The following is a 56,456-nucleotide window of genomic DNA, read 5'->3' on the forward strand; positions in this document are numbered from 1 at the left end:
ACACCGCGAGCGGATCACTCATCGAAGCGGACAGGATGAATACCAGGGGATAGAGCACGGCGAGAAGGAACAACGTCAGCACGACGTAGTTCGAAATCGTGAAGATCCGATCGGACCGGGTCTCCCTGATCCGGACTGTCCGGACTGTCGTGACGGCCACGTCGCCCCTCCTCGCCGGCTCTTTCGTTTGTTGTTTCGGTCGTCGGTCCTACTGACGTCAGGCGTACTTCGCCTCGTAGGCCGCCTGGTAGGCATTCAGGTAGTTCGCCAGACCCATCCGGTCGAAGGTGTCGACGTACTTCTGCCACTCGGCGTCGTCGTTGATGTCGAGCTGACCCATCGTGAACTTCGCCTCGTGCTGGACCACGTGGTTCTCGATCGCGGTGACGAGCTCACCCGCTTGCGCCGCCTGCTCCTCGTTCATGTACACGGGCGGGAGCTGAACGCTCCGGTCCTGGCGGAGGTTGTAGTACTTCTGGGACTCCTCGTACAACGGCTTCTCGAACGTCGGCTTCTCCGGGTCCACGACCTCGCCGAGCCGGAAGTCACTCGACCGGTAGTTCACACCGAGCTGGCCCCACCACAGGCCGTCGTCGGGAGGCCAGGTCCCGATCGTGGTCCACAGAGCCTGCTTGCCGTTGATCCCGATCTCCCCGTCCTCGGCCCAACGCCAGCCCTTGCCCTGCTCGCCGTTGTACGCCTGCAGCAGCGCCTCGAGCTCGTACTGCCCGTCGGCCCAACTGACCGCAACCTCGGGGTTCTTGCAGGCATTGGTGACGACGAAGCCACCGTTGATCCCCGCCGCACCGTAGTAGTTCCAGTGGGCCGTCGCGGTCCCGTCCGGTCCCTTGAGTGTCGGAACGGCGACGTAGTTCTTGTACCGGGACTTGGGGTCCTCGACGTCGATGGTCATGAAGCTTCCCCAGTAGAACGCCCGCGCGACACCGAGCACAGGATCGCCCGCCTTGTCCCCGATCCGCGCGAACTGCTCGCCGTCCTGGGTGAAGCTCTCCTTGGCCATGAGGCCCTGCTGGAAGAGTCGGTTCTGGTAGCGGAGCCCTTCGCGCCAACCGTCCTTGTTCACGGCGATGTCGACCTTGCGGTCGTCGAGGTACAGCCACGAAGCTCCGCCCGCTGCGTAGCCGGAGTTGTAGAGGAAGGATCCCATGAAGAAGCTACTGAACGGCGCGTCGGTGTAGCCCATCAACGGAATCTCGTCGGCTTTCCCGTTGCCGTTGGGATCCTCGTTCTTGAACGCCTTCAGGACCGCTTCGAAATCCTCCAGCGTCTCGGGCGGGTCGAGGTTCAGCTTGTCCAACCACGGCTGGTAGATCCACATCCGCTGCCCACCACAGTTGCAGTGGAAACAGTCATTCACGTACGGCATCGTGTAGATGTTGCCGTCGTTGGCGGTGATGAGGTCCTTGACGTCCGGGTAGTCCTTGAAGAGTCGCTGGATCTCGGCGCCGTAGTCCTCGATGAGCTGGTTCAGGGGAATGAACAGCCCTTGGGAGCCATAGAGCAGCTGCTGCGCCGGAGTGAAGTTGATGTTCATGAAGGCGTCGGGAACATCGCCCGATGCGATCATGGCGTTGACCTTCGTCAAGGCGTCCGGCGAGCCGGCCTCGCCAGCCACCACCTGGAACTCGACGTGGACGCCGGTCTTCTCCTCGTACCACTTGCTGAAGGCGTTGTTCTTCCAGTCCCCGACCGACGTGCTCTGTGGCACGACGATCTTCAACGTGACCTTCTCCTTGACGACTGCCGCCTTCTTCGACGCGATCGGGCCGACATAGCCGTCGGGATAGATGACGTCCTGGTTCGGTGTCGTCTTCGGACCGCCCTTGGGCACCAAGGGGTTGTCGTTGCCCCCGTCCTCTGGTCCCCCGCCACCGCTGCAGGCCGCCAGCACCGAACCAGCCGTGGCGGCCGAAAGGCCCAGGCCTATCGCGCGGGTGACGAACGCCCGCCGAGACATCCCGTTCCATAGTGCGCTCTTCGCCGGCTGGTACGTATCCTCTGCCGCCATTCCTGTACTCCTTCGTGCCAGAAGCGTGTGGGTGGGGTCGGGTCAGCTTCTGCTTCCACCGATGAGATCGCGGAGGTCTACCGACCCCTTGGCCTTCACCGACGGAAGCCAGACGGGAAGCGGCGGCATCTCAGTCGTCCTCCGCAACCTGTCGTTCACCGGTAAACACGGGGAGCAGCCGGTCTCTCGATGCTTCGAGGTGCGCGCGCATCGCGGCAGCGGCCGCGTCCCGGTCGCCGCTCGCGATCGCGTCGACGATCAGGCCATGTTCGCGCAGGGCTGCTGACCCCATTCCCCCTTGGTAATAGAGCCGCAGAATGTGCAGATGGCAGTGCGTACGTTGGAATGCACGTCGCATGTGCCAGTTTCCAGCCAGCTTCTGGACCAGGTCGTGGAGCCGGGCGTCGTGCAGAGCCATGCCGCGGTAATCGTGGTACGAGGTGCCGCTCGGGGCCTCCGAGAAGGTCGCCATCTCCGCCGTCAGAAGGCCTGCGCCTTCGTCGGTGATGTGGGCGGCGGCCTGGGCGGCTGCCCACGGTTCGACGACGAACCTGAATTCGAAGAGGTCTTCGAGTTCTTTCTTGCTGAGCACTGGTGCCGTCGAATACCCCCGGAACGGCTCCTTGATCACCAGCCCTTCAGATTCCAGCCTGACCAGTGCCTCGCGCAGTGGTGACTGCGAGACCTGTAGTTGCCGCGCGGCCTTGTCGAGGTTGACCCGAGAGCCCTGCGGAAAGATTCCATCCATGATCAGCTCTTTGAGCGCCTCATAGACGTTGTCGGCGAGGTTCTGTCTCCGCGGAAGCGAGACGCGTTCGTTCCGGCTACTCGCCGAGACACGTTCACGTGCTCTCATCCCGCGCCTCACCATCTCTTGGATCCAGCATCGCGATGAGCAATCCTCGATCGTCGATCCACGATCCTATATTCAGTACGACCCCGCAAGGAGGTGCGGTGTCCGGCTCAGGACACCAGGACGGGCGGTTCGAGAGTGGGTCCTGCGCGGGCGCGGGAAGGCGATCCTCGTCCGCGTTGCCGCGGGGGTAATGCTTCCCCGACTCCGGCTCTACCGGCTGGCGTGAGCGGCGACCATCTTGACCAGGGTGTCGGGTGGTACGACCTTGACGTGTGGAGCAAGGTTGTCCACGACTGTCTTCACGCTGTCCACGGTCTTGCTCCAGGCATGCCACATGACGACCGAGTAGCCGGCGGTACTCGACGGATCGCGTTCGGCGGCGTTGAGCTCGGCGGTGACGCTCGCCTCGTCCGCGCCGTCCAAGCCGTCCCAGAGCATCGTGCGCGCCGAGATCACCGGCTTGTCATGGGCCCAGACCACCGCACCCTTGTGCGAGTCGTAGCGGGAGTACTCGAGGTAGATCAGCCCGTCGATCTGGTCCCGCTGCAGATAGGCCGACCACAGGGCGGTGTCGGAAAAGGAGTCGAAGTCGATGATCTGCGCGACGTGGAGGTCCGCACGCCGCATGGAGGTCGCCAGCCGGGCCGTGTGCAGGTCCAGCTCCGCGCGCGGATACATGCTCGGGTACAGGTATCCCCCACCCGACGGGCCCGCGACGAAGCGGTCGCGATGGGCGCCCGCTGATGCGTGGTCGTAGTACCACCGCATGACCGAGGGGGCGAGGTCGATCAACGACGGCGAGATTCCCCAGCCGAGGTCGACCGCGCCGCGATGGGGGCTCGCGAACCAGTTCGCACTGCTCTGGAAGTCTCCGAGCATCCACTGGATGTTGTCGCCGTCGGTGATCAGGAACGAGGCGTAGTGGGTGTCCGGATCGACCTCCGGCGTGGCCGCTAGCGCTACTTCCGGGGCCCGCTGGCTGAGTCGGCTGTGGCGGATGCCGGAGAGCGGCGCCAGGTTGCGCGCGTGGTCGGCAGGGATGGTCCGTACGCCGGCCTGTGACGACACCGACACGAACTTGTCCTCGCCCTGGGAGGCGTCGCCCCATCCGATCGTGGCGGAGTCCGGCGCGAGATCCCCGACGACCGAACGACGGAAGTCCGAGTTGCCGTCGTAGAACATCAGAGCCCCGGCCATCGTGGCGTAGTCGCGGAGTTGGTTCGCGAAGTCCGGTTTCTGCTCCACCACGAGGTCGTGCCGCAACCGCGACCAGTACGTCTCCTTCACCCAGCGGTCGTCCTTGCCGCGTACGTCCGCGACTCTGCGCAGGCCGTGCTGCTTGGCGACCGGCTCCAGGGCCTCCTCCACGGCGACCGCGCCCGTCAGCCCCGCGACGGTGGTGGCGACGTTGATGGACGGCTCGGCCCGGCGGTAGAGGACGTACCGGTCGATGGGGCCGCCGTTCGTTTCCTGGCTGGTAAAGCGGTCGACCAGTGTCCAGAGGTCGTTGACCGGGATCAGCTCGATGTCGTAGCGCTCGGCAAGGTCGGCCAGCCACACCGGGTAGCCGACACCGGGCACGTCGAGATAGATGCCCGGGACGTCGTTGTCGGTCCCGCCCCGGCACCGGCGCGCCAGCTGGCCCTGAAGAGTTCCGGCCAGGACGCGTTCCTCGGGCCTTAGCGCTCCTTCGCCGATCACGTACAGCCTGGTCGGGCGGACCCCCTTCGGATACAGCGCGTCGGCGGCCTGCTGCGCGCCGGGAGCCAAGAGCGCCGTCCCGGTGGGGGCTGCGGCGGCTGCCGGGCCGGCCTGGGAGACTCCCGTGGCTCCCCACACGGCGGCACCGGCCGCTCCCCATGCCGCCCTGCCGAGTGCCTGTCGTCGGGACATGCCGGGTCGATCGTTCATGGCGGACACAGCCTTCCGTCGCGAGCCGGGGCCCATCGCTGCGTGGTTCAGGATCGCTCGCACCGTACTGAGCCGCCTCCCGGCCGGCCAGGATTCGTCCCTACTCGGACGTGCCGAGCCGGTGCCGGCGAGGCGACCACGCGACCCTTCCGCCTTCCGCAGCGCGACACGCGACACACCGCATCTTGGGTTCCACGGTGTTGTCCGCCCCTACATGTAGCCTCTAGCTCGCTGGTGGTTCCTGCGGCCGTCCAGGCCGTCGGAGCCGCGGCGACACCCCGTCACCGGGGCGTCGCCGTCAAGAGGGAACCCGGTGCGAGTCCGGGACTGCCCCGCAGCGGTGAGCGGGAACGAACGCCATCACCGGTGGTGATTTCCGGTCGTGCTTTCTGCCCCTTGTGGCGAAGGTGCGGCCTCGTGTGGTCGCGAACGCACGGATCCAGCCGGTCAAGCACTGGACATGGACGCATGTCTGGGAAGCGATGGCCAGTAGGAAGCACCTGCCCGCGAGTCCGAAGACCTGCCACCAGTGCGCGTACCTCCCTAGTGCGCGCCGCCCGCCGGCCTCGAGGGAAGAGCCCGGGATGTTCCGCCGTCACGCCGTGCCGCCTTCGTGTGCGCTCGGCAGGCCGGTGTCGCGCATCTTCTTCCCAGGCTCGACGGGCACCGTCGATCGAGCTCGCAAGGAGACAGCGTCCATGTCAGCAACCCATCCGCACACCCAGGTCGTCCGCAGGGACGGCGCGACGTCGCCGTTCGACGCGTCGAAGATCGCGGTCGCACTAACGAAGGCGTTCCTCGCCGTCGAAGGTCCGCAGGCGAGTGACTCGACGAGGGTCCACGAGACCGTCGAGGAGCTGACCCACCAGGTGGTGACCTCGCTCACCCGGCATCCCGACCTCGGCCGGATCTGCCACATCGAGGACATCCAGGACCAGGTGGAGCTCGCCCTCATGCGGGCGGGTGAGCACCGGGTGGCGCGGGCGTACGTGCTCTACCGCGAGGAGCACGCCCGCGCCCGGATCGAACGTGAGCACGCCACTGTCAGCGACGAAGCCGAGAGCCAGGCCGTGCCCGACGTACGGGTGAAGGGACCTGACGGCGAACTGCAGCCGTTGGACCTGGGGCGCCTCACCCACCTCGTCGAGGAGTCCTGCGCGGGTCTCGAGGCGGTGTCGGCGAGCTCGGTCCTGACCGAGGTCCACCGCAACCTCTACGACGGGATCACGCTCGCCGAGTTGGAGCTTGCGCTCGTCATGGCGGCGCGGACGTTCGTCGAGACCGATCCCGCGTACTCCCACGTGAGCGCCCGGCTGCTGCTCGACAAGCTCCGGCGCGAGGCGTTGACGTTCGTCTCCGGCACTCCCGACGAGGCGAACCACGAGGAGATGGCCGCGCGGTACCCCCGCTACTTCCGCGACTACGTGCGCCGCGCGGTCCGGTCGGAGCTGCTGGACCCGGAGCTGGAGCGTTTCGACCTCGACCGGCTCGGAGGGGCGATACGGCCCGAACGCGACCTGGCGTTCCAGTTCCTGGGGCTGCAGACGCTCTACGACAGGTACCTCATCCGTGGCTATCCAGAAGCAGGGGCGACGGCTGAGGCCGACGGGCAGAGCCAGGGCAGCCGGTTCGAGCTCCCGCAGGCGTTCTTCATGCGGGTGGCCATGGGGCTCTCGCTTCGCGAGGACGACCCGGAGGCCCGCGCGATCGAATTCTACGAACTGCTGTCGTCGTTCGACTTCATGTGCTCGACGCCGACCCTGTTCAACGCGGGAACGACCCGCCCGCAGCTCTCCTCGTGTTTCCTCACGACGGTGGCAGACGACCTCGACGGCATCTTCTCCGGAATCAGGAACAATGCCCTGTTGTCGAAGTACGCCGGCGGGCTCGGCAACGACTGGACCCCGGTCCGCGGAATGGGCGCCCACATCAAGGGCACCAACGGCCATTCGCAGGGCGTCGTGCCGTTCCTCAAGATCGCCAATGACACCGCGGTCGCCGTCAACCAGGGTGGGAAGCGCAAGGGTGCGGCCTGCGCCTATCTGGAGACCTGGCACATCGACATCGAGGAGTTCCTCGACCTGCGGAAGAACACCGGTGACGACCGGCGGCGTACGCATGACATGAACACCGCCAACTGGATTCCCGACCTTTTCCTGCAACGGGTCGAGGCCGACGCGGAATGGACGCTCTTCTCCCCCGACGAAGTACCCGATCTGCACGGCCTCTACGGACCAGCCTTCGCCGACGCCTACGAGGCGTACGAAAGGAGCGCTGAACGCGGCGGGATCAAGGTCCACCGCCGGGTACGCGCGGTCGACCTGTGGCGTCGGATGCTCACGATGCTGTTCGAGACGGGTCATCCGTGGATCACGTTCAAGGATCCGTGTAACGTCCGCTCTCCCCAGCGCCATGTCGGGGTCGTGCACTCGTCGAACCTCTGCACGGAGATCACCCTCAACACCTCGGCCGGCGCGGGCGACCAGGCGGAGGTGGCGGTCTGCAATCTGGGGTCGGTGAACCTCGCGCACCACGTGGGTGAGGGCGGTGTCGACGAGGAGCACCTGGCACGCACGGTACGCACGGCGGTGCGGGCACTCGACAACGTGATCGACGTCAACTTCTACACGATCCCCGAGGCACGCCGGTCGAACCTGCGGCACCGGCCGGTCGGCCTCGGCCTGATGGGTTTCCAGGACGCGTTGTTCCGGCAACGTATTCCGATGTCGTCGGAGCGTGCGGTGGAGTTCGCCGACACCACGATGGAGCTCATCAGCTACCACGCGATCGCCGCGTCGGCGGATCTTGCCGCCGAGCGCGGAAGCTACGAGACGTACGACGGATCTCTGTGGAGCAGGGGAATCCTGCCGATCGACTCCCTCGAACTGCTCGCCGACGCCCGCGACGGGAAGCTCGACGTCGACCGGTCCACCCGGCTCGACTGGGACGCGCTGCGCGAGCGCGTGGTCGAGGCGGGGATGCGCAACTCCAACGTCATGGCCATCGCACCCACGGCGACCATCTCCAACATCTGCGGTGTCGGCCAGTCGATCGAACCGCTCTACCGGAACCTCTTCGTGAAATCCAACATGTCCGGCGACTTCACCGCGATCAATCCGTACCTCGTCCACGACCTGAAGGAGCTCGGCCTCTGGGACGCGGTGATGGTGACCGACCTCAAGTACTTCGACGGGAGTGTCGGGCCGATCGACCGGATACCGGCCGAGTTGAAGGCGTTGTACGCCACGGCCTTCGAGATCGATCCGACGTGGCTGGTGGAGGCGGCGGCACGCCGGCAGAAGTGGCTCGATCAGGCGCAGTCGCTCAACCTCTACGTCGCCGCTCCGAGTGGGCGCAAGCTCGACGCGCTCTACCGGCTGGCGTGGCGTCGGGGACTGAAGACGACGTACTACCTGCGGTCGCAGAGCGCCACTCATGTCGAGAAGAGCACCCTGCGCGGGACCGACGGAAAGCTCAATGCCGTCTCTCCCACCGTCTCTCCCACCGTCGCCCCGGTCACCCAGGTCTACGAGGTCGACGAGGGCGCCGTGTGCGCACTCGACGATCTGGACTGCGAAGCCTGCCAGTGACCACACGACCCGACAAAGGAAGCCGACACATGACAGAGACCGACGTGACAAGCGCTCCGGCCGACGCGACCGGCCTGGGAGAGATCCACCGCGGTGCCGGCCGGGTCAGCGTCGATGACAAGGCGATGATCAACGCCCGCGCCGATGTCAACCAGCTCCTGCCGTTGAAGTACCGCTGGGCGTGGGAGAAGTACCTCGCCGGCTGCAACAACCACTGGATGCCGACGGAGGTGTCCATGCAGGCCGACATAGCTCTGTGGAAGTCGCCCACCGGGCTCACCGACGACGAGCGCCGGATGCTCAAACGCAACCTCGGCTTCTTCGCCACGTCGGAGTCGCTGGTGGCCAACAACATCGTGCTCGCCGTCTACCGCCACCTGACGAATCCGGAATGCCGGCAGTACCTTCTGCGGCAGGCGTTCGAGGAGGCCGTGCACACGCACACCTTCCAGTACATCTGCGAGAGCCTCGGCCTCGACGAGGGCGAGCTCTTCAACATGTACCGTGAAGTCCCGTCGATCACCGACAAGGCGGCGTGGGCGCTGGACTACACCCGGCATCTGGAAGATCCGACGTTCACGACCGGTACGCAGGAGAAGGACCAGGCGTTCCTGCGTGACCTGGTGGCGTTCTACGTCGTGTTCGAGGGGATGTGGTTCTACACCGGCTTCGCCCAGATCCTCTCGCTCGGTCGGCGTAACAAGATGGTGGGAATCGCCGAGCAGTACCAATACATCCTGCGGGACGAATCGATCCATCTCAATTTCGGCATCGACGCCATCAACCAGATCAAGAGTGAGAATCCACGGCTGTGGACCGAGGAGTTCCAGGCCGAGATCCGTCGAATGCTGGTCGAGGCGTGCGAGCTCGAAGTGGCCTACGGTCGCGACACCATGGGCCAGGGCATGCTCGGGCTCAACGCAGGGTTGTGTGAGCAGTACATGCACTTCATCACCAACCGGCGATGCGTCCAGATCGGGTTGGCACCGGTCTTCGCCGACTCCGACAGCGCCGAGAATCCCTTTCCCTGGATGTCGGAAATGATGGATCTGTCGAAGGAGAAGAACTTCTTCGAGACCCGGGTGATCGAATACCAGAGTGGTGGAGCACTGAGCTGGGACTGAGTGGGCTCACGTGAAGGCCCTCAGTCGTCCATCACCAGGACGGCGACACCGTTGACCCGATCGGCGGCGAGGTCATCGAGCGCCATGTCGGCCCGGTCGAATGCGTACGGGGTCACGGAGATTCGCAACCTGTGGGCGGCGGCCGCGGCCAGGAACTCGCGGCCGTCCGCCCGGGTGTTGGCCGTGACACTGCGCATTGTGCGTTCGCGGAAGACGTCGCGTTCGTAGTCGAGCGGGGGGATCGGCGTCAGGTAGATGCCAGCGATGCTCAACGTCCCGCCCCGGTCGAGCGCCTGGAGGGCCACCGGCACCAGGTCGCCGACCGGGGCGAACAGGATCGCGGCATCGAGCGGTTCCGGTGGTGCATCGTCGGCGCCGGCCGCGGAGGTGGCACCAAGAGACAGCGCCAACTCCTGGGCCTCCCGCGACCGGGTGAGCACATGAACTGTCGCGCCCTGGGCGATGGCGACCTGGGCGGTGAGATGTGCCGAGCCGCCGAAACCGTAGATGCCGAGCCGCCCACCCGGTGGCAGGTCCGCCCGCCGATAGGCGCGATAGCCGATGATGCCGGCGCACAGCAGTGGCGCGAGCTCGGCCTCGGTGTAGGCGCCGAAGTCCCGTTCCGGCAGGTCGTACGCATACGCCGCCGGCACGGTGAGGTACTCGGCATAGCCGCCGTCCGCGTCCCACCCGGTGTAGATCGAACGCGGGCAGAGGTTCTCCCGGCCTCGCCGGCAGTAGGTGCAGGTCCCGTCGGTGCGCCGCAGCCATGGCACGCCGACCCGCATCCCGACGCCGTACGTGTCAGGCACGTCGGCGCCCGTGCCAACGACCCTGCCCACGACCTCGTGACCCGGTACGACAGGCGACCGGTGCGGCGGGAGGTCACCGTCGCGGACGTGCAGGTCCGTCCGACACACACCGCACACGCGCACCTGGACCAGCAGCTCGTCGGCCGCCGGTCGCGGAACCGGGAGCTCCACCTGGTCGAGCCGGCCGGGTTCGGCTACCACCCAGGCACGCATCATGTCCGGAACAGAGGTCATGTCGGCATCCTCTCCCTTAGATGACCAATTCCAAGGGCAATCGCCTGACTCGCGGGTTCCCGCATCCCGGCTGGCGGCGTTCTCGTCGATCGGCGCACAGACCCAGTGCGGCGGCTTCGAGCACCTGGTGGCGGCGTGGTGGAATCGGGCCATGTCGCTCTTCGGCGCACTCGCTCCCCTCGGTGAGTACTTCACCGTCGACCGGGTGCCGGACGAGCCGTCGGATCCGCCGCTCGCAGAGCTGTACGCCGGGCATCCGACCCTGCTGCGCTACGTCCACCAGGTCGCGGCGTCCCTTCATACCGACGAACCGCGCGTCGGCGCGTCGATCCTCGTCCAGGGGCTGGCCGCCCGGCTGTGGTCGGTGGTGGCGGCGTGCGCCCTGCTGTACGACCGCATGCCGGACCTCGCACCCGCCACCACCTGGTGGGCACCACGGCGCAACGGCGGCCGACTGCGGCTCTCCCCGCGGCCGGACCTGCTTGACGCGCCGGACCTGCCGGACGCGCCGGAGCCGCCGAGCGCCCTGGACCTGCCTGACGCGCAGATCCTCGAGCGCTCAGCCCTTCCCCACCATGGCCAAGCCGTGTACCACCGCGTCGTCGAGACACACCTGGTCGGGCTGGTCGCAGCGGTCCAGACCCACGTCAAGATTCCCGACGCCCTGCTGTGGGGCAATGCTGCGTCCGCCCTCGTCGGATCGATCAGTGTCCTGGTCCGGGCCCGACCCGACCTGGAGACCGCCGGCGTACGACTCGTCGAGGACATGTTCACCCGACCGGCGCTGGCGGGAACGGGCGAGCCGCCCACGCTGAACGGCTTCGTGCGTACCTCCTGCTGCCTTTACTACCGCGTGCCCGGCGGAGGTCTGTGTGGCGACTGCCCGCTCAGCCGGCAGCCGGCCGGCTGACGCGTCACGACGCGATGAGATCGGCCCTTCGCACGGCCGAACGCAGGCAGTCGGGTGGGTCATCCCGGTGGTACGGCCACTCCGACGGTTCGATCTGGTCCAGGAAGCCGGTGTAGACCACGGCGTACAGAAGATCGACCACGGGAAGCATGAGCTGCAGCGCTCTCGCCGGGTCGCAGCCTGGCGTGTGACTCCGCCACCGCGCCGCCCACTCGTTCACGAGCGTGTCTCTGTCGGCGTCCGGCAGTCCACCGATCGCACGGGCGATGTCCATGGTCGGATCGCCGATCGTCGAGTCGCCCCAGTCGATGATGACCCGGCGCTTGTCGTCTGAGCGGACGTTGCCGCCCTGGAAGTCGCCGTGGACGAGCGTGTCGGGCAGGCCGCAGGCGGCCACCTCGGCGAACCGCTCCGGAAGACCGTCCACGAGCGTGTCCAGGGACGTACGGAGCGCAGGCTCCAGTGTCGGGCCGTACCTTGCCGCCACCGTCTGGATCGCGGGCAGAGCAAGGTGGTTCCGCCGGTCGGGTACACCGAGGTCGAGCAACTCCTCGATCCGGTCCGCGGCGTACGCCTGAATGCGGTGCAGGTCGGTGAGCATCTCGCGAAGCTCCGCCGCCGACGCCCCGAACCGGTCCTCGCCCGGGACATGCGCGAGCAGTGCACGTCCACCCTCGCCGACGATGAGTTCGGTCGCCACACCGGGCACCGCCGCTCCCAGCCAGCGCAGCAGAGCCGGCTCGTGGGCGAAGAACGTCGGCACCTGCTTGAGCCACAGTGGCGACTCGGCGGTCTCCACCCGCCAGATGGCGGAGAGGTTCCAGCTCTTGCGTTGAACAAACGCGGTTGGCGTCACTCCCCTCGCCTCGAGCGCCGCTGTTGCCCAGGCAGTCGTGGCGGCTGGCCCGCCTGGCGAGGCCCAGGGTGCGCGGTACGGATGAGGTTCAACATCAGCCTTGGCCCGCTCGTCCGCCGGGGCGAGCACCGGAAGCCGCGACGCGGGGTCGACCTCGGCGACATAGGTGACCTCTCCCCCGGGCGGGCCCGACCGGTCCGGCGGGCCGATGGTCCGGAGGACGACCACGTCGATGTTCCAGAGCGCCCGGGCGGTATCGACGACCTCACCGACCTCCGGCCACCACGGTGTCTCCACGGTGAACGGCGGCAGCGAGCCCAGCGGCTCACCGCCCTTGTCGAGGAGGACCAGCGTCACCTTGCGCGTCATGGTCGCACCGTACGAACCTTCGCGACGGTCGGACAACGGGGTTTCGACACGGGCGCTCAGTCGCGTCAGTCCTGGGAGGTGAGGAGGTAGCAGGCCACCGCCGCTGCCGCCGCGACATTGAGGGAGTCGACCGCCGGACTGATCGGAATCCGGGCGCGCACGTCGGCCTGCCCTTCCCAGCGGGCCGACAGCCCGTCACCCTCGGTGCCGAGCACGAGGGCGGGACGACGGGACCGCCGGACGACACGCGGGAGCGGCTCGGCGTCGGCCGCCGGGGTGAGGGCGATGACGTCGAAGCCGAGCTGGCGCAGCGCGCCGAGACCGTCGTACCAGGTGCTCATCCGGGCGTAGGGCACAGAGAACACCGCACCCATCGACACCTTGACCGAACGGCGGTAGAGCGGATCGGCGCATCGAGGCGCCAGAACGACCGCCTCGATACCGAAGGCGGCCGCGCCGCGGAAAATCGCGCCCACGTTGGTGTGGTCGACGATGTCCTCCAGGACGAGGATCCGGCTCGCCCCGGAGACGACCTCGCCCACCGGCGGCAGCGGCACCCGGGCCATCGACGCCAGGGCACCCCGGTGGACCTGGAACCCGGTCACCCGGGCCAGGTCGGCAGGTGGCGCGACGTAGCACGGCACTCCCGGCGGGATGGCGTCTCGCAGGCCGTCCACCCACCGCTCGCTCATCAGGAACGACCGCACCGGATAGCCCGCTTCGATCGCTCGCCGGATCACCTTCTCGCCCTCGGCGATGAAGATGCCCTCCGCCGCTTCCAGGCTCTTGCGCAGGCTGACGTCGCGCAGGTTGGCGTAGTCGCGCAACCGCGGGTCGTCGAGGGTGTCGATTCCTACGACCGGGGAGGTGTGTGCGGGACTAACGGTGTTCATCCGTTCGTACTCTCGTCCTTCTCCGCCGAGGGACCCTGGGGTGATGGGTCCATTGACGTGGCCTTCGCCGTCGTGGGTTGGCGGCGTTCGCGTCGTCCGCGTGCGAGTTCGGTGCCGAGCGCGTCGAGGCGCTGGGTCCAGAACCGCCGGTACCGCTCGAGCCACATGTCGATCTCCTGCAGGGGCGCCGGATCGACGGAGTACAAGCGCCGGGCGCCCTCCGCCCGCACCTGGGTGAACCCGTTGTCGCGGAGCACTCTCAGGTGCTGCGACACCGCCGGCTGGGAGATGCCGAACTCCTCCTGGACGATGCCGCCGACCTCCCCGGCAGCCCGCTCGCCGTCTGCGAGCAGGTCCAGGATCCGCCGGCGGACCGGGTCGCCGAGGACGTCGAACGCATGCATCCGACCCACTATGTCAGTCGAGGCTTATATAAGTCAATGCTGGGATTGTTGCCCGGCCCTGGCCGACGGTGTCACTACCGCGGGTCTGGTAGCACCGCGAGTCTCCCTCGCGACCACAATGGTGCGCATGAGCGACACCCTCGAGATCGGCAAGCTGCTCACCCAACCCGCCCTTGCCCGCCCTGACCTCCTCGCGGAGCCGGTCCTGGGCGCCCTTCGCACCTGGACGATCACCGAAGTCCCGGTCGAGGAGGTCCGGGTCGGCGAGATCGATCCTGAGCTCGCCGACACCGCCGCCTTCTGCGCCGCGTACGACATCCCGCTCGAGATCTCCGCCAACTGCGTCATCATCGCCGGGCGGCGAGGCGGCGAGACGCGGTATGCGGCCGCTCTGGTCCTCGCCACCACCCGCGCGGACGTCAACGGCGTCATCCGCCGTCGCCTCGACGCCCGGAAGGCGTCGTTCGCACCGATGGACACCGCCGTCGCCGAGACCGGCATGGAGTACGGCGGCATCACGGCGTTCGGTCTCCCGGACGGCTGGCCCATCCTCGTCGACGCACGCGTGGCCGAGACCGAAATTGCGGTGGTGGGCAGCGGACTGCGGCGGTCGAAGCTCTTCGTCTCCGGTCGCGCCCTCGCCGCACTCCCCCAGGCCACCGTCGTACCCGATCTCGCGTCCCCCGCTCCGGCCGGCACCACCCCGAATTGACGGGGACGCAGAGGCAGCTCGGCCAGGTCCCAGCCGCTCACGGACTGTCCTTCGCCGCGAACGACTGACAGTCCCCGCGTCAGAGCATCCGGAAGTCGGCGAAGTCGAACGCCGGCGCGACGACACAGCTCACCAGGACCGGCTCGGATCCGCCCGGCTCGGCCGCCTGCCAGACGCCACCCGGCACGAGACCCTGCGGCCGCTGACCCGCGTCGAGGTCCGGTCCGAGTAGCACCTCGGTCGTGTCGCCAGCCGGTTCGTCGCCTGCACCACCCAGCAGGAGGCGCAACGGTCCACCGCGGTGCCACAACCAGAGCTCGTCGGAACGTACGACATGCCAGCGCGACACCTCACCCGGGTGCAGGGCGAAATAGATCGCACTCGCCGCCGCTCGAGGACCGGGATAGCCCTCCGGGGTGAACGACGCGTCCGTCGTCCAGGTCTGCCGGAACCACCCACCCTCAGGGTGGGCCGCGAGGTCGAGCTGTTCGGCCAGCCATGGCCGGACGTCACCCACCCGTGGTCAGTCCCGGTTGGAACTGGACGAGCTGGACGGGCTGGACCGGTTGCCGAACCATCCCGACACCTTGTCGCGCACGCCGTCCACGGCGCCAGGGAGGTCGGAGAAGATCTTCATCAGCGGGTCCTGCGAACGCGCGAACGTCTCCTTGTAGGAGTCCGCTGCACGCCGGGCTTCATCGCTCATCCTCGCGTCGCCGTCGCCGTCCCGGCGCGGGTAGTCACCGGAAAGGATCCTGGAGTAGTCGCCGTTGTCCACCCAGTGCTTCAGCTCTGCCGCCCGAACCGCGAGGAACGGGTGACTGCGCGCCTCCAACAGCAACAGCTTGAGCACGCTGTCGCGCAGGTCCCCCGCCGCGTCGTACTCCGCCGCCTGCGCCAGGAACGCCGTCGCGTCGACGTCTTCGAGGTGACCGCCGGACGCGAGCTTCATGTGCGTACGCAGACCGACCGCGGGATCCTGGCAGGCCAACAGGCCGGCGCGGTCACCGGACAGCTCCGCCTTGCGCGACCACTCCATCAGTGCGGCGATGATCGCCCGGAGACCGAGCGCACCGAGCGGCATCCAGGCGATCGCGCCACTCAGCCGGATGAGGAAGACGAGGACGGACTGGTAGAGCGCGTGGCCGCTCTGCGCGTGTCCCAACTCGTGGCCGAGGACGAAACGCAGCTCCTCCTCGTCGAGCAGATCCACCAGGGCGCTGTTGACGACGATGAACGGCTTGTCGATGCCGATACACATGGCGTTGGGCATCGGGCCCGTCATGACGTACAGCTCAGGCAGCTCGCGCACGTCGAGCGTGGCGGCGGCCTCCGCGAAAACGCGGTGCATCTTGGGGAACTGGCGGTCACCGGCCCGGACGGCGGAGCCCAGGAAGATCAGCCGCAACGCGCGTTCGTTGATCAGGCCCGACAATTTGCGCAGGACCAGGTCGAAGCCCTTCAACTGCCTGACCGCGACCAGGGCGCCCCGGTCCGCCGGATGCTCCCAGGCACGGGAGCTGATCCCCGTGAGCGTGAGACGGGACCTGGCCGGACGATCTTCGGTGTCGGGCATACCGAACTCCCCCCATCTGCAGGATTTCTGGCTTGGGACGAACGCTATCCGGTCAACGCGCACCGGGCGAGGAGAGTTCGCGGGGTTTACCCTCAGGGTTCACGAACGCACGGCTCCCGGACCGCGGATCTCAGCGGCGGAGCAGGACGACGATGGCGACAGTGCCGACGGCGACGATCACCCCACGCAGCAGTACCGGCGGAAGGCGCCTGCCCACGTGGGCACCCAGCAGGCCACCGGCCACCGACCCCACGGCGATCAGTCCGGCCGGAAGCCAGGCCACGTGGGCGATCACGATGAACAGGACGGCGGCGACGGCGTTGACGAGCCCGGCCAGGACGTTCTTGGCCGCGTTGATCCGCTGCAGAGTCTCGTCGAGACCGATCCCGAGGATCGCGACAAGGATGACACCCTGCGCGGCGCCGAAGTACCCGCCGTAGACGCCCGCAAGGTAGACGAACGGCAGCAACGCCCAGCTGCCATGGTGGTGGGGTGGGTGGGGGGTCTCCCGGCGGGCAGCCATCTGGCGGGACACCCACGGCTGGAGGATGACGAGGACGCAGCCGATCCCGACCAGGACGGGCACGATCATGTCGAACGCCTCGGCCGGAAGCCGCAGCAGCAGCACCGCTCCGGTGAGCGCACCGGCCACGGACGCGCAACCCAGCCGGATCAGCCGGTCGCGCTGGCCCGCGAGCTCGCGGCGGTAGCCCCAGGCGGCGGCCGCCGATCCGGGCGCGAGGCCGACGGTGTTGGAGACGTTGGCGGTCACCGGCGGGACACCGAACGCGACCAGGGTCGGGAACGTGATCAGCGTTCCCGACCCCACGACGGCGTTGATGGTGCCTGCCGCGACCCCGGCGATGAAGACTGCGAGCAGTTCCCAGCCAGTCACGCCTTATTGGGCTCTTCCGGCCCGGCCTCGCCCGCCGCACCGCCGTCGACGTCATGGGGAGTGCCCCGACCGAGCCGGCCGATCCCGCCCTTCGCGGCGTCCTCGGCCGCCGCGATGGCGGCCGCGACTTCACTCTCAGCCGTCTGGACCGCCTCGTCGGTGTGCTTCTCCGCCTCGATCGCAACCTTCTTGCGCTTGGCCGCCGCGCCGGAGGTTCCTTCGCGCGCCGGCGGTTCGACCGGGGCCTGTTCGCCGAGCTTGCCGACGATCGAGCCCACGCCCTCGAGGGCCTTGCCGAGCTCGCTCGGCACGATCCACACCTTGTTGGAGTCGCCCTGTGCGATCCGCGGCATCATCTGGAGGTACTGGTAGGACAGCAGCGCCTGGTCGGGACGGCCTTCGTGGATCGCGTTGAACACCGTGTCGATCGCCTGAGCCTCACCCTCGGCCTGCAGGATCTGCGACTCCCGCTGGGCCTGCGCCCGCAGGATCTGGGACTGCTTGTCACCTTCGGCGGTGAGGATCGCCGCCTGCTTCTCGCCCTCGGCGGTGAGGATCGCCGACTGCCGGACACCCTCGGCCGTGAGAACCGCCGCGCGCTTGTCGCGGTCGGCGCGCATCTGCTTCTCCATCGAGTCCTGGATCGACGGCGGCGGGTCGATGCCCTTGAGCTCGACCCGGTTGACCTTGACGCCCCACTTGCCGGTCGCCTCGTCGAGGATCGCACCCAGCGCGGTGTTGATCTCCTCACGGCTGGTCAGGGCGCGTTCGAGGTCCATGCCACCAACGATGTTCCGCAGCGTCGTCTGGGTCAGCTGCTCGATCGCCTGGACGAAGTTGGCGATCTCGTACGTCGCACGCACGGAGTCGGTCACCTGGAAGTAGATGACCGTGTCGATCGCGACCACCAGGTTGTCCTCGGTGATCACGTTCTGCGGAGGGAACGAGACGACCTGCTCGCGAAGGTCGATCGTGTACCGCACCTTGTCGATGAACGGCACGATGATCGACAGACCCGGCCCGAGCGTGCGTGCGTACCGGCCAAGCCGTTCGACGATGCCCGCCCGCGCCTGCGGGATGATCTTGACCGATCGGACCAAGATGATGATGGCGACGAGCGCCAGAACAGCAACGGTAATCAAGACATCCACGGCTTCTCCGATTCGTCAACGTCAGCCGCCGAGTTGTCGATCGACGGCGCCTGGTCAGGGTCCTGAAGATCGCGCGCGGCTGTGGCCAGTCTCGCGCGGGGTCGAACAGTGGGACCGCCTGGCTGTCTGATCAAGAACTCCATGGCTTCCCCGCTTCGTGCACAAATGCTGTCGCGCCCTCGATGGAGAGCACGTCGACGGTCACGCCGGGCTCGATGCTCGACTGCTCGTCGTAGGGACGCGCCGACCAGACCTCGCCGCCGATCTTGATCGTCCCACTCCGCGTGGTGACCTGCTCGACGACCACGCCGGTCTGGCCGACGAGGGCAGAGATTCCGGTGCGGATCATCGGTGTCTGCTTGAGGTGGCGCAGGGCGACCGGGCGGACGGCCCCCAACATCGCGAACGCGGTAACCACCGAGACGATGATCGAGATCACCGGCCCGCCGCCCACCAGGGCGGCGAGCGCCCCCGCGGTCGCGCCTGCCGCGAGCATGAGGAACACCAAGTCGAGGGTCAGCAGCTCGACCGCGGCGAGGATCCCGGCCACGACCACCCACGCGACCCACAGGTGCTCGCCCAGCCACTGCAGCAGGTTGCTCATGGTGAAAACCTACGTGATCAAGGGGTCGGTCCGGAATCTCCCCGGGCCACCGCGTGCGGATGAGGGCGCCATCATTTACCGCTTGGCCCGTGCTGTCCACCGCTCGGTGGAACGGAAGAGCCGCAGTGGCATCGCGAACGTCTCCGACAACGACCGTGAGCTCAGGGTCTCTCTGACGGGTCCGGCCGCCACGACGCTGCCGGCACGGAGCAGGAGTACGTGGGTGAAGCTCGGCGGGATCTCTTCGACGTGGTGGGTCACCAGGACCGTGGCGGGCGACGCCGCGTCGGCGGCGAGGTCCCCGAGCGTACGGACGAGCCCCTCGCGCCCGGCCAGGTCGAGGCCGGCGGCCGGCTCGTCCAGGAGAAGGAGTTCAGGATCGGTCATCAGGGCCCGGGCGATCTGTACGCGCTTGCGTTCGCCTTCGGACAATGTCCCGAACGTCCGGTCCGCCTGGTCGCCGACCCCGAGCCACCTGAGCAGCTGGGTAGCGCGCTCGTGGTCGAGGTTGTCGTAGTTCTCGCGCCACCGGCCGAGGACCGCGTAGGAGGCGGAAACCACGACGTCGCGCACGCGTTCCTGGCGCGGGATGCGGTCGGCGATGGCGGCACTCGTCAGCCCGATCCGGGGTCGTAGCTCGAAGACGTCGACCGACCCGAGCGTCTCCCCCAGAAGCGTCGCGCTACCGCTGGTGGGGTGCATCCGGGCCGAGGCGATCTGCAGCAGTGTCGTCTTCCCCGCGCCGTTGGGTCCGAGGATCACCCACCGGTCGCTCTCGTCGACCGACCAGCTCACCCGGTCCAGGAGCTTGGTGCCGTTGCGCGTGATCGTGACGTCGGTGAGCTCGAGAACTGGGCTCATGGATGCACAACCTACGGCACCACCGCCCACGGCCCGCCCCATGGTCCGGTCCGTCACCCGGCTCGCGGGCGGCGGCGACTGCCGCGCCCTTTATAGGGTGAGATGCATGCTGACGTTGCCCCGGGCGGCGCGCCTCGCGTCGTGGACCAACGCCTGGCTCGCCGGCGCCACGAGCCTCGACGAGGCGGACGAGGGAATCAAGGGCGACGACGCCGCGCATCACGTGATCGGCCTGCCCGGCCAGGACGAGCCGGTCCCCGTCCTGCTGTCCCTCGGAACCCTGCGCAACCTGGGCACCCGGGCGGCTGTGGTGGCGCTTCCCGCACCCGGCGACCCGCTCGGTCTCGCCGGGCCACGGGACTTCACCGAGGCTGCGCTCGAGGTCGGTGAGGCCGTGGTCTGCGAGGGCTCCGGGCTCGGCCTCGTCCCCCATGTGGTCGGTGCCGGGGTGCAGTGGAAGGTGTGGCCGGCCCATCCTCAGGCGCCTCTCGACCTCGCCGACGTCACGATGGAACTCGCCCAGACCCTGCAGGACGTCATCGAGGCGTTGGCCGGCCTCGACGTCGCGCGCTGGCGGCCGGGGGTCGCCGAGGCACTTGTCGATCTGCGATCCGTTGGCCGCAAGGCACATGACGGCCTTCCGGCGGGTTACCCGCCCCGCGCCGACGAGCTGGCAGCGCGAGCCCGCCGGTGCCTCCTCGTCTGCGAACTCGCCCTCGTCGACGACGGCGGCGCGGTGACGGCGTTCGAGGCGGACTCGCGCCGCCCGGCGCGCCGCCGCCGCGACCGCGCCGCCCGGCGAGCACTGGTCGCCGCCTGTGGTCCGCCGCGGTGAGCCTGCGCGTCCTGTGCCCGGTCAGCCGCGTCAGGTCAGCCGCTGAGGAGATAGACCGTGTCGCTGAGGTACGCCGGCTGCCGGAGAACGGTCCCAGTCGCCCCGGTCCCCAGCGAAGGGGTGACCCGGCGCCGGTCGCCGAGGTCCCAGGCGGTCACGGCGTACCCACCGAGGTCGACACCCAACTCGACGTCGAACGGATGGGGAACGTACACGGCGACGGTCGCCAGGTCGGGCGTCGCCGCGACCCGCACGCCCGGCGGCGAGGTCGCGATCAGGTCCTGCCTCGGCGCACAGCGGTAGAGGCCATGGTCCTCCACGACTGACCGCGCGAACCCCACGTCCCACGCACCGTCGAACTGGAGCGCGACGTTCCAGGTGAAGGGCTCCCCCGACCATGCGCCGCTGGTGAACCGGCTGCCCGGCCGGTGCCATCCCCACAGGCCGTGCGCGCCGTAGCCGATGCCGGCCGAGGCGCCGCCGAGCAGGCTCCACCACGTCGCCCGGCGTACGTCGTCACGGGTGAAGCGCCCAAGCCCCTGCCCGTAGCCGTGTCCTTCGTAACACGGCTCCAGGTTCACGATGGGCCGGCGGACGGGCTTGCCCAGGTAGAGCTCGGCCAGGTCGTACGCCTTCGCCTGGTGCCCGTGTCCGTGACCCGACTGGTAGCTGTAGAAGTCGAGGTCGGGCGAGTCGGCGAGTGTCGCCGGCAGGTCGGTGTCAGGTGTCGAGTGGAGGGTGGTGAGGCAGTCGGGCGCGAGCTTGGCAAGCTGGCCCAACGTCCAGGCGTAGCGCTCCACGGCTTCCGGCGTCGCGAACTTGTCGTCCCCGCTCGCTATGTAGATCGGGTCGTACGCATGGAACGTCCTCGTCAGCAGCTCGAGATAGTTCGCCGTCTCCTGCTGCGACATCACGGCGTGTGGGTTCCGGTCCGAGCCCCAGGTGCCCGGCACGTAGGTGCACCACAGCGCGACAAGCGCCGCCCGAATGCCCTGCTCCGCGGCTCGCTCGACCATCTCCTGCGCGGTCGTGAAGTAGTCCGCGTCGGGCGCGGTGAAGTCGTACGTCCCGTCGTCGCGGAGCGGGTAGGGCTCGCGGGTCGTCTCGTGCACGCTCCGGTCGTGCAGGATCGGCAGGACGCTGATCAGCATCGTGTCGAAGCCCTGGCTGCGCCGGAGCGAGAGGTAACTCTCCCACTCGTCCGGGCGCGCGTCTGTGAACGCCGCCCACACCGTGTCCGCACAGGGCACGACCGGTGAGCCGTCCGCGCGGAAGTGGTCACCGGTCGGCGCTGTCGCCAGTGGCTTCACTGTCAACTGGTCTTCGTCATGCCGGCCTTGTCGGCCGCGGCCGCGTTGGCGCGGGAACGTTCGCGGTCTGCGGCCATCTCCTCGACGGTCTTGGTGTGCAGCCGGGCGGCGCCCTCGGTGGTGACGGTCTTGACCCGGGTGCCGTGCCGTTCGGCGTCAAGGAGGCGTTGACGGGCGGCCGGGATGTCCTCGGCGTACTGCGGCAGCCACCGCGCCTGCTCCACGAGCATCTCGTCGGTCATCTGCCAGACCTCTTCGGGGTTGCAGACCGCGCCGACCAGCGGGTCGTGGAGCATCGCCTGCTTGAGCAGGGTGACGTCGGCGTGGACCGCCGCCTCCTTGCCCATCTCCTGCACCCGGATGCTCGCCGCGCAGGTGGCCGCACACGCCAGCGGGAGGTCGCCGACGACGGGAACGTTGATGCCGTTGCGGTCGACGTACCCCGGCACCTCGATCACGCTGCCCTGCGGCAGGTTGGTGATGACGCCGTCGTTCACGACGTTGAAGTGCCCACGGTAGACCCGGCCGGTCTCCAGCCCCTCGATGATGTACGACCCGTGCTCCTCGCTGCGGCCCTCGGCGGTGATCGGCTTGGGGTCCTCCTTCATCCAGTTCGGGAAGTCGGTCTCGAACCAGTTCCGCCCCTCGGTGCACACCCGGAGGTAGCCGCCGGTCTCGCCGTTGATCCAGCTGGACAGGTCGATCCAGTCGGGGATCTCCTCGACCCGCTTGCGGTACCACGGGACGTACTCCGACAGGTGGCCGTTGGACTCGGTGCTGTAGTAGCCGAACCGCCGGAGTACGTCGATCCGGACCTTCTCGGTCTCCGGGTACGTCGGGTGCCTCTGGAACAGCTCCAGCATCTTCGGGATCATGTCGATCCCGCGCCACTGCGCCTTGACGTACCACGTCTGGTGGTTGATCCCGGCCGCGATGATGTCGACCTCGCTGCGGTGCAGCGTCTCGTCCGGGCCGATCATGCCCTCGCGCTTGGCCCAGTGCTCGATGCACCGGGTGATCTGCCAGTGCCCGCCCTGGACGCCGTGGCAGAGCCCGACGGTCCGCACCCCGCCGTACTCGTTGCACGCCCAGGTGTTCATCGCCATCGGGTTGGAGTAGTTCAGGAACAGCACGTCGGGCCCCGCGACCTCGCGGATGTCCTTGCAGAAGTCGAGCAGCGCGGGGATGGTCCGCTGGGCGTACATCACGCCGCCGGCGCACAGGGTGTCGCCCACGCACTGGTCGACGCCGTACTTCAACGGGATCTCGATGTCGGTCCGGAACGCGTCAAGTCCACCTTGACGGATCACCGAGAAGACGTAGTCGGCGCCGTCGAGAGCGCCGCGGCGGTCCAGAGTCGGCTCGATCACGGCGGGCAGACCACTGGCGTCGATGTCGCGCCGGACCAGCTGGGTCACCATCTCGAGGTTGCGCTCGTTGATGTCGTAGAACGCGAACGTCGTGTCGGCCAGCTCGGGCACCGTGAGGATGTCGCGCACCAGCCGGCGGGTGAAGCCGAGGGAGCCGGCGCCGAGCATCGCGATTCGGATCGTCATGCCTCCACCATCGGCACACCTCAGATGTCACGACAAGCGGGGCGCGGCCGGTCGGCCAGGAGCGGCCAGGCCAGGAGCGTCTGGTGCCAACACCCCTAGCGACGCTTCTGGAGCACTCCGTCGACGTAGACGTCCACCTTGTCGTCGTAGAACGCGATCAACCCGGCGACCTTCTGGCTCTCCGGCAGGGGGGTGCGGTAGGACCACGCCAGGTCGGGATGTTCGGTGCCGTTGACGGTCACCGACCAGTACTCCGCCTGGCCCTTGTACGGGCAGTGGGTCGCCGTCGCCGAGGGCGTCAGCAGGTCCATCCGTACGTGCGTCTTCGGCAGGTAGTAGCGCACCGGAAGCCCCGTCTCGAACAGCAGGGTCGGATGCGCGGACTCCGCGACCGTCACGCCGTCGACCTCCACCCGGACGTGCCGGGAGCTGGCAAGGACGTCGATCCGGGCATACGGACTCCGCGGGTGGACGAAGACCTCCTCGTCCTCCTCGAACCACGCGTCCATCGCGTCCCAGTCCAGGCGGACGAGATCCCGCAGCTCCTCGACCGGAGAGTCGAGGTAGCGCAAGGCCGCGCCCGTCGCCTCCTTGGCGCCGACTCTCAGGGTGTACGACGTCCCGTCGCCAAGGCGCTCCGAGTGGTGCCCCTCGCCGCCCGGCGTCAGCAGATCCGTACGGACGTCCTTCGCCGGAAGGTAGTAAGCCGGATAGTAGGGGATCTCCCATACCAGAACCGGTTCAACCGTGTCGGCCACGACTTCGCCGCCGAAGTAGGCTCGGACCCGCTTCGCGCCGGTCTCGACCCGCGGCCGCTCCTGGGTCGTACTCATACCTTCGCCAACCGCCTGGACCGAGGGGAAATTTCATGGTTCACAAGATCGCCCTTGTCACCGGGGCCGGCACCGGCGTCGGCCGTGCCATCACCCTCGCGCTGGCCCGGGACGGCTGGTCGGTGGCGCTGGCCGGTCGACGTCCCCAGCCTCTGCACGACCTCGCGGACGAGCTGCGGGCCGCCGGTCATGAGGGTCTCGCCGTACCCACCGACGTCGCCGACCCGGGCGCGGTGGAGTCCCTGTTCGCCGCGATCCGCACGACCTATGGCCGGCTCGACCTCCTGGTCAACAACGCCGGCCGGAACGCCCCAGCCGTGCCCCTCGAAGACCTCGAGCTCACCGACTGGCAGGCCGTCGTCGACGTCAACCTCACCGGTGCGTTCCTCTGCACGCAACAGGCCGTACGCCTGATGAAGAGCCAGACACCCGGCGGCGGCCGAATCATCAACAACGGTTCGCTGTCCGCGCACACGCCACGCCCTCAGTCGGCTCCGTACACCGCGACGAAGCACGCGATCACCGGGCTCACCAAGGCAACCGCCCTCGACGGGCGGGACCACGGCATCGCCTGCGGCCAGATCGACATCGGCAACGCCGAGACCCCGATGACCGCCCGCATGGCCGACGGCGTACGCCAGCCCGACGGGTCGATCCGCGTCGAGCCGACGATGGACGTGAACGACGTCGGGCGCGCCGTGGCCTACATGGCGAGCCTGCCGCTGGACGCCAACGTGCCGTTCATGACGGTCATGGCGACCGGGATGCCGTTCCTCGGAAGGGGCTGACGGCGGCAACGGCGGCGCGCCGGGTCCGCGATCGACGCCACGGCCAACGCGCCCGGAACCCGAGTGCCACGCCGAGACATGAGCCCGAGCGCTTCAGCCATGGCGCGCCCCACCGTCGAGGCGCTTCACTATGGTCCATGTCGATCCCGTTCCCGACGGTCGTCCTCCTCGTCGCCACGCTGATCACGGGGCTGAGTGCCGGCTTCTTCTACGCCTGGGCCTGCTCGGTCATGGTCGGCCTCCGGCACACCGATGACCGGACCTTCGTCAGCGCGATGCAGTGGATCAACCTGAAGATCATCAACCCGTGGTTCCTTGCCACCTTCCTCGGTGCCTTCGTCCTGACCCTGCTCGCCGTGGTCCTGCATCTCGGCGACCGCCGGGTCCTGCCGTGGGTCGCCGCCGCCCTCGTGCTCTACAGCGTCCAACTCGGTCTCACCCGAGGGATCAACATCCCCCTCAACAATGCGCTCGCGGCAGCCGGTGACCCGGACGGGATCCCCGATCTCGCGGCCGTCCGGGCGAGCTTCGAGGACCGGTGGGTGCGCTGGAACGTCGTACGGGCCGTGACGGTGACGGCGGCGTTCGGTTGCCTCGCATGGGCACTCGCGCTGTCGGGGCAGGACGTCACCGGTGGGGTCTGAGCCCGGCCTCGTCGCGGGGCACCGCTAACGTTGCGGGAGTGCCGAGTGCGCTGCAGCCCGATCGAACCCTCCTTCTCACCCTCACCGGACACGATCGTCCCGGTGTGACCTCTGCTGTCTTCCACGCCCTGTCGCCGTTCTCGGTCGAGGTGCTGGACGTCGAACAGGTCGTCCTGCGCGGCCGGCTCGTCCTCGGCGTCCTGGTGACCACGCCACGGGACGACGCCCGGCTGCGGAAGGCGATCGAGGACGTCGCGCGCGACCTCTCGATGGATGTCGAGGTGCAGTCCGGCGCCGGCGACAACCTGCCGCGGGCACACGGACGTAGCCACGTCACCGTCCTGGGCCATCCGCTCGACCCGGGCGCGGTCGCCGCCATCGCGGGGCGGATCGCCGACACCGGCGGCAACATCGACCGGATCATCCGGATCGCCCGCTATCCCGTGATCGCCATCGAACTCGACGTCTCCGGCGCCGATCCGCTGCAGTTGCGCAGCGCTCTTGCGATCGAGGCAGCCGCACAGCAGGTCGACGTGGCCGTCCAACCCGCCGGGCTCTACCGCCGCGCCAAGCGCCTCGTCGTCCTCGACGTCGACTCGACCCTCATCCAGGGCGAGGTCATCGAGATGCTCGCCTCCCGGGCCGGCTGCCTGGACGAGGTGACGCGGGTGACCGCCGCCGCCATGCGGGGTGAACTGGACTTCGCCGAGTCCCTCCGCCAGCGGGTGGCGCTGCTGGCCGGTATCGATGCCCGGGCGATGGACGAGGTCCGCCAGGAGATCAGGCTCACGCCCGGTGCCCGGACCCTGCTGCGTACTCTCCACCGCCTCGGCTACCAGGTCGGCGTCGTGAGCGGTGGGTTCGCCCAGATCGTCGAACCGATCGCGGCCGAACTCGGGATCGACTTCGTAGCGGCCAACCTGCTGGAGGTCGCCGACGGCGTGCTGACCGGCCGGGTGGTCGGACCGATCGTCGACCGACCCGGCAAGGCCGAGGCCCTGCACGGCTTCGCGGAGCAGGCGGGCGTGCCGCTGTCCCAGACCGTCGCGATCGGAGACGGCGCCAACGACCTCGACATGCTCGCCGTCGCGGGACTCGGGGTGGCCTTCAACGCCAAGCCGGTCGTACGCCAGGCGGCGGACACGGCGGTGTCGGTCCCGTATCTCGACGCGATCCTCTACCTCCTCGGCATCACCCGCGAGGAGATCGACGCCGCGGACGGGGAGCTCGGCGAGCCAGGCCATGACACGCTCGACGGGTCCGGGTACGGCGGCTGATCAGCGCCGTACGACCGCGCGCAGGCGACCGGTCCCCGGTGCCACCAGAGCCCACGGCACGTCGAGGTCGAAGATCGTCAACGCCCCCGTGGGATACCCGTCCGCGACGGCGGTGCCGCGTCGCCGGGACTCGTCCTCGTCCAGCAGGCGCGAGAGGTCGCCGATCGACGGGTTGTGACCCACGATCATCAGCGTGTCGAGTTCCTCCGGTGTACCCGTGATCACGTCGAGCAGATCCTCGATCGTGTTGGCGTAGACGCGGCGGTCGATGTCGACCTCGGGCTCGACCCCCAGGCCACGGGCGAACTCCACCCACGTCTCCCGAGCGCGCAGAGCCGGCGACACCACCACCAGGCCGGGAACGACTCCGCTCGCCCGGCACGCGGCACCCGCATGCTCGGACTGGCGTCTCCCCTTGCCCGCGAGTGGACGGTCCCGGTCGGCGATCCCGGTCGGCGACTCCGCCTTGCCATGGCGCAGCAGCAACAGCGTTCGCGAGCCCGTCATCGCGTCAGTGTCCCAGACGGCCCGCGGGCGGCGCGCCTTACCTACGTTCAGAGAACGGCGGTGCCCCCGCCTACCGTCTGGTCCCCGGTGCCGACAGCACGTAGTCTGCTCAAGGTCAACTTCCGTGCCATCTCCCGGAGGTTCCATGCGGGACGTCGAGCCGACCGAGAGTGCCACGTCGACCCGCCGGGACGAACTCGCCGCGACCGCCCGGGCGATCCTCGACGCCACCCTCTACATGACGCTCGGCACCGTCGACAGCGACGGCAACCCCTGGACCACGCCGGTGTACTACGGCACCGCCGACTACACCGACTTCTACTGGATCTCCACACCGGAGGCCGCCCACTCACGCAACCTGAGCCGACACCCGCGCCTCAGCATCGTCGTCTTCAACTCGGCGGTGCCCTTGGGCGAAGGTCAGGCCGTCTACATGTCGGGCGTGGGCGAGGAGCTCACGGGGCCGGAACTCGACCGCGGCCTCGAGATCTATCCCGGAGCGCCCGAACGTGGTGCCTATGCCATGACGCGTGAGCAGGTCCAGCCTCCCGCCGCGTACCGCCTCTATCGCGCCAGGGCCTGCGAGCACTTCGTACTCTGTCCGCGGGAGTCCGGCGGACCGTGCTCCGAGCACGGCCTCACCACGAACCACCGGACCGCGGTGACCCTCTCCCAGGACGTCACCCGAGGAACATCCCGTCGCGGTCAGTGAGCCGTCGCCGTGGATCGTTCACCGATCGAGGGGCGCCACCGTACGCAAGGTGGCCGCCGTCGCGAGCGCGGCCTGCGTCGCTTCGTACCCCCGGTCCTCCCGCGAGCCCGGCAGACCGGCACGGTCGATGGCCTGCTCGGCAGTGTCACAGGTGAGGACGCCGAACCCGACCGGCACCCCGGTCTCCACGCTCACCTGGGTGAGGCCCACCGTGGCCGCCTGGCAGACGTACTCGAAGTGCGGCGTACCACCGCGGATGACGACACCGAGCGCCACGACGGCGTCCATGCCCGCTCGGGCGAGGCGCGCGGCAGCGACGGAAAGCTCGAACGATCCCGGGACCCGGATGATGCACGGGTCGGCGATGCCGGCCTCGTCCAGTGCGCGGACCGCGCCGGCGAGCAAGCCGTCCATGACCTCGTCGTGCCACGACGCCGCGACGACGCCGACCCGCAGGCCCTCCACCGCGGCCGGCCGGATCGTGGGCGCGCCACTCCCGCTCACTGTGCCCTCCCTGCGATCTGCTCGGTGGGGACGGGTTCCTGTACTGGGAGCAGATGGCCCAGTCGGTCCCGCTTGGTCTGCAGGTAACGGAGGTTCTCCCCGTTGGGCGGTATCGCCAGCGGTTCGACCGCTGCCACCGTCAGACCGTAGTGCTCCAGGCCCGCGCGCTTGGCGGGGTTGTTGGTGAGGAGCCGGATGGTGCGTACGCCGAGGTCGGTGAGAATCTGGGCGGCCACCCAGTAGTCACGGGCGTCCGCGGGGAACCCGAGCGCGAGATTGGCCTCCACGGTGTCGTGCCCCGAGTCCTGCAGGTCGTAGGCGGTCAGCTTCGACAGCAGGCCGATTCCTCGACCCTCGTGACCGCGTAGGTAGACGACGACGCCGCTGCCGGCCCGATCGATGGCGGCGAGGGCTCGCTGGAGCTGCGGACCACAGTCGCAACGCAGCGACCCGAGGACGTCACCGGTGAGGCACTCGGAATGGACCCGCACGACGATCTCGTCGCCAGAGGCCGCCGCGGCGGCGAGGTCGCCCTTGACGAGAGCGACGTGCTCGGACGTGTCGATCGTGTTCCGGTAACCGATCGCCTGGAACTCACCGTGGGCGGTGGGCAGCCGGGCGGTCGCCATCCGGTCGACGAGGCGTTCGTGGCGGCGCCGATACGCGATCAGGTCGGCGATCGAGACGAGGGCGAGGTCGTGCTCGTCGGCGAACGCGCGCAACGCCGGCCCCCGCATCATCGTGCCGTCGTCGTTCACCAGTTCCGCGAGCACGCCCGCCGGCGGGTGGCCGGCGAGACGCGCCAGGTCGATGGCCGCCTCGGTGTGGCCGGGCCGGGCCAGCACCCCGCCCGGTCGGTAGCGCAGCGGGAAGACGTGCCCTGGCCGGACGAGATCGGCGGGGCCGGTGTCGGGATCGGCGAGGAGCCGGATCGTCCGGGTACGGTCGGCCGCCGAGATCCCTGTCGTCACGCCGTCCGCCGCATCCACGGTCACCGCGAACGCCGTCCGCATCGACTCCTGGTTGTCCGCCACCATCGGCGCGATGCCCAACTGGTCCAGGCGTTCGCCCAGCAGTGGTACGCACACCACGCCGCTCGTGTGCCGGACCGTGAACGCCAGCAACTCTGGCGTCGCCGAAGAAGCGGCGAAGATCAGGTCGCCTTCGTTCTCGCGGTCCGCGTCGTCGACCACCACGACCGGCCGGTCAGCTGCCAGATCGCTCACGGCACGGTCGATCGGGTCCAGGCGTAGGTCTGTCACGGCTGCTCACCCGCCAGCGCCTCCGCCGTTGGTGCGGGTCTCGGTACGCCGACCAGTCGTCGCTCGACGCGGAGCCAGGTGAAGAAGCCCAGGAGACAGAAACCGCCGTAGACGACGTAGAGGATCGCCGACGGATAGAACCCGGCCAGGAACAGCAGCGGCACCCCCACCGCGTCGACCGCGATCCAGATCAGCCAGAACTCCACCCAGCCACGGGCCATGCCGTAGGTCGCCAGGATGCTGCCGGTGAGGATCCACGCGTCGGCGAGCGGGCCCCACGAGCCGAGCAGGCTGAGTGCGTAGGTGAACACCGTGACGCCGACCGCCGCCGCGGCGAGGAGTCCCAGCCGCTCCCGCCCGCTTGCCCAGCGGGGTGCCACCGCTCCCCCGTCGGCTGCCTCGTGGCTGTCACGGGCCTGGCGCCACCGCCACCATCCGTACGCACTCACCGCGAAGAAGAACACCTGCCGGGCGGCCTGGCCCCACAGGTCCTTGTCCTGCGGAGTGTCAAAGACCCCGCCGAGGAACACCGTGAACAGCAGGACGTTGCCGATCATCCCGACCGGCCAGGCCCCGACCCGCCGGCGCATTCCGAAGATGGCGCTCGCGAGGCCGAAACCGTTGCCGATGATCTCGCGCCACAGGATCACCGAGCCGGCGATGTGCAGTTCGGCCCCCAGGAGCCAGGTCAGCCAGTTCATGCGCGTACTCCTTCAGGGACCAGTCTGCTGAGGTACTTCGCGAGGACGTCCACCTCGAGGTTCACGTCGTCGCCGGGTGTCCGCAGGCCGAGGGTCGTGAGCTTCAGGGTGGTCGGGATGAGAGCGACGGTGAACGCCGGCTCGGCGCCGTCGCGGATGCCCACGACGGTGAGCGAGACCCCGTCGACGGCGATGGATCCCTTCTCCGCCACGTAGCGCGCCAGCTCGACCGGCAGCCCGATCTCGACCAGATCCCAGCGGGCCGTGGACTGTCGGCTGAGGACTCGACCGGTGCCGTCAACGTGACCTTGCACGATGTGCCCGCCGAGCCGGCCGTCCACCGGGACGGAGCGTTCGAGGTTCACGGCGTCACCAGGCCGGGCGGACCCGAGGGTCGTGCGGGACAGGCTCTCGGCCATCACGTCGGCCGTGAACTCTCCGTCCTTTCCGCCAGCTCCGTCGGCACCCACGGCTATGACGGTGAGGCAGCACCCGTTGACGGCGATCGAGTCGCCCGGGCGTACGTCGCCGGTGACCAGCGGCCCGCGGATGGTGACCTGTGCGGAGTCCTGCAGGCGTACGAGGTCGCAGACCTCGCCGCGTTCTTCGACGATTCCGGTGAACACCGGTTCTCCCTCGCCTTCCGGTTCTGCCCGAGCGGGCACCGGGGATGAGGCGAGGGACGCGACGCGGGCCGCCCGGGTGAGCAGGCGTCATCGAACGCCTGAACGTAGGCGGACGCGCGGTCGCATCCCGCGTGCTGCCTCCCATCCGGACTTTCACCGTCGGTCCAGGAGTTCCACCTGGTCCACCGGCCACGTGCCAGAACGTCTGGCTGCTGTGGCCGGGTCGCGGACTGTCACCGCCGGTTCGGAATTTCACCGACCCCGGAGCACGCGCGAGCTTTCGCTCGTACGTCGTTCAGTGTGGCACGTCCCGCCAACTCCGGGGAGCCGTCATGGCCATGACCTGCACCACGTCGCCGTGGCTGGCCGCAATCGCTGTCGATCAGTACGTCGCAAAACGGACAGCCGGCGTGATCACTGCGCGGGCTAGCGGCGGGGCGCTCCGCCTCGGTCGGCGACGGGCTGGAACGACAGACCGGCCAGGACAGTCCGGTCCAGAGGCACCGTGGAATACAGCGGCATCTCGGCCACCTCGTGGAACAGCGGATCCAGGTAACGCTCTTGGAACGCCTGTGCCTCCGCCGAACCCGGGTCGTCACGGACGTGCTCGTCGACCTCCCCCGCGGCCTCCCGGCTCGCGAACGCCCAGATCGTCAGCACGTCGGCCTCGTCCTCGGTCTGCCACCGTCCGACCAGCCGCGCACCGTACTTCTCCCGCAGCGGAAGCAGCTGTCGGAGGAAGAAGGACGCGAAGGCATCGGCCTTGCCCTCCGCGACGATGTAGCGCTCGCAGCGGAAGTACATCAGCGTGCGAACTGCCAGGACGCCCGTGCGGTCGCCTCCGACGCGCGGCGGCGGAGCTCGTCGATGACGCGGCCCGGGTCGTCGGAGGAGAAGACCGCCGAGCCCGCGACGAACACGTCGGCGCCCGCCTCCGCACACCGCTCGATGGTCTCGGCGGAGACACCGCCGTCGACCTGGAGCCAGAGCTCGCCGCCGTGCTTGGCGATCAGCTCGCGGCTCCGCCGGATCTTGGGTACGCAGACATCGAGGAACTTCTGCCCCCCGAAGCCCGGCTCGACCGTCATGACCAGAAGCAGGTCCAGCTCTGCGAGCAGGTCTTCGTACGGCTCCACCGGGGTCGCGGGCTTCAGCGCCATGCCCGCCCGCGCACCGAGGGCACGAAGCTCCCGCGCGAGCCGGATCGGCGCGCGCGCCGCCTCGATGTGGAACGTCACGCTGGCGGCACCGGCCTCGGCGTAGGCGGGCGCCCAGCGGTCCGGATCCTCGATCATCAGGTGGCAGTCCATCGGCAACGTCGTCGCCGCCCGCAGTGACTCCACGACGGGCAGGCCAATGGTGAGGTTGGGCACGAAGTGGTTGTCCATCACGTCGACATGGAGCCAGTCGGCGTTGGAGACGCTGGCGGCGGCATCGGCGAGGCGCGCGAAGTCGGCACTCAGGATGCTCGGAGATATCTGTACGGCCATGACGTCGCCGAGTCTACTGTTTCGGCCCGCGGCGGTTGGCCTGCTCAGGTACGCCGAAGCAACGTGAGATACATCGCGTCCGTGCCGTGCCGGTGCGGCCACAACGTGAGGTCGGGCCCCTCGCCGAGATCGGGTACGCCCGGCAGGTACGGCCTGGCGTCGACGCGTTCGACATCACCGCGGTCGCGAAGGACGGTCGCCACGACCTCGCGGGTCTCGGTCAGGTGCGGCGAGCAGGTCGCGTAGCCGACGACCCCGCCGATCCGAACGGCGTCGAGGGCGGCGTCCAACAGGCGGATCTGCAGCGGTCTGAGCTCCGCGGGATCACCGGCCGACCTCCGCCAGCGCGCCTCCGGCCGGCGGCGTAGCGCTCCGAGGCCCGAGCACGGCGCGTCCAGCAGCACCCGGTCGAAGGTTCCGTCGCGCCACGGTCCGGCGGTCCCGTCGGCGACGACGGTGCCGAGCACGCCGGCGCCGCCGCTCAGGGCGCGATTCACCATGGCGGCGCGGTGTGGCTGCAGGTCGGCGGCGAGCAGCCGTGCCCCGCGTTCGGCCGCGAGCCCGGCGAGCAGGGCCGCCTTGCCTCCTGGGCCGGCGCACATGTCCAGCCAGCGGGAGTCGGTGCCGGTCCCCGCTCCGTTCAGGGGCACACCGGCGAGGGCCAGAGCCACCAGCTGGCTCCCCTCGTCCTGGACACCCGCACGCCCCTGCGCGACGGCGCGAATTCGGCGCGGATCACCTGCCTCCAGGATCGCGGCGTACGGAGACCACCGCGCGGGACCCGCGCCGTCGCGACGAAGCTCGTCGACCGTGCATCGCCCCGGGCGGGCCACCAGAGTGACCCGGGCGGGTGCGTTGTCTGCGGCGAGGGCGGCGGCCGTCTCGTCAAGGGACCCGTCCAGGGCAGCGCGGAACGCCTCGACGATCCACCTCGGATGCGCGTGGACCGCAGCGAGATGCCCGACCGGATCGACGTCGTACGCCGGTGCCGCCATCGCAAGCCAGCCGGCAAGATCGCGGGTCGCCACCTTCCGCAACACGGCGTTGACGAACTTCGAAGCGCCGCCACCGGCGACGTCTCGACCGAGGTCGACGCTGGTCGCCACCGCCGCGTGGGCAGGGACCCGCATGCCCAGGAGTTGGTGCGTACCGATCCGCAGGACGTCGAGGACCTCCGGGTCGAGGTCGGGCAAGGGGCGGTTGACGCACCGCGCGAGGACGTCGTCGTAGCCGCCGCGCCAGCGGAGTGTCCCGCCGACCAGCTCGGTGGCGAACGCCGCATCCTGACCGGACAGATCGCGTTCACGCAGGATCGACGCGAGGGTGAGGTTGGCGTAGGCGTCCCGGGCCGACACCGCGTGCACGACGTCGTAGGCGGCCCGCCTGGCGCTGTCCGCCGTCCCGGTCCGGCGCTGCCGCCGCCGTGTGCCGGACGCGGGTCGCGGCATCAGCCGACCCGCTCGGCGGGTTGCGGATGGACCCCTCGCGCCCAGGCGTCGGCCGCCATGGGCCGCTTGCCGTGGGGTTGCACCTCGCCGAGTGCCACCGGGACGCTGCCGGTGCCGACCAGGACGCGGGACTTCTCGGCGACGATCTCGCCCGGCGGCACCTCCACCGCCTCGGTCACGACCGTGACCGGACCCACTTTCAGGCGCTCGTCCCGGAACGTCGTCCACGCCCCGGGCGCCGGAGTGCCCGACCGCACGAGCCGGTCGATGGCGAACGCCGGTCGTGACCAGTCGATGCGTACGTCGTCGACACCGACCTTGCTGGCGTAGGTCACATCCTCCGAAGGTTGGGGACGCGGCTCGAGAGTGCCGGCCGCGATCCCGTCCAGCGTCTCGACCAGCAACCTCGCTCCGCTGTGCGACAGGCGTTCGAGCAGATCACCGGCGGTGTCGGTCGGACCGATCGGCTCGGTGACCACGCCGTAGGTGGGACCCGCGTCGAGCTCCTCCACGATCCGGAACGTCGTCGCACCGGTCAGGGTGTCACCAGAACGGATCGCGTGCTGCACCGGCGCCGCGCCGCGCCACGCCGGCAGGACGGAGAAGTGCAGGTTGATCCAGCCGAGTGGGGGCACGTCCAGCACCGCCGTCGGAAGGAGTCCGCCGTAGGCGACGACCGCACAGCACTCCGGCGCGAGACCGCGCAACTGCTCGAGGAACTCCGGATCCCGTGTCGAGCCCGGCTTGAGAACGTCGAGTCCCTCGGCCTCGGCCCGCTCAGCGACCGGTGAAGGGTGCAGCTTGCGACCCCGGCCCGACGGCGCGTCCGGCCTGGTCAGCACGGCCACGACGTCGTGATCACTTGCCAGGACCGCCTCGAACGAGGGCAACGCGACATCGGGTGTACCCGCAAACAGCAACCGCACGAGCTGACTCCCCCTACTGTTCGCCCTTACAGGGCCCGTCCCATGGTCGCGTGCGGGGAGAGCCGCACCTGAGGTGGCTCGGCGCCTGCCCACTCGGCTTCCCGGATGAGCCGCAACGCGTCCTTGCGGGCCTGCCGGTCGAGCCGGTCGACGAAAAGGATGCCGTCGAGGTGGTCCGTCTCGTGCTGGATGCAGCGGGCCAGCAGCTCCGAACCCTCGAGGGTCACCGGCTCCCCGTGCATCGTGAAACCCTTCGCCACGACCCGCATCGCGCGCATGCAGTCGAAGCTGAAGCCCGGGATCGACAGGCAACCCTCGGGGCCGAACTGCTCCTCCTCCGACAGCTCCAGCTGGGGATTGACGAGGTGGCCCACGACGTCCTCGACGTTGTACGTGAACACCCGCAGCCCCACACCGATCTGCGGCGCGGCGAGACCGCTGCCGGGCGCCTCGAGCATCGTCTCGGTCAGATCGCGGACCAGGTTGCGCAGCTCCTTGTCGAAGTCCGTCACAGGTTCGGCCGGCGTCCGCAACACCGGGTCCCCGAACAGGCGGATGGGCTGGACGGCCACGCGGGTCTCCTTGATCTTTCTCGGACGGCGTCGCCGCCAGTCTACGGACCGCAGTCCGCGTGCTGATCCACCCGACCATCCGTACCGTCCCAGGTGAACAGCTTCGCCGCCAACTCCGCCTGCTCGACGGCGTCGTCGAGCGCATGGTGGGTGTGCCGGCGCCCCGATCGCAGCGCCTTCGGCAACCGGGACTTGCTCGCCATTCGGACGCCGACGCCGGCCTTGATGGCATAGGTCGTCTTCAGGTCGATGCACCAGGAGTGCCCGAAAGGTGAGCCCCCGGCAGCGAAGCGGATGAAGTACCAGTACATCCACATCCAGTCATAGCTCAGCGGGAACGCCACGAGGACCGGGGTGGCCTCCCCGGCAAGCGCAGTGACCTCGCCGATCCAGCGGGCCGCGGCGTTCATCGCCTCCGCGGGATCGCGACCCTCACGTACCAGCCGGTCCCGATCCAGGCCGCTCACCGCGAGGGACTCTGGCACGAAGTCATCGGAGATCGGCCGCAGCTCGGCGTAGAACGTGCGCTCAGTCGGGTCGGCCGCGCGGAAGGTCGTTCCGTCGAAGGTGCCGGCGACCGCGAGGCCGAAGCTCAGCATGGAATAGGGCCCGGGGATCGGCCCGTCGGCCTCGACGTCTGCGCTGAAGTAGAGGTCTGGCCGGCTGGGCATGGCCCGCACCGTAGCAAGAGTCATCTAGGGTGCGGGGGTGCGATGGACGGTTCACGGTGAACGCCCGATCTACGAGAGTGAGTGGGTTCGACTCACGCTTGCCGACGTGGAGCTTCCCGACGGAAAGCGTTTCGACCACCACGTCGTACGCACGCCCAGTGCCGGCGCCGGTGTCGTAGTCCACGACGACGAGCGAGGCGTGCTGATGCTGTGGAGACATCGCTTCATCACCGACACGTGGGGATGGGAGATCCCGGCAGGTCGCGTCGATCCGGGCGAGTCCGCCGTGGAAGCCGCCGCGCGTGAGGTGCTGGAGGAGACCGGCTGGCGTCCCCACGCTCTTCGCCCGCTCGTGCACTACCACCCGAGCAACGGCATCTCCGACCAGCGCTTCGACATCTTCGCGGCAGAAGGCGCCACTCACGTGGGCCCTCCCACCGATCCGAGCGAGGCGGAACGGATCGAGTGGGTGCCGACAGGCGACCTGCGGGAGATCGTCGCCGCCGGACTGATGGGCGACGGACTTTCCCTCACGGCCGTTCTCTACGCCCTGGCCTTCGGTTTCGACCAGGAGTAGGGCGCCTCACGCCCTGACGTCGACCGGCACCAGTCCGGCGGCGGCCAGCTGGCTCCGAAGGGTGGCACCGTCGACGAAGACCTCGGCCTGGATTCCGACCCCGCGGGCGCCTTCGACATTGGCCGGAACGTCGTCGGTGTAGAACGTCGTCGCTGCGCTGAGGCCATGCCGATCCAACAGGAGCTGGTAGATCGCCGGATCGGGCTTGCTGACCCGCTCCACGCCGGAGACCACCGCACCGTCGAAGTCGCGGAGGAACTCCCACATGTCCAGCGTGATGTCCCACTTCTCGGCCGAGAAGTTCGTCAGTGCGTACGTGGGAACGCCTGCCGCGCGGAGATCGGCCAGGACCGCGACGGTCTCCTCGAAGACGCCCGCCACCATCTCCGGCCAGCGCTCGTCATAGGCGCGGATCAGCTTCGCGTGATCGGGAAACCTCGCCGTCAGTTCCTCCACGGCCGCGGCCCAGGTGCGGCCGGCGTCCTGCTCGGCGTTCCACGCAGGTGTGCAGACCTCGGACAGGAACCGCTCGACGCTCTCCTCGTCCGGCAGGAGCGAGCGGTAGAGGTGCCTCGGGTTCCAGTCGAGGAGCACACCGCCCACGTCGAAGACGACGGCCTCGATGCGTTCGGGCGGGGACGCCGCGCGACCAGGAGGGGAGGCAGGCTGGGCGACGCCGGGTCGACCGCTGGACTGGGCGGTCTGGTCGGAGTGGTGGGCGGCGTGGGGCTGGTGCGACTGACTCACGTCTGCTGACCCTATCGGGGTTCAGCCGAAGGCGATCGGATCGATCTGGACCCGCGCCGTTCCGGCCGACTTCCGCGCGCTGCGAGACGCCTGCGCCGTCTTGAGTGCCTCCGCCAACTGGACGCCGTCGCGCCGCGGTGTGCGGATCACCAGGCGTACACCGTCGTCCTCCCCGTGAGGGACGGGACCGAGTACCTCAGCGGTCTCCGGCAGCTCCGCGAACTCGGTCAGTTCGCTCACGGCCGCGCCGTCGCCCTCGATGACGGCGAGCCGGACGGTAGGTGGGAAGCCCGCTATCCGGCGGTCGGCGAGCTCTCGCTCCGCGTGAGCGACCGGACTCCACCGGACGAGTGCCTGGATCGACGGCACGCTGGGTTCCCCCATCACGACGACGGCGCCGCCCTGGTCGGCACCGCGGACGAGTGCGGCGGCGTTGAGCCAGCGCCGCAGCGTCTCCTCGCCGGAGCGCAGATCCGCCCGCGCCAGCGCCAGCCAGGTGTCGAGCATGAGGGCGGCCGCGTAGCCCTCGGCCGGCAACGGCTCCGCGCCCGGCGTCGCGACGACCAAGGCTGGTTCGGCACCCACCGACTCCAGAACCCGTTGCCCACCGGACGTACGCACCGGAACGCGAGGGAACGCCCGACCCAGTTCCTCCGCGGTACGCCGGGCACCGATGACGGGCGCGCGCATCCGGGTACCTTCACAGGTCGGGCAGCGCCAGGCGACGGCGGGCCGGCCACACCACCCGCACGCCGGGACCTCCCGGCCCCCGGACTGCTGCACCGGTCCCGCACACGCTGTGCACCGTGCCGCGGCCCGGCAGTTCTGGCAGGCGAGCGCCGGGAGGTACCCGGAGCGAGGCACCTGGACCAGGACCGGTCCGGTGGTCAGGGCCTGGCGGGCGACCTCGAACGCCCGGTGCGGCAGCCGAACCGCCCGCGCCGCCGGGTCGCGTGCCAGTTCGGCCGCGCTCTCTCCCGCCACGGACACGCGCGGCGCCCGCGCCCGGACCGTCGACCGGCTCCCTGCGACCGGATGCGCCCAGCCGGTCGCGAGGAGCTGCGCGGCCTCGGCGGTGCAGGCGTACCCGCCGATGAGCGCACCGCATCGCTGCTCATGGGCGCGTAGCAGGAGGACCTCGCGGGCGTGGGGATACGGCGCGCGAGGCTCGGCGAGCAGGTCGTCACCGTCGTCCCAGCAGCCGACCAGGCCGAGCGCTTCCACCGGCGCGAACGCCGCCGCGCGGGTCCCCACCACACAGCGCACGGACCCGCGACGGACCGCGAGGAACCGTCGGTAGCGTTCGGCGGGACCGAGTTCGGCGGTGAGCACCACGTGCTGGCCGGCGCCGAGCACCTCCGCGCAGGCCGCATCGAGCCGCGCCACGTCACGGTGGTCTGGTACGACGATGAGGGCACCCCGCCCACCCGCCAGGGTCACGGCCGCCGCAGTGGCGAGAGCGCGTGGCCAGTCCTCGCCCGGCAGAGCGCTCCACACGGCGCGCGGCGCATCGCCCCGACGCAGCGCCTGGAGATAGGCCGGGCCAGCCTCATAGCTCCCCCACGGCCCTTCGCACCGAGTCGCGCCGTGGTCCGCGTCGCCCGCCAGTTCGTGTTGTGCCGGTCTGTCTGCCGGTTCGTCGCCTGCCGCCGGCTCCGACCGGTCCGCACCCGACCGGTCCGTCTCGTCCCCGACGTGCGCGGGCCGCGACTCACCCTCGACCCGCGCGTGCCGTGGCGGTACGGCGAGGCGCAGGACGTCGGCGAGTGTCCCGGCGTACCTGTCGGCGACCGACCTCGCCAGCCGGGCCACCTCGGGCGCGAGCACCGGCTCCGCGGACACGACTCGACGCAGCGGAGCCAACCGGCCCCGATGCGCCGACTCGGCCACCCGATCGAGAACGTAACCGTCAAGGTCCTGACCGGCGAACCGGACCCGCACCCGGCAGCCCGGCACGCAGGTCTCATGCATGCGCTCGGGCACCGTGTAGTCGAACGGCCGGTCGAGATGGGCGAGCGGTGTGTCGACCGCCACGCGCGCGATCGGCAGGGAGGGCGCGGGCGCCTGTGACGGGCGGGCGCGGGTCCGTCGGACCCGCGCCCGCACCAGTGCCAGTTGGCCACCGTCGTCCGGCTGATCGCCGTCGTCTGGGTTGCTCTCGCCGCCCGGTCGGCCCCCGTCGTCGGTGGTCATGCCGAGAGGTTAGGCCACCTCACGGACACGCCCACTCAGGTGTCAGCCGACGCCGGCGACGCTACGAAGGTCCGCGGCGCGGTCGGTCTGCTCCCAGGTGAACTGCGGCTCGAGACGCCCGAAGTGACCGTACGCAGCCGTCTCGGTGTAGATGGGGCGCCGCAGGTCCAGATCGCGGATGATCGCCGCCGGGCGAAGGTCGAACACCTGAAGCACGGCCTTCTCGATCACGTCGAGCGGCGCCTGTTCGGTGCCGGAGCAGTCGACGTAGAAGCCGACCGGCTGGGCCTTGCCGATGGCGTAGGCGACCTGGCATTCACAGCGCTTGGCGAGCCCAGCCGCGACGATGGTCTTGGCCACCCATCGCATGGCGTAGGCAGCGGACCGGTCGACCTTTGTCGGGTCCTTGCCGCTGAAGGCGCCACCGCCGTGCCGCGCGTAGCCGCCGTAGGTGTCGACGATGATCTTGCGGCCGGTGAGCCCGGCATCGCCCATCGGTCCCCCGAGCTCGAACCGCCCGGTCGGGTTGACGTAGAGCCGGTAGCTCGACGTGTCGACGTCGAAGTTGCCGAGCACGGGCTCGACCACCTGCGTCCGGATGTCGGGCGTGAGCATGTTGTCGAGGTCGATGTTGGCCGCGTGCTGGGTGGAGACGACGACGGCATCGACGCGGACCGGACGGTCGCCGTCGTACTCGACCGTGACCTGCGTCTTGCCGTCGGGCCGAAGGTAAGGGAGCGTGCCGTCCTTGCGTACGTCGGACAGTCGCTTGGACAGCCGGTGGGCCAGTGTGATGGGCAACGGCATCAGCTCAGGCGTCTCGTCACAGGCGAAGCCGAACATCATGCCCTGGTCGCCTGCACCCTGCTGGTCGATCGGGTCGGTGGAACCGTCCGTGCGTTCCTCCCAGGCACCGTCGACACCCTGGGCGATGTCGGGCGACTGCGTGCCAAGAGCGATGGCCACCCCGCACGACGCACCGTCGAAGCCCTTGTTCGAAGAGTCGTAGCCGATGTCGAGGATGCGATTGCGGACGATCGGGGTGATGGCGGGCTGGGCCTTCGTGGTGACCTCACCGGCAACCACCACGAGGCCGGTGGTCACCAGAGTCTCGACCGCGACCCGACTCAGCGGGTCGTCCCGCAGGAGGGCATCGAGGACTGAATCGCTGATCTGGTCAGCGATCTTGTCCGGGTGACCCTCGGTGACGGACTCGGAGGTGAACAGGCGTCGCGACACGGGCGTCCTTTCTGTTGGCACTGTTCCGTCAGGTGGCACCGTGCCTCCGCGGCGGTGCGAAGGCGCGGACGGCGTCGCCCGCGGTGCGCTGGACCAGCGCGACGAAGGTGTGCTCGTCTTGTGGGTGCAGCCCAGCGTAACGAGAGACACCGGCACTGGCGTACCAATGGGGTGCGTTTCATCCTGAATGCCGCCGGCCGAATGCTGAGCGTGACGACACCTTCAGTGGTCCGGTTGGTACGAACCGTGAGGAAATCAGCGAAGCCAGGCGGACCGGCGAGAGGGACCACACCGGCCCGGTCCACACGTCAGCGTGGGAGAAAATGTCGAACGCGGCCGTTCGAGAGGTGAGACACGACGACCGGAGACCTCTGGAAACCACGACTCGCGCGGGACCACACGACGGCTGGGCCGCCGGAATCGACCTAGCCGTCCCGTCCTTGCCACGTGCAGACGCAGGCCTCGTTGCCTTCGGGGTCGGCCAGCACCCAGAAGGCCGGCGCGGCCGCATCGGAGAGCACCCTGCCGCCTGCGTCCATCGCAGCCTGGATCCGAGCCGCCGCCTCGTCGTGTGGGACCGAGACGTCGAGATGGATGCGGTTGCGCTGGGGGCGTGGCGCGTCCATCTGCTGAAACCAGATCGCGGGACCCTGGCCGATCGGATCGACGAGCGGGTCCTGCGGACCTGACGCGCCAGGCTCGTCGGCGTATCCCATCACCGCCTTCCAGAAGGGGCGGATCAGCGCGATGTCGAGCGCGTCGATTCCGAGCTCCACGAGCTGGACCGATCGTGGCGCGTCCGTACCGACGTCCGGGGTCGTGGACAGCTGCAGCTCACCTACAGTCGACGAGATGCGGCCGGCCAGTTCGATCTCGCGCGACGTGATCGAGGCCGTGGCCGACGACTGCAGGGACAGCACCACGCGGAAGCGCCGCACGTCGATCGTCAGGCGACCGTCGACGTCGCCACCACAGGCGTCGACCACGGTGGCCGCGACCCTGGCCGCCTCGGCGAGCGACCGCACCTGGATCGAGGTGCGCACCACCCCGAGGACATAGCGCCATCCCCACCCGCTCACTGCAGCGGAGATCTCCTGGCGGGTGAGTACTTGGCCCGCGGCGTCGGAAGGTTCGTCCATGCGGCGCATCCTGGCACCAGGCACCGACGCCGGACGGACACCGCGTGAGCGGCGTCCCGGCTCCTGACGGCGGGATTCACCCGAGTCGGCGTTGGACAAGTGCTCGTACGTGTGTTCGAATGCCTGTGTGCGCTGGGACAACCTCACGTTCGCCGACCCCGAAGGTCGCGACCTCACCGACAGCTCGGTCGGAAGCGGCAGTCCCCACCAGAACGGTGCCGGCTCAGCCACCGGACCGGCCATCCGCAACGCGCCGGCCGACGCTCTTCCCTTCGCTCTCCCGGGCGCGGTGACGCGTACCTTCGACACGCCGGGCTTCGCCGGGATGACGTTCTACGAGATCCGGGCGAAGTCGGTCATCAACAGGGTGCCGGGGCGCTCCCGGGTGCCGTTCGAGTGGACGATCAACCCCTACCGCGGCTGCTCCCATGCGTGCACCTACTGCTTCGCCCGCAACACCCACACCTACCTCGACCTCGACGCCGGACGTGACTTCGACACCAAGGTGATCGTCAAGGTCAATGCAGGTGAGCTCGTACGCCGGGAGTTGGCGGCACCGAAGTGGCGTGGCGACCACATCGCGATGGGCACCAACGTCGACTGCTACCAGCGCGCCGAGGGGCGCTACCAGCTGATGCCGCAGATCATCAGTGCGCTGCGCGACTTCCGCAATCCCTTCTCGATCCTCACCAAGGGGACGCTGATCCTGCGCGACCTTCCTCTGCTCCGCGAGGCCGCGGAGGTGACAGCTGTCGGACTGTCGTTCTCGGTCGGCTTCGTCGATGACGCGCTGTGGCGCTCGGTCGAACCCGGGACGCCGAGCCCGCGCCGTCGCCTCGATGCCGTCCGTACGCTGACCGACGCCGGCTTCACCGTAGGTGTCCTGATGGCGCCGATCCTGCCGTTCCTCACCGACACCGACGAGTCCATCGACGCGACCGTCGCGGCGATCGCCGAGTCCGGTGCGGCCAGCGTCACTCCCCTGCTCCTGCACCTGCGCCCCGGTGCCCGCGAGTGGTACGCCGCCTGGTTGGACCAGGCGTTTCCGCACCTGGCACCGCGCTACCGCGCGCTCTACCGGCGAGGTTCGTACCTGCCGAAGGACTACCAGCACGACGTGACCGAGCGGGTCAAGAAGGCCGTGCGCCGGCACGGCATGGACAAGGCCGAGCGCAACCGGGCGCGCCAGGTGCCGGCATCACCCACGGAGGCGAGAGCGCTCGCGGCCGCGACCCCGAGCCGGCCGAGTGGGGCGGACGAACCCGAGCAGCTCACCCTGCTCTGAGGCATCGCCTGGTCGAGCTGCAGGCACCGACGGCGACGTCCGGCGTCTAGCGCCTGCTCGCAGTGGGGCTCGGCGATGGTCCTGGCTCGCCGGCGCCGCGACCGTCGATGGCGAGGTTGAACACGCCGACGAGATAGGCGACCAGCAGAACGACGATGACCACGGAGGCGCGGAACGACAACCACTTGTTCCGACGCATCGTGCGGACGCCCGTGCGGGCGAGCTTGTGATCGGCGACCGCGCGCCGGCTGTGTTGCCATCGCTTGCCGGCTCCGAACGCGATGACGACGCCGAGTAGCGCCAATCCCACTGTGAGAGCCATCCGCCGCATGATAACGATCAGTGGGCGGCCGATACAGGTTCGGGTGCTGCCGTGGTTGCCAGTGCCGGACGCTCAGCTCGACCAGCGTTGGACAACGAGGTCCCAGATCCGGTGTGCCAGCGCGTCCTTGGGCCCGCGGGGAACCTGCGTCTCCGGCCCGCCGGCGTCGAGGATGACGGCCTCGTTGTCAGGTTCCTCGAACCCCCGACCGGCACCCACCTCGTTGACCACGAGGAGGTCGCAGCCCTTGCGGGCGAGCTTCGTACGCCCGTGCTCCAGCGCCGTTCCATGTGCGTCGCCAGTCTCTGCGGCGAACCCCACGACCACGAGACCCGGGCGCGGTCGATCGTGGGAGATCTCGGCGAGCACGTCGGGATTCTGCACGAGCTCGATCGTGGGTGCGGAGACGTCGTCGGTCTTCTTGATCTTGTGATCGGCGTACGCGGCCGGCCGGAAGTCAGCGGGTGCTGCGGCCATCACCAGCGCATCCGCGTCGCGGACCGCGGCGAGCACGGCGTCACGCAGGTCCCGCACCGACACCACTGGGACGACCTTGACGCCGGCCGGGTCCGGGAGGGTGCTGTTGGCCGACACCAACGTGACGATCGCTCCGCGGGCCGCGGCGGTGCGGGCGAGTGCGTAGCCCTGGCGGCCGGACGAACGATTGCCGAGGAAACGCACCGGGTCGAGGAACTCGCGGGTGCCACCGGCGCTCACAACGACATGGCGCCCGGCCAGGTCAAGGTCGAGTACGCCCCCGCCGCGGGAGAGCACCGTCTGGCACACCTCGAAGAGCTGCTCCGGCTCCGGCAACCGGCCCTTGCCGGTGTCGGCGCCGGTCAGGCGTCCCTCGGCCGGCTCCACCACCAGGGCACCGCGGGCACGCAACGTCGCGACATTGGCCTGCGTCGCCGCGTGCTCCCACATTTCGGTGTGCATCGCCGGCGCATAGACGATCGGGCAGCGGGCCGTCAGCAGTGTCGACGTCAACAGGTCGTCGGCGAGCCCATGCGCGGCCTTGGCGAGCAGGTCGGCGGTGGCCGGAGCGACCACGACGAGGCCGGCCTCCTGGCCCAGGCGCACGTGCGGAACCTCGTGCACGTCGTCCCACACCTGGGTGTGGACGGGCTGGTGGGACAGAGCGGCCCAGGTCGGGGCGCCGACGAAGCGCAACGCACTCTCGGTCGGGACGACCCGCACGGGATGGCCGGACTCGACCAACAGACGGAGCAGGGAGCAGGCCTTGTAGGCCGCGATGCCTCCGGTGACGCCGAGGACCACCGGTGCGGCCGGAACGGCCGCTGACGAGGCCACGGTCATGGGGCCACGGTCAGGACGCGGCCGGCGGTGCCTCGTCCGTCGGCTCGATGTCCTCGACCGAGAGAAGGTTCTCGTTGATCTCGCGGAGCGCGATCGAGAGCGGCTTCTCCTGGACGTGGGTATCGACCAGTGGTCCGACGTACTCGAGCAGGCCCTCGCCCAGCTGGGCGTAGTAGGCGTTGATCTGGCGAGCGCGCTTGGCGGAGAACAAGACCAACTTGTACTTCGAGTCGGTCTTCTGGAGCAGGTCGTCGATGGGCGGGTAGGTGATGCCCTCGGCCGCTGGCTGGGTGCCGGACACGCTCATGCCTCCGAAGAGTTGGGGTGGGAGCTGATTAAGGCTACCAACTCTTCCGCCGCAGTATGGACATCGGTATTGACAACCGTGACGTCGAACTCCTTCTCCGCCGCAATCTCAGCGCGCGCGGTCTCGAGCCGGCGCGCCTGCTCCTCGGCGGTCTCCGTCCCGCGACCGGTGAGGCGGTGTACCAGTTCGTCCCAGTCTGGTGGGGCCAAAAAGACGAAAAGCGCCTCCGGCATGGTCTTCCGCACCTGCCTTGCACCCTGCAGGTCGATCTCCAGTAGCGCCGGCCGGCCCGAGGCGAGCATGTCCAGTACCGCACGCCGAGGGGTGCCGTAGCGGGCGTGGCCGTGAACGACGGCCCATTCGAGCAGCTCGCCCTCGGCGACCATCCGGTCGAACTCCTCATCGGAGACGAACCAGTAGTGCAGCCCCTGAATCTCACCCGGCCGAGGCCGCCGGGTGGTCGCGGACACAGAAATCCAGATCTCTGGGTGATGCCTGCGGATATCTGCCGCAACTGTGCCTTTGCCGACCGCGGTGGGACCCGCAAGCACCGTGAGCCTCGCCAACCGGGCATCAGTGGCGGGAGCCTCGGGGGTCCCCTCCTGCACGGTTTCAGGATTCGCCGAACTCACGCTTCAGCGCAGCCACTTGGTTGGCTCCGAGCCCGCGCACGCGGCGAGTCTCGGAAATACCGATGCGTTCCATGATCTGGCGTGCCCGCACCTTGCCCACGCCGGGCATCGCGCAGAGCAGGTCGTGGACCCGCATCTTGCCGATCACTTCGTTGGAGTCCTGCCCTGCGCCGACGACCTCGCCCAGCGAGGCGCCGGAATTCTTGAGGCGGTTCTTCACCTCGGCACGCTCCCGGCGGGCCTCTGCGGCCTTTTCCAGGGCGGCCTGGCGAGCTTCGGGGGTCAGGTGAGGTAGCGGCACGGACGGTCACCTCGAGGCTGTGCGACGGGTCGTAGGTGCGGCGATTCTTCCTGGACGGACATATCGCCCGCTCAGCGGGGTCCACCCCTGCCCTCGCCAACTGCCACGACACCTGCAGGAGCGCTGCTCGACCTCGCCGAACGTGCACGATGAAGGCGAACCTACCCAGGTCAGACCTACTCAGCAAACAGGGGTCGCCGCTACGCGCTAGGAGACCTCCAGGTTGCACCGCTGCTTCGCGTCGACGGACACGGCGTTCACGGCTTCCTCGGCCGCCTGGCGGTTCTGCTCCAACTGCGCCTTGTCGGCGTTGCCCGGATCGTCCATGGCTTGACGGGTGGCCTTCATCGTGGTCGAGAGGGTGACCCAGTGCTCCTTGATCTCGTCCGGTGCGGCATCGGCGGCCTTGTCCAGTTGCTTCGACAACGCGGTGAAACCCTTGTCGTCGGAGGGGTCGGCGCTCGCGAGATCCACGCCTTCGGTGAGGACGTCACAGTAGGCGGCATCCTGGCCGCCGCATGCGACGAGCGCACCCAATGCCAGGCCGAGTGCACACATGACCGCTGCCGAACGTCGCACCGACATCTCCTCCCATACCGGACAACAGTGCGCATATGACGTCGCGGTGGCGGAGGATGGTTCCAAGATCCTGGTGGGGAGTACGCCGTTGTGGCGAACGGCTCAGCCCGGCGAGGTACGCCCGTACGCGACGAACGGCGGGTTGTCGAAGCCCGGTTTGCCGTACTGGAGCGGCGGACCGGCCGCGGTCCGTACCGTGCCGCCCGCCGCCCGGACCACGGCATGGCCGGCGGCGATGTCCCATTCCATCGTCCGGCCGAACCGCGGATAGACGTCCGCTGTGCCTTCGGCGATGCGGCAGAACTTCAGCGAGCTCCCCGCCTGGACGAACGACGCGACCCGAAGGTCGGCAAGCCACTTCTCGGTGTCCGGATCCAGGTGGCTGCGGCTCACCAGGGCACGGAAGCCCTCGGGGGGTGCGGGTACGACCTCGAGCGGCCGGGTGCCATCGGCGTCGGTCCGCTCGGCCAGTCCGGGCGCCCCGACATAGGTGAGCCCGATCGCCGGCGCGTGGACGACACCGAGCACTGGTACGCCGTCCTCGACGAGGGCGATGTTGACGGTGAACTCACCGTTGCGGGACAGGAACTCCTTCGTGCCGTCGAGGGGGTCGACCAGCCAGAAGACCGTCCCCAGCTCGGCGGGAATCCGACCGGCGGCGACGCTCTCCTCCGCGACGACGGGAATGTCTGGTGCCAGCTCGGCGAGCCCGGCAAGGATCACCGCCTCCGCGCGGACGTCGGCCTCCGTGACCGGCGTCCGGTCGGCCTTCTCCCGCGCGCCTGGATCGTCGGCGGCGTAGACCTCGAGGATGACCTCGCCGGCCTTCAGGGCGAGCTTGCGGACGGGGTCGACCAGTGCGGCGGTAGGGGGAGACATGGCGCCCATGGTGTCAGAACGCCTTCTGCGGGACGGCGTGGCCATGCGTACGACGGCGCGGGCATGCGTACGGCCGTGGGCGTCAGGTGAGGACGGCGGCAAGCTCTCCCGCGGTGCGGGCGGCCGCTTCGCGAAGGCCCCGCATGGACGGCCCCGCCTGGAGCAGTCCGCGGGACGTGGCCGGAAGGACGTGGGGCAGGCCCGCCCCGAAGATCCGTTTCAGGTCCGCGGCGGTCCCGCCCTGAGCGCCGAAGCCCGGCGCGAGGATGGGCCCGTTGAGTCGGGCGAAGTCCTCCCCGGTCTCCCCCACGGTGGCGCCGACGACGGCGCCGACCGAGCCCAGCGGGTCTGCTCCGGCGTTCGCGGCGGCGATCCGGTCGAGGAGGCTCCCTGCGACGGTGCGTCCGTCCGACTGACGGGCCGCCTGCACCTCGGGGCCCTCCGGGTTGGACGTGAGCGCGAGGACGAAGACACCGCAACCGAAGCGGTCGGCACTGTCGAAGAACGGCCGCAGGGAGCCGTACCCCAGGTATGGGTGTGCGGTCACGGCGTCGACGAAGAGCGGGGACGACGGTTCGAGATAGGCGTCGGCGTACGCCCGGACGGTCGAGCCGATGTCACCGCGTTTGCCGTCCAACAGCACGATCGCGCCAGCCTCGCGGGAGAGGGCGATCACCTGCTCCAGGACGGCGATCCCGCGGCTGCCGTGGCGTTCGAAGAACGCCGACTGCGGCTTGACCATTGACACCTGGGGCGCCAGGGCTTCCGTGGCGGTCAGGGCGAAGCGTTCGAGACCGCTCGGGTCGTCAGACAGGCCCCAGGCGGCCAGCAGCGACGGGTGCGGGTCGATGCCCGCGCACAAGGGTCCGCGCGCGTCCATGGCGGCACGCAGCCTGGTCCCGAACGGCGTCACATCCGATCCCACCGTGCGGTCCTCCTCGAGGAGCTGTCGACTCACTGGTCCTCCCGTAGTGCTCGTGCCCAGTCCTGCAACGACCGCACCCCGATCTCGCCGGCTCGCAGCGCCTCGATCCCCTGCACCGCCGCGGCGAGACCCTGCACCGTGGTGATGCAGGCGATGCTGCCCATGATGGCGGCGGTCCGGATCTCGTAGCCGTCGATGCGCGGACTACCGCCGGACGTCGTGCCGCGCGGGGTGTTGACGATGAGGTCGACCTCGCCGTCGATGATGCGCTGGACGATGGTCGGCTCTCCCGCCGGGCCCGGTCCCTGCGTCGCCTTGCGGACGACGGTGGCGACGACGCCGTTGCGGCGCAGCACGGCCGCGGTTCCTTCGGTCGCGAGGATCTCGAAGCCGAGGTCCGCGAGGCGCTTGACCGGGAAGATCATGTGCCGCTTGTCGCGGTTGGCCACGGAGACGAAGACCCGCCCCTTGGTGGGGAGCGCACCGCCGTAGGCGCCGGCCTGAGACTTCGCGAAGGCGACGCCGAAGCCGGCGTCGATGCCCATGACCTCGCCGGTGGAACGCATCTCAGGGCCGAGCAGGGTGTCGACGGTGCGGCCGTCGGGGGTACGGAAGCGGTTGAACGGCATGACGGCTTCCTTGACCGCGATGGGGGCGGTGGGTGGGAGGTGGCCGCCGTCGCCGGACGCCGGCAGCAGACCCTCGGCCCGCAGATCGGCGATGGTCGCGCCGAGCATGACCCGGGCCGCCGCCTTGGCCAGCGGGGTCGCGGTGGCCTTCGAGACGAACGGGACCGTGCGCGAAGCCCTCGGGTTGGCTTCGAGGACGTAGAGCACGTCGCCAGCCAGTGCGTACTGCACGTTGAGCAGGCCGCGGACGCCGACACCGCGCGCGATTCCCTCGGTCGAGACGCGGATCCGGTCGATCTCCTCCCGGCCGAGGGTGATCGGTGGCAGGGCGCAAGCCGAATCGCCGGAGTGGATACCGGCCTCCTCGATGTGCTCCATCACGCCGCCGAGGAACAGCTCCTCGCCGTCGTAGAGCGCATCCACGTCGATCTCGACCGCGTCGTCGAGGAACCGGTCGACGAGTACCGGATGCTCCGGCGAGATCGCGGTCGCCCGGGCGATGTAGGACTCCAGCGCCTTGTCGTCGTAGACGATCTCCATGCCGCGCCCGCCCAGGACGTACGAAGGACGCACGAGCACGGGGAACCCGATCTCGTCGGCGATCGCCTTCGCCTCCGCGAAGGACGTTGCCGTACCGTGCTTCGGCGCGGGCAGTCCGGCGTCGGCGAGGACGCGTCCGAACGCTCCGCGTTCCTCGGCGAGGTGGATCGCCTCCGGCGTGGTGCCGACGATCCGGACGCCCTCGTCCTCGAGTCCCTGGGCGAGGCCGAGCGGTGTCTGGCCGCCGAGCTGGCAGACGACACCGGCGACGGGGCCGGCCTGCTGCTCGGCGTGCACGACCTCGAGCACGTCTTCGAGCGTGAGCGGTTCGAAGTAGAGCCGGTCACTCGTGTCGTAGTCGGTGGAGACGGTCTCCGGGTTGCAGTTGACCATCACGGTCTCGTAACCCGCACCGTCGTTGTCGGGACAGTCGGCGAGGGCCAGTGCGGCGTGGACGCAGGAGTAGTCGAACTCGATGCCCTGGCCGATCCGGTTGGGACCCGAACCGAGGATGATGACCGCCGGCCGGTCGCGGCTCGGGACCTCGGTCTCCTCGTCGTAGCTCGAGTAGTGGTACGGCGTCTTCGCCGCGAACTCCGCCGCACAGGTGTCGACGGTCTTGAAGACCGGCCGGATGCCAAGGGCCCACCGCACGCCGCGTACGACGTCCTCGCGCATGCCCCGGATCGCGCCGATCTGCGCGTCGGCGAACCCGTGCCGCTTTGCCCGGCGTACCAGGTCGGGTGCGAGCTGGGGCGCCTCGGCGAGGTCGGTCGCGATCTCGCCCAGCAGGACCAGCTGGTCGAGGAACCACGGATCGATCCCGCTCGCGGCGTACAGCTCCTCGACGGTCGCGCCCGCCCGGATGGCTTCCACCACGACGCCGAGCCGCCCGTCGTGGGGTGTACGAATGAGCGCGAGCAACTCGTCCTTGTCGCGAGGTTCACCCACCCAGGACAGGATGGCGGCGCGCTTCTCGATCGACCGCAGCGCCTTCTGCAGCGCCTCGGTGAAGTTCCGCCCGATCGCCATCGCCTCACCGACGCTCTTCATGTGCGTGGTGAGGGTCGGGTCGGCGTGCGGGAACTTCTCGAACGCGAACCGCGGCACCTTCACCACCACGTAGTCGAGCGTCGGCTCGAAGGACGCGGGCGTGCCGTAGTCGCCCGCAGAGGTGATGTCGTTCGGAATCTCGTCGAGGGTGTAGCCGAGCGCCACCTTCGCGGCGATCTTGGCGATCGGGAAGCCGGTCGCCTTGGAGGCGAGCGCACTCGACCGGGACACCCGCGGGTTCATCTCGATGACGATCATCCGGCCGTCGCGTGGGTCGACCGCGAACTGGATGTTGCAGCCACCGGTGTCGACCCCGACCGCGCGGATGACCCCGATCGCGATGTCGCGCATGTGTTGGTACTCGCGGTCGGTCAGCGTCATGGCCGGAGCGACCGTCACCGAGTCGCCCGTGTGCACGCCCATCGGGTCGACGTTCTCGATCGAGCAGACGATGACCACGTTGTCCGCCCGGTCGCGCATGACCTCGAGCTCGTACTCCTTCCAGCCGAGGATCGACTCCTCCAGCAGGACCTCGGTGGTCGGACTCGCCGCGAGGCCCGCGCCCGCGATCCGGTGCAGGTCCTCGGCGTCGTAGGCCATGCCAGAGCCTGCCCCGCCCATCGTGAACGACGGACGGACGACCACCGGATAGCGCAGCTCCTCCGCCGCGGCGAGGCACTCCGCGAGGGTGTGACAGATCCGGCTCTGCGCCACCTCGGCGCCGAGTTCCTCGACGATCCGCTTGAACGACTCGCGGTTCTCACCCCGCTGGATCGCCTCGATCGACGCACCGATCAGCTCCACGCCGTACTTCGCGAGGACGCCGGACTCGTGCAGCGCGACCGCGGCGTTGAGGGCCGTCTGGCCGCCGAGGGTCGCAAGCAGCGCGTCCGGGCGTTCGGCCGCGATGACCTTCTCGACGTACTCCGGGGTGATGGGCTCGACGTAGGTCGCGTCCGCGAACTCCGGGTCGGTCATGATGGTCGCCGGGTTGGAGTTGACCAGGACGACGCGCAGACCCTCGTCGCGCAGGACCCGGCATGCCTGGGTTCCGGAATAGTCGAACTCGCATGCCTGGCCGATCACGATCGGCCCGGAGCCGATGACGAGAACCGAGGAGATGTCCGTACGCCTGGGCATCAGCCTGCACTCCCTCCGGTTGCCATGAGATCGGTGAAGCGATCGAAGAGGTACGCGGCGTCGTGCGGGCCGGCCGCGGCCTCGGGGTGGTACTGCACCGAGAACGCCGTCAACGCGCCCTTGCCGTCGCGGAGCTCCAGACCCTCCACGACCCGGTCGTTCAGGCACACGTGGCTGACGGTCGCGGTGCCGTATGCCGTCTCCGTGGGACGGTCCGCCGGCGCGTCCACGGCGAAGCCGTGGTTGTGGGCCGTCACCTCGACCTTGCCGGTCGTCCGGTCCTGCACGGGCTGGTTGATGCCGCGGTGGCCGAACGGGAGTTTGTACGTACCGAAGCCGAGGGCCCGGCCGAAGACCTGGTTGCCCAGGCAGATGCCGAAGAACGGCTTGCCCGCCGCCAGGACTCCTCGGAGGACTCCCACGGCGTGCTCCAGCGGCTCGGGGTCACCGGGTCCGTTGGACATGAAGACACCATCGGGCTCGACCGCGAGCACGTCGTCGAGCGTGGACGTCGACGGCAGGACGTGCACCTCGATCCCCCGCTCGGCCATCCGGTGCGGGGTCATCGCCTTGATACCGAGGTCGACCGCGGCGACCGTGAACCTCTTCCCGCCCTGCGCGGGGACGACATAGGGCTCGGGCGTCGTCACCTCGTCGACCAGCGCCGCGCCCTTCATGGTGGGCGCGCCGAGCACGCGCGCCAGCAACGCCCGCGGATCGCGCTCGACACTGGAGATGCCGACCCGCATCGCACCTCGCTCGCGCAGGTGCCGGGTGAGCGCGCGGGTGTCGATGCCCGCGATCCCGACCACACCGTCGGCGGCCAGCGCGTCGGCGAGGCTCCCCCGCGACCGCCAATTGGACGGCACCCGCGCGGGGTCGCGCACGACGTAGCCCGCCACCCAGATGCGGCGGGACTCCGGGTCCTCGTCGTTGACCCCGGTGTTGCCGATGTGGGGCGCGGTCTGGATCACGACCTGCCGGTGGTACGACGGGTCGGTCAGCGTCTCCTGGTAGCCCGTCATGCCCGTGGCGAAGACCGCCTCGCCGAAGGTCTCTCCCTCCGCGCCGTAGGCATGACCGCGAAAGACCCGGCCGTCCTCCAGGACGAGCAGCGCCGGCGGCCCGGTGGTCCTGGACTGCCTGCCGCCCTCGTCCGCGTACGCCGTCACTGGGGCTTCCCGTCAAGCACCGTCGGCCGTCCCCGCAGGAACGTCGCCACAACCTGGCCCGGCAGTGTCGTACCGGCGTAGGGGGTGTTCCGTGACCTGCTCACCAGGTCGGCCGGCTCGACCACCCAGGGCGCGGCCGGATCGTAGAGCGTCAGGTTGGCCGGCGCCCCGACCTCGAGCGGCTGGCCCTGTCCACCGAGGCGACCGATCCGCGCCGGTTGGTAGGCCATCCGGTCGGCGACCCCCGACCAGTCGAGCAGCCCGGTGTCGACCATCGCCTGCTGGACCACGCTGAGCGCCGTCTCCAGCCCGACCATCCCCATCGCCGCGGCGGCCCACTCGCACTCCTTGTCCTCGACCGGATGTGGCGCATGGTCGGTTGCCACGCAGTCGATCGTGCCGTCGGCCAGGGCGGCGCGAAGCGCCTCCACGTCCGACGCCGAACGCAGCGGCGGATTGACCTTGTAGATCGGGTCATAGCTCGCCACCAGGTCCTCGGTGAGCAACAGGTGGTGCGGTGTCACCTCCGCCGTCACCGGGTAACCACGGCTCTTGGCCCAGCGCACGATCTCCACCGATCCGGCGGTCGACAGGTGGCAGACATGCACCCGGGAGCCGACGTGTGCGGCCAGCAGGACGTCGCGGGCGATGATCGCCTCCTCCGCCACCGCCGGCCAGCCCGGCAGGCCGAGAGTGGCGGAGAGCGCACCTTCGTTCATCTGGGCGCCCTCGGTCAGCCGGGGTTCCTGCGCGTGCTGAGCGATCACACCGTCGAACGCCTTGACGTACTCCAGCGCCCGGCGCATCAGTACCGCATCGGAGACGCAGTCTCCGTCGTCGGAGAAGACCCGCACCCTGGCCGCTGACTCCGCCATCGCCCCCAGCTCGGCGAGTTGCCGGCCCGCTCGACCGACCGTGACGGCACCGATGGGTTGGACGTCGCAGTGCCCGGCGTCCTGACCCAGCCGGTAGACCTGCTCGACGACCCCCGCCGTGTCGGCCGCCGGATCGGTGTTGGGCATCGCGAACACCGCGGTATAGCCGCCCCTCGCGGCGGCGACCGTGCCGGACTCGACCGTCTCGGCGTCCTCCCGGCCGGGCTCACGCAGGTGCGTGTGAAGGTCGACCAGACCTGGCAGCACGACGAGACCGGTGACGTCGACCGTGCCGGCGCGCGGCCCGGACAGGTTCTGCCCGATCTCGGCGATCACGCCGTCCTTGAGGACCAGATCGGTGGGATCGCCGCCGTACGGGCGTCCGCCGCGAAGAACGTAGGACTTCCTGCTGTGCCTACTGATTCGCTCGCTCATGCCGTTCCCCTTTCGCATGACCGCTGCGGTGCCTCACTCCGGCACACCTCGTACCTCGGCGTACCTCGGTGGGGGCTCCTCGCGCTCATGCTTGCTCTCGCCTTCGTTGCTCGGGCACGGTCTCGTCCGTGGCCGGAACCCCACCGGCCAGCAGCAGGTAGAGCACCGCCATCCGCACCGCGACGCCGTTGGTGACCTGCTCCACGATCACCGACCGGGAAGAGTCGGCCACGTCGGCCGAGATCTCCATGCCACGGTTCATCGGACCCGGATGCATGACGAGGGCATGCTCCGGCAGCGCGGCCATCCGGGCGGCGTCCAGCCCGTAGCGGCGGCTGTACTCGCGTGCGTTCGGGAAGAACGCCGGGCTTGGAGGTCCGGGGGCGCTCCCGGGGGGATGCGGCATGCGTTCGCGCTGGACCCGCAGCATCATCACGACGTCGGTCTTCGGGAGCAGGGAGTCGAGGTCGTACGACGTCGCGCATGCCCAGCTCTCCACGCCCACCGGGAGCAGTGTCGGCGGCGCGACGAGCGTGACGTCGGCGCCCAGGGTGGCGAGCAGTAGGACGTTGGAGCGCGCCACCCGGCTGTGCAGGACGTCGCCGACGATCGCGACCCGACGCCCGTCCAGGGCGCCCAGGTGGCGGCGCATCGTGAACGCGTCGAGGAGCGCCTGCGTCGGGTGTTCGTGCGTACCGTCCCCAGCGTTGACCACGCTGCTGCGGATCCATCCGGATGACGCGAGCCGGTGTGGTGCCCCGCTTGCCCAGTGCCGGACGACGACGGCATCGGCCCCCATGGCCTCGAGAGTGAGCGCGGTGTCCTTGAGGCTCTCGCCCTTCTCCACACTCGACCCCTTGGCGGAGAAGTTGATCACGTCCGCGGACAGGCGTTTGGCGGCCGCCTCGAACGAGATCCTCGTGCGGGTCGAGTCCTCGAAGAACAGATTGACGACCGTACGCCCGCGCAAGGTGGGCAGTTTCTTGATCGGCCGGTCGGCGAGCTCGCGCAGCTTCTCTGCCGTGTCGAGCACCAGCAGGGCTTCGTCCCGGTCGAGATCGCCTGCCGAGAGCAGGTGCTTCACGGTGTCGCCTCCCCCGCGGTCGGGTCCTTCGCGATCACGACGGCCTCGCGGCCGTCGGACTCCCGCAGGAGCACGGTCACGCGTTCCTGTGCAGCGGTCGGGAGGTTCTTGCCCACGAAGTCGGCCCGGACCGGCAACTCGCGGTGCCCCCGGTCGACGAGAACGGCGAGCTGGACCGCCCGGGGACGGCCGATGTCGTCCAGGGCGGTGAGTGCGGCGCGGATCGTCCGGCCCGAGAAGAGGACGTCATCGACCAGGACCACCACGCGGCCGTCGATGCCGCCGTCAGGGATGTCGGTGTAGCCGAGGGCGCGGGTGGGGCGCATCCGGAGATCGTCGCGGTACATCGTGACGTCGAGGGCGCCGATCCCGCCGAAGGAGCCCTCCACCGCGGCGATCCGCTCGCCGATCCGGCGGGCCAGCTCGACCCCGCGGCTGGGTATGCCGAGCAGGACGACCTCGCGGGCGCCCTTGTTGCGTTCGAGGATCTCGTGGGCGACGCGGGTGAGCGCGCGGGAGATGTCGGCCTCGTCGAGGACCTCACGCGCCGTGCCGTCACGGGCGTTGACCGGGGCGCGGGACGCGGCGGCGGTCCTGTGCTGCGGATCATGGGCAGCAGGCACCTGCCGAACCT

Annotated in this window: 55 protein-coding genes and 2 riboswitches; of the genes, 11 read left to right on the forward strand and 44 right to left on the reverse strand. The window is 69.3% G+C overall.

Annotated elements, in window-relative coordinates; translation table 11 throughout:
* Nucleotides 1-217: 217 nt before the first annotated feature.
* The 3 genes from ABN028_RS20675 to ABN028_RS20685 form a co-directional block, all read right to left on the reverse strand.
* Nucleotides 218-2,029, reverse strand: a complete 1,812-nt coding sequence (locus tag ABN028_RS20675; RefSeq protein ID WP_349697787.1) for an extracellular solute-binding protein — start codon at nt 2,027-2,029, stop codon at nt 218-220.
* Between the two features lie 130 nt (nt 2,030-2,159).
* Nucleotides 2,160-2,885, reverse strand: coding sequence for a GntR family transcriptional regulator (locus ABN028_RS20680; protein ID WP_349331612.1), 726 nt, complete (start codon nt 2,883-2,885; stop codon nt 2,160-2,162).
* A 210-nt stretch (nt 2,886-3,095) separates the two neighbouring features.
* Nucleotides 3,096-4,796, reverse strand: coding sequence for a GxGYxYP domain-containing protein (locus tag ABN028_RS20685; protein ID WP_349697788.1), 1,701 nt, complete (start codon nt 4,794-4,796; stop codon nt 3,096-3,098).
* Between the two features lie 222 nt (nt 4,797-5,018).
* Nucleotides 5,019-5,338: riboswitch (cobalamin riboswitch) on the forward strand.
* A gap of 90 nt (nt 5,339-5,428) precedes the next feature.
* On the opposite strand from ABN028_RS20685, the gene ABN028_RS20690 reads away from it, so the two are divergent.
* Together ABN028_RS20690 and ABN028_RS20695 are read left to right on the forward strand one after the other, a co-directional pair.
* The gene (locus tag ABN028_RS20690; RefSeq protein WP_502879197.1) at nt 5,429-8,386 is read left to right on the forward strand and encodes a ribonucleoside-diphosphate reductase subunit alpha; all 2,958 of its coding nucleotides are present in this window, start codon (nt 5,429-5,431) and stop codon (nt 8,384-8,386) included.
* 29 nt (nt 8,387-8,415) lie between these two features.
* Nucleotides 8,416-9,510 (forward strand): ribonucleotide-diphosphate reductase subunit beta, encoded by a 1,095-nt coding sequence (locus ABN028_RS20695; RefSeq protein ID WP_349697790.1) that lies wholly within the window; start codon nt 8,416-8,418, stop codon nt 9,508-9,510.
* Nucleotides 9,511-9,530: 20 nt separating this feature from the next.
* On the opposite strand, the gene ABN028_RS20700 is transcribed toward ABN028_RS20695, so the two are convergent.
* The gene (locus ABN028_RS20700) at nt 9,531-10,556 is read right to left on the reverse strand and encodes a zinc-dependent alcohol dehydrogenase family protein (RefSeq protein ID WP_349697791.1); all 1,026 of its coding nucleotides are present in this window, start codon (nt 10,554-10,556) and stop codon (nt 9,531-9,533) included.
* Between the two features lie 151 nt (nt 10,557-10,707).
* Here ABN028_RS20700 and ABN028_RS20705 point away from each other — a divergent pair, with 151 nt between their 5' ends.
* Nucleotides 10,708-11,466 (forward strand): (2Fe-2S)-binding protein, encoded by a 759-nt coding sequence (locus tag ABN028_RS20705; RefSeq protein WP_349697792.1) that lies wholly within the window; start codon nt 10,708-10,710, stop codon nt 11,464-11,466.
* A 4-nt stretch (nt 11,467-11,470) separates the two neighbouring features.
* Here ABN028_RS20705 and ABN028_RS20710 read toward each other — a convergent pair whose 3' ends face one another.
* The 3 genes from ABN028_RS20710 to ABN028_RS20720 form a co-directional block, all read right to left on the reverse strand.
* Nucleotides 11,471-12,691, reverse strand: a complete 1,221-nt coding sequence (locus tag ABN028_RS20710; RefSeq protein WP_349697793.1) for an aminoglycoside phosphotransferase family protein — start codon at nt 12,689-12,691, stop codon at nt 11,471-11,473.
* A gap of 65 nt (nt 12,692-12,756) precedes the next feature.
* Nucleotides 12,757-13,584 (reverse strand): TrmH family RNA methyltransferase, encoded by an 828-nt coding sequence (locus tag ABN028_RS20715; RefSeq protein ID WP_349697794.1) that lies wholly within the window; start codon nt 13,582-13,584, stop codon nt 12,757-12,759.
* The gene (locus tag ABN028_RS20720) at nt 13,581-13,988 is read right to left on the reverse strand and encodes an ArsR/SmtB family transcription factor (RefSeq protein WP_349331604.1); all 408 of its coding nucleotides are present in this window, start codon (nt 13,986-13,988) and stop codon (nt 13,581-13,583) included. The genes ABN028_RS20715 and ABN028_RS20720 overlap by 4 nt, the downstream gene beginning before the upstream one ends.
* A 58-nt stretch (nt 13,989-14,046) precedes the next feature.
* Here ABN028_RS20720 and ABN028_RS20725 point away from each other — a divergent pair, with 58 nt between their 5' ends.
* The gene (locus ABN028_RS20725; RefSeq protein WP_502879198.1) at nt 14,047-14,700 is read left to right on the forward strand and encodes a YbaK/EbsC family protein; all 654 of its coding nucleotides are present in this window, start codon (nt 14,047-14,049) and stop codon (nt 14,698-14,700) included.
* 79 nt (nt 14,701-14,779) lie between these two features.
* Here the strand turns inward: ABN028_RS20725 and ABN028_RS20730 are convergent, their stop codons facing one another.
* From ABN028_RS20730 to ABN028_RS20755, 6 genes are all read right to left on the reverse strand, one after another.
* Nucleotides 14,780-15,217 carry a cupin domain-containing protein gene (locus tag ABN028_RS20730; protein ID WP_349331602.1) on the reverse strand — a complete coding sequence of 146 codons (438 nt, stop codon included), beginning with the start codon at nt 15,215-15,217 and terminating at the stop codon, nt 14,780-14,782.
* A gap of 6 nt (nt 15,218-15,223) precedes the next feature.
* Entirely contained in the window at nt 15,224-16,276 is a 1,053-nt protein-coding gene (locus ABN028_RS20735) for a M48 family metallopeptidase (protein ID WP_349331601.1), read from the reverse strand.
* A 130-nt stretch (nt 16,277-16,406) separates the two neighbouring features.
* A complete protein-coding gene (locus ABN028_RS20740) occupies nt 16,407-17,171 on the reverse strand; it encodes a sulfite exporter TauE/SafE family protein (protein ID WP_349331600.1) in 765 nt (254 codons plus the stop codon).
* Nucleotides 17,168-18,322, reverse strand: a complete 1,155-nt coding sequence (locus ABN028_RS20745; protein ID WP_502877650.1) for an SPFH domain-containing protein — start codon at nt 18,320-18,322, stop codon at nt 17,168-17,170. The genes ABN028_RS20740 and ABN028_RS20745 overlap by 4 nt, the downstream gene beginning before the upstream one ends.
* 130 nt (nt 18,323-18,452) lie before the next feature.
* Nucleotides 18,453-18,926 (reverse strand): NfeD family protein, encoded by a 474-nt coding sequence (locus ABN028_RS20750; RefSeq protein ID WP_349331599.1) that lies wholly within the window; start codon nt 18,924-18,926, stop codon nt 18,453-18,455.
* 75 nt (nt 18,927-19,001) lie between these two features.
* The gene (locus ABN028_RS20755; RefSeq protein WP_349331598.1) at nt 19,002-19,787 is read right to left on the reverse strand and encodes an ABC transporter ATP-binding protein; all 786 of its coding nucleotides are present in this window, start codon (nt 19,785-19,787) and stop codon (nt 19,002-19,004) included.
* 106 nt (nt 19,788-19,893) lie between these two features.
* Here ABN028_RS20755 and ABN028_RS20760 point away from each other — a divergent pair, with 106 nt between their 5' ends.
* Entirely contained in the window at nt 19,894-20,622 is a 729-nt protein-coding gene (locus tag ABN028_RS20760) for an Rv1486c family protein (RefSeq protein WP_349697796.1), read from the forward strand.
* A 35-nt stretch (nt 20,623-20,657) separates the two neighbouring features.
* Here ABN028_RS20760 and ABN028_RS20765 read toward each other — a convergent pair whose 3' ends face one another.
* The 3 genes from ABN028_RS20765 to ABN028_RS20775 form a co-directional block, all read right to left on the reverse strand.
* Complete coding sequence (locus ABN028_RS20765; protein ID WP_349697844.1) at nt 20,658-21,932, reverse strand: glycoside hydrolase family 140 protein; 1,275 nt, start codon at nt 21,930-21,932, stop codon at nt 20,658-20,660.
* A 2-nt stretch (nt 21,933-21,934) separates the two neighbouring features.
* Nucleotides 21,935-23,488, reverse strand: coding sequence for an alpha-glucosidase/alpha-galactosidase (locus ABN028_RS20770; RefSeq protein WP_349697797.1), 1,554 nt, complete (start codon nt 23,486-23,488; stop codon nt 21,935-21,937).
* 95 nt (nt 23,489-23,583) lie between these two features.
* A complete protein-coding gene (locus ABN028_RS20775) occupies nt 23,584-24,321 on the reverse strand; it encodes a DUF427 domain-containing protein (RefSeq protein WP_349331594.1) in 738 nt (245 codons plus the stop codon).
* Nucleotides 24,322-24,356: 35 nt separating this feature from the next.
* Between ABN028_RS20775 and ABN028_RS20780 the strand changes: the two genes are divergently transcribed.
* The 3 genes from ABN028_RS20780 to serB all read left to right on the forward strand — a co-directional run bounded on the left by ABN028_RS20780 (nt 24,357) and on the right by serB (nt 27,030).
* Nucleotides 24,357-25,109, forward strand: coding sequence for an SDR family oxidoreductase (locus tag ABN028_RS20780; protein WP_349331593.1), 753 nt, complete (start codon nt 24,357-24,359; stop codon nt 25,107-25,109).
* Nucleotides 25,110-25,246: 137 nt separating this feature from the next.
* Nucleotides 25,247-25,753 (forward strand): anthrone oxygenase family protein, encoded by a 507-nt coding sequence (locus tag ABN028_RS20785; protein WP_349331592.1) that lies wholly within the window; start codon nt 25,247-25,249, stop codon nt 25,751-25,753.
* A 38-nt stretch (nt 25,754-25,791) separates the two neighbouring features.
* Nucleotides 25,792-27,030, forward strand: coding sequence for a phosphoserine phosphatase SerB (gene serB, locus ABN028_RS20790; protein ID WP_349697798.1), 1,239 nt, complete (start codon nt 25,792-25,794; stop codon nt 27,028-27,030).
* Here serB and ABN028_RS20795 read toward each other — a convergent pair whose 3' ends face one another.
* Nucleotides 27,031-27,537 (reverse strand): SixA phosphatase family protein, encoded by a 507-nt coding sequence (locus ABN028_RS20795; protein ID WP_349697799.1) that lies wholly within the window; start codon nt 27,535-27,537, stop codon nt 27,031-27,033.
* A 145-nt stretch (nt 27,538-27,682) separates the two neighbouring features.
* Here ABN028_RS20795 and ABN028_RS20800 point away from each other — a divergent pair, with 145 nt between their 5' ends.
* Nucleotides 27,683-28,249 carry a pyridoxamine 5'-phosphate oxidase family protein gene (locus ABN028_RS20800; RefSeq protein WP_349697800.1) on the forward strand — a complete coding sequence of 189 codons (567 nt, stop codon included), beginning with the start codon at nt 27,683-27,685 and terminating at the stop codon, nt 28,247-28,249.
* Nucleotides 28,250-28,267: 18 nt separating this feature from the next.
* On the opposite strand, the gene ribH is transcribed toward ABN028_RS20800, so the two are convergent.
* The 10 genes from ribH to ABN028_RS20850 all read right to left on the reverse strand — a co-directional run bounded on the left by ribH (nt 28,268) and on the right by ABN028_RS20850 (nt 36,449).
* Entirely contained in the window at nt 28,268-28,753 is a 486-nt protein-coding gene (gene ribH / locus ABN028_RS20805; protein WP_349331588.1) for a 6,7-dimethyl-8-ribityllumazine synthase, read from the reverse strand.
* Nucleotides 28,750-30,015: a bifunctional 3,4-dihydroxy-2-butanone-4-phosphate synthase/GTP cyclohydrolase II gene (locus ABN028_RS20810; protein ID WP_349331587.1), complete on the reverse strand. Its 1,266-nt coding sequence runs from the start codon at nt 30,013-30,015 to the stop codon at nt 28,750-28,752. The genes ribH and ABN028_RS20810 overlap by 4 nt, the downstream gene beginning before the upstream one ends.
* Nucleotides 30,012-30,716 carry a nicotinamide riboside transporter PnuC gene (pnuC, locus tag ABN028_RS20815; RefSeq protein ID WP_349331586.1) on the reverse strand — a complete coding sequence of 235 codons (705 nt, stop codon included), beginning with the start codon at nt 30,714-30,716 and terminating at the stop codon, nt 30,012-30,014. The genes ABN028_RS20810 and pnuC overlap by 4 nt, the downstream gene beginning before the upstream one ends.
* Nucleotides 30,713-31,342, reverse strand: coding sequence for a riboflavin synthase (locus ABN028_RS20820; RefSeq protein WP_349697801.1), 630 nt, complete (start codon nt 31,340-31,342; stop codon nt 30,713-30,715). The genes pnuC and ABN028_RS20820 overlap by 4 nt, the downstream gene beginning before the upstream one ends.
* A gap of 127 nt (nt 31,343-31,469) precedes the next feature.
* A riboswitch (FMN riboswitch) is annotated at nt 31,470-31,616 on the reverse strand.
* Between the two features lie 152 nt (nt 31,617-31,768).
* On the reverse strand, nt 31,769-32,146 hold the full coding sequence (locus ABN028_RS20825; RefSeq protein WP_349331584.1) for an NIPSNAP family protein: 378 nt from the start codon (nt 32,144-32,146) through the stop codon (nt 31,769-31,771).
* Complete coding sequence (gene rpe, locus ABN028_RS20830) at nt 32,146-32,832, reverse strand: ribulose-phosphate 3-epimerase (protein ID WP_349697802.1); 687 nt, start codon at nt 32,830-32,832, stop codon at nt 32,146-32,148. The genes ABN028_RS20825 and rpe overlap by 1 nt, the downstream gene beginning before the upstream one ends.
* Before the next feature lie 44 nt (nt 32,833-32,876).
* Nucleotides 32,877-34,280: an RsmB/NOP family class I SAM-dependent RNA methyltransferase gene (locus tag ABN028_RS20835; protein ID WP_349331582.1), complete on the reverse strand. Its 1,404-nt coding sequence runs from the start codon at nt 34,278-34,280 to the stop codon at nt 32,877-32,879.
* Entirely contained in the window at nt 34,280-35,206 is a 927-nt protein-coding gene (fmt, locus tag ABN028_RS20840) for a methionyl-tRNA formyltransferase (RefSeq protein WP_349697803.1), read from the reverse strand. Before fmt ends, ABN028_RS20835 begins: the two co-directional genes overlap by 1 nt.
* A gap of 26 nt (nt 35,207-35,232) precedes the next feature.
* Nucleotides 35,233-35,778: a peptide deformylase gene (def, locus tag ABN028_RS20845; protein WP_349331580.1), complete on the reverse strand. Its 546-nt coding sequence runs from the start codon at nt 35,776-35,778 to the stop codon at nt 35,233-35,235.
* A gap of 41 nt (nt 35,779-35,819) precedes the next feature.
* Nucleotides 35,820-36,449, reverse strand: a complete 630-nt coding sequence (locus ABN028_RS20850; protein ID WP_349331579.1) for an exonuclease — start codon at nt 36,447-36,449, stop codon at nt 35,820-35,822.
* Nucleotides 36,450-36,486: 37 nt separating this feature from the next.
* Here ABN028_RS20850 and ABN028_RS20855 point away from each other — a divergent pair, with 37 nt between their 5' ends.
* Complete coding sequence (locus ABN028_RS20855) at nt 36,487-37,026, forward strand: NUDIX hydrolase (RefSeq protein ID WP_349331578.1); 540 nt, start codon at nt 36,487-36,489, stop codon at nt 37,024-37,026.
* Nucleotides 37,027-37,032: 6 nt separating this feature from the next.
* Here ABN028_RS20855 and ABN028_RS20860 read toward each other — a convergent pair whose 3' ends face one another.
* The 4 genes from ABN028_RS20860 to ABN028_RS20875 form a co-directional block, all read right to left on the reverse strand.
* Nucleotides 37,033-37,773 (reverse strand): HAD family hydrolase, encoded by a 741-nt coding sequence (locus tag ABN028_RS20860; RefSeq protein WP_349331577.1) that lies wholly within the window; start codon nt 37,771-37,773, stop codon nt 37,033-37,035.
* Between the two features lie 21 nt (nt 37,774-37,794).
* Nucleotides 37,795-39,966 (reverse strand): primosomal protein N', encoded by a 2,172-nt coding sequence (locus tag ABN028_RS20865; protein WP_349697804.1) that lies wholly within the window; start codon nt 39,964-39,966, stop codon nt 37,795-37,797.
* A gap of 42 nt (nt 39,967-40,008) precedes the next feature.
* Nucleotides 40,009-41,205 (reverse strand): methionine adenosyltransferase, encoded by a 1,197-nt coding sequence (gene metK / locus ABN028_RS20870; protein ID WP_349331575.1) that lies wholly within the window; start codon nt 41,203-41,205, stop codon nt 40,009-40,011.
* 425 nt (nt 41,206-41,630) lie between these two features.
* Nucleotides 41,631-42,344 (reverse strand): 4a-hydroxytetrahydrobiopterin dehydratase family protein, encoded by a 714-nt coding sequence (locus tag ABN028_RS20875; protein WP_349331574.1) that lies wholly within the window; start codon nt 42,342-42,344, stop codon nt 41,631-41,633.
* A gap of 127 nt (nt 42,345-42,471) precedes the next feature.
* Between ABN028_RS20875 and ABN028_RS20880 the strand changes: the two genes are divergently transcribed.
* Entirely contained in the window at nt 42,472-43,629 is a 1,158-nt protein-coding gene (locus ABN028_RS20880) for an Rv2578c family radical SAM protein (protein WP_349697805.1), read from the forward strand.
* Nucleotides 43,630-43,675: 46 nt separating this feature from the next.
* On the opposite strand, the gene ABN028_RS20885 is transcribed toward ABN028_RS20880, so the two are convergent.
* The 13 genes from ABN028_RS20885 to pyrR all read right to left on the reverse strand — a co-directional run bounded on the left by ABN028_RS20885 (nt 43,676) and on the right by pyrR (nt 56,445).
* Entirely contained in the window at nt 43,676-43,951 is a 276-nt protein-coding gene (locus tag ABN028_RS20885) for a hypothetical protein (protein WP_349331572.1), read from the reverse strand.
* A 72-nt stretch (nt 43,952-44,023) separates the two neighbouring features.
* Nucleotides 44,024-45,271, reverse strand: coding sequence for a bifunctional phosphopantothenoylcysteine decarboxylase/phosphopantothenate--cysteine ligase CoaBC (gene coaBC, locus ABN028_RS20890; RefSeq protein WP_349697806.1), 1,248 nt, complete (start codon nt 45,269-45,271; stop codon nt 44,024-44,026).
* Nucleotides 45,272-45,281: 10 nt separating this feature from the next.
* Nucleotides 45,282-45,572 (reverse strand): DNA-directed RNA polymerase subunit omega, encoded by a 291-nt coding sequence (gene rpoZ, locus ABN028_RS20895; protein ID WP_349331614.1) that lies wholly within the window; start codon nt 45,570-45,572, stop codon nt 45,282-45,284.
* Nucleotides 45,573-45,574: 2 nt separating this feature from the next.
* Nucleotides 45,575-46,144: a guanylate kinase gene (gmk, locus tag ABN028_RS20900; protein ID WP_349331570.1), complete on the reverse strand. Its 570-nt coding sequence runs from the start codon at nt 46,142-46,144 to the stop codon at nt 45,575-45,577.
* A gap of 46 nt (nt 46,145-46,190) precedes the next feature.
* On the reverse strand, nt 46,191-46,511 hold the full coding sequence (gene mihF / locus ABN028_RS20905; RefSeq protein ID WP_349331569.1) for an integration host factor, actinobacterial type: 321 nt from the start codon (nt 46,509-46,511) through the stop codon (nt 46,191-46,193).
* Between the two features lie 207 nt (nt 46,512-46,718).
* Nucleotides 46,719-47,090, reverse strand: coding sequence for a hypothetical protein (locus ABN028_RS20910; protein ID WP_349331568.1), 372 nt, complete (start codon nt 47,088-47,090; stop codon nt 46,719-46,721).
* Nucleotides 47,091-47,192: 102 nt separating this feature from the next.
* Entirely contained in the window at nt 47,193-47,969 is a 777-nt protein-coding gene (gene cysQ, locus ABN028_RS20915; protein WP_349331567.1) for a 3'(2'),5'-bisphosphate nucleotidase CysQ, read from the reverse strand.
* 82 nt (nt 47,970-48,051) lie between these two features.
* Entirely contained in the window at nt 48,052-48,927 is an 876-nt protein-coding gene (gene pyrF, locus ABN028_RS20920; protein ID WP_349697807.1) for an orotidine-5'-phosphate decarboxylase, read from the reverse strand.
* The gene (carB, locus tag ABN028_RS20925; RefSeq protein ID WP_349697808.1) at nt 48,924-52,256 is read right to left on the reverse strand and encodes a carbamoyl-phosphate synthase large subunit; all 3,333 of its coding nucleotides are present in this window, start codon (nt 52,254-52,256) and stop codon (nt 48,924-48,926) included. The genes pyrF and carB overlap by 4 nt, the downstream gene beginning before the upstream one ends.
* Complete coding sequence (gene carA, locus ABN028_RS20930; RefSeq protein WP_349697809.1) at nt 52,256-53,428, reverse strand: glutamine-hydrolyzing carbamoyl-phosphate synthase small subunit; 1,173 nt, start codon at nt 53,426-53,428, stop codon at nt 52,256-52,258. Before carA ends, carB begins: the two co-directional genes overlap by 1 nt.
* Nucleotides 53,425-54,738, reverse strand: coding sequence for a dihydroorotase (locus tag ABN028_RS20935; protein WP_349697810.1), 1,314 nt, complete (start codon nt 54,736-54,738; stop codon nt 53,425-53,427). Before ABN028_RS20935 ends, carA begins: the two co-directional genes overlap by 4 nt.
* 85 nt (nt 54,739-54,823) lie before the next feature.
* Nucleotides 54,824-55,822, reverse strand: a complete 999-nt coding sequence (locus ABN028_RS20940; protein ID WP_349331562.1) for an aspartate carbamoyltransferase catalytic subunit — start codon at nt 55,820-55,822, stop codon at nt 54,824-54,826.
* Nucleotides 55,819-56,445: a bifunctional pyr operon transcriptional regulator/uracil phosphoribosyltransferase PyrR gene (gene pyrR, locus ABN028_RS20945; protein WP_349331561.1), complete on the reverse strand. Its 627-nt coding sequence runs from the start codon at nt 56,443-56,445 to the stop codon at nt 55,819-55,821. Before pyrR ends, ABN028_RS20940 begins: the two co-directional genes overlap by 4 nt.
* Nucleotides 56,446-56,456: the final 11 nt, after the last annotated feature.

Source organism: Actinopolymorpha sp. B17G11 (assembly GCF_040196095.1).
In the GTDB taxonomy this organism is placed as follows: domain Bacteria; phylum Actinomycetota; class Actinomycetes; order Propionibacteriales; family Actinopolymorphaceae; genus Thermasporomyces.

Bases quoted from the DNA above. Each gene is read 5' to 3' on its own strand.
- ABN028_RS20675 (WP_349697787.1), bottom strand. From the start codon at position 2,029: ATGGCGGCAGAGGATACGTACCAGCCGGCGAAGAGCGCACTATGGAAC.
- ABN028_RS20680 (WP_349331612.1), bottom strand. From the start codon at position 2,885: ATGAGAGCACGTGAACGTGTCTCGGCGAGTAGCCGGAACGAACGCGTC.
- ABN028_RS20685 (WP_349697788.1), bottom strand. From the start codon at position 4,796: ATGAACGATCGACCCGGCATGTCCCGACGACAGGCACTCGGCAGGGCG.
- ABN028_RS20695 (WP_349697790.1), top strand. From the start codon at position 8,416: ATGACAGAGACCGACGTGACAAGCGCTCCGGCCGACGCGACCGGCCTG.
- ABN028_RS20700 (WP_349697791.1), bottom strand. From the start codon at position 10,556: ATGACCTCTGTTCCGGACATGATGCGTGCCTGGGTGGTAGCCGAACCC.
- ABN028_RS20705 (WP_349697792.1), top strand. From the start codon at position 10,708: ATGTCGCTCTTCGGCGCACTCGCTCCCCTCGGTGAGTACTTCACCGTC.
- ABN028_RS20710 (WP_349697793.1), bottom strand. From the start codon at position 12,691: ATGACGCGCAAGGTGACGCTGGTCCTCCTCGACAAGGGCGGTGAGCCG.
- ABN028_RS20715 (WP_349697794.1), bottom strand. From the start codon at position 13,584: ATGAACACCGTTAGTCCCGCACACACCTCCCCGGTCGTAGGAATCGAC.
- ABN028_RS20720 (WP_349331604.1), bottom strand. From the start codon at position 13,988: ATGCATGCGTTCGACGTCCTCGGCGACCCGGTCCGCCGGCGGATCCTG.
- ABN028_RS20735 (WP_349331601.1), bottom strand. From the start codon at position 16,276: ATGCCCGACACCGAAGATCGTCCGGCCAGGTCCCGTCTCACGCTCACG.
- ABN028_RS20750 (WP_349331599.1), bottom strand. From the start codon at position 18,926: ATGAGCAACCTGCTGCAGTGGCTGGGCGAGCACCTGTGGGTCGCGTGG.
- ABN028_RS20755 (WP_349331598.1), bottom strand. From the start codon at position 19,787: ATGAGCCCAGTTCTCGAGCTCACCGACGTCACGATCACGCGCAACGGC.
- ABN028_RS20760 (WP_349697796.1), top strand. From the start codon at position 19,894: ATGCTGACGTTGCCCCGGGCGGCGCGCCTCGCGTCGTGGACCAACGCC.
- ABN028_RS20770 (WP_349697797.1), bottom strand. From the start codon at position 23,488: ATGACGATCCGAATCGCGATGCTCGGCGCCGGCTCCCTCGGCTTCACC.
- ABN028_RS20775 (WP_349331594.1), bottom strand. From the start codon at position 24,321: ATGAGTACGACCCAGGAGCGGCCGCGGGTCGAGACCGGCGCGAAGCGG.
- ABN028_RS20780 (WP_349331593.1), top strand. From the start codon at position 24,357: ATGGTTCACAAGATCGCCCTTGTCACCGGGGCCGGCACCGGCGTCGGC.
- ABN028_RS20785 (WP_349331592.1), top strand. From the start codon at position 25,247: ATGTCGATCCCGTTCCCGACGGTCGTCCTCCTCGTCGCCACGCTGATC.
- ABN028_RS20795 (WP_349697799.1), bottom strand. From the start codon at position 27,537: ATGACGGGCTCGCGAACGCTGTTGCTGCTGCGCCATGGCAAGGCGGAG.
- ABN028_RS20800 (WP_349697800.1), top strand. From the start codon at position 27,683: ATGCGGGACGTCGAGCCGACCGAGAGTGCCACGTCGACCCGCCGGGAC.
- pnuC (WP_349331586.1), bottom strand. From the start codon at position 30,716: ATGAACTGGCTGACCTGGCTCCTGGGGGCCGAACTGCACATCGCCGGC.
- ABN028_RS20825 (WP_349331584.1), bottom strand. From the start codon at position 32,146: ATGTACTTCCGCTGCGAGCGCTACATCGTCGCGGAGGGCAAGGCCGAT.
- rpe (WP_349697802.1), bottom strand. From the start codon at position 32,832: ATGGCCGTACAGATATCTCCGAGCATCCTGAGTGCCGACTTCGCGCGC.
- ABN028_RS20835 (WP_349331582.1), bottom strand. From the start codon at position 34,280: ATGCCGCGACCCGCGTCCGGCACACGGCGGCGGCAGCGCCGGACCGGG.
- ABN028_RS20850 (WP_349331579.1), bottom strand. From the start codon at position 36,449: ATGCCCAGCCGGCCAGACCTCTACTTCAGCGCAGACGTCGAGGCCGAC.
- ABN028_RS20865 (WP_349697804.1), bottom strand. From the start codon at position 39,966: ATGACCACCGACGACGGGGGCCGACCGGGCGGCGAGAGCAACCCAGAC.
- ABN028_RS20875 (WP_349331574.1), bottom strand. From the start codon at position 42,344: ATGGACGAACCTTCCGACGCCGCGGGCCAAGTACTCACCCGCCAGGAG.
- ABN028_RS20885 (WP_349331572.1), bottom strand. From the start codon at position 43,951: ATGGCTCTCACAGTGGGATTGGCGCTACTCGGCGTCGTCATCGCGTTC.
- coaBC (WP_349697806.1), bottom strand. From the start codon at position 45,271: ATGACCGTGGCCTCGTCAGCGGCCGTTCCGGCCGCACCGGTGGTCCTC.
- cysQ (WP_349331567.1), bottom strand. From the start codon at position 47,969: ATGTCTCCCCCTACCGCCGCACTGGTCGACCCCGTCCGCAAGCTCGCC.
- carB (WP_349697808.1), bottom strand. From the start codon at position 52,256: ATGCCCAGGCGTACGGACATCTCCTCGGTTCTCGTCATCGGCTCCGGG.
- ABN028_RS20935 (WP_349697810.1), bottom strand. From the start codon at position 54,738: ATGAGCGAGCGAATCAGTAGGCACAGCAGGAAGTCCTACGTTCTTCGC.